This is a genomic window from Sulfitobacter sp. LC.270.F.C4 (assembly GCF_032922545.1).
Lineage (GTDB): Bacteria > Pseudomonadota > Alphaproteobacteria > Rhodobacterales > Rhodobacteraceae > Sulfitobacter > Sulfitobacter profundi.
Genome location: NZ_CP136685.1, coordinates 57,672 through 114,554, shown reverse-complemented (window position 1 = coordinate 114,554; position 56,883 = coordinate 57,672). Strand labels below are relative to the sequence as shown.

The following is a 56,883-nucleotide window of genomic DNA, read 5'->3' as shown; positions in this document are numbered from 1 at the left end:
TACCAGTTCGCCGCAATAGGCCTTGACCATCGAGACCTCTTGCACGCAATCGTGGCCCGCCGCGTCCAGACCTGCGGCATGATAGACCAGCTGCCGTCCCGCCGCGATCCTCGTCTGGCAGTCTGCCAGCCGCTGGCGCACCACCTGCTTGTCCCATAGGACACCGCACGAGGCGCCCTGGGATCGTCGGACTCCCGGAGCTTCGCGACGATCCACTCCGGTTTTGTTTTTTCTGGGCCATTCCGCTATCCTCAAATTGGCTCGAAATCCTATTTTAGGGAGGATCGTTGTGTCAGGCGGTCGCCGCTAGGCCGTCCGACTGTGCGTCCCGTTTCGGTGGCCGTATCCGGAACAGAAGCGCATAGAGCACCGGAACCGCGACGAGCGTCAGGACCGAAGCAAAGGCGAGGCCGCCCATGATCGTCACCGCCATCGAGGCAAAAAACGCATCGGGCAGAAGCGGAATCATGCCAAAGATCGTCGTGCCGGCGGCGAGCACCACAGGGCGAAGACGGCTGACTGAGCCGTCGATCACCGCCTTGTAATCGGGCACACCCTGTGCACGTAGAAAGTCGATCTCTTCGATGAGAACGATTGCGTTCTTCATCAACATTCCCGAAAGCGACAGGAAGCCGAGCAGGGCCGTAAATGTGAAGGGCAGACCGGTGAACAGCAACCCCAGGACCATGCCCGTCACGGACATTGGCACCACGAGCCACAGGATCAGCGGTTGGCGGACTTTGTTGAACATCAAAATCGAAATCGTCAACATGACCAGGAAGCCCAGGGGAAGCTGCTTGCCAAGCGACTCCTGAGCCATCTGCGCACTTTCGAATTCGCCGCCCCATTCCATTGCATAACCGTCGGGAAGCGGGATGGATTCGATCTCGGTGCGGACGCTTCGGAATGCCTCATCCGCGGTGAGATCGCTGCGGGCACCGCCGAGGGCGGCGATTGTCCGCTCTCGGTCGCGCCTGTGAATGAGTGCCTCGACAAGACGGGGATCGAACCTTTCGACAAGGTTGGCCATGGGTACATAGGACCCTGCCCCATCGGACCACACCGATAGGTCACGAAGGCGGTCAACTCCGTCGCGTTCGCTCTCGGGAAGCCGGAGATGGATCGGAATCAACACGTCGTCCTCGCGTAGGTCGCCAACGCGCAGTCCGGACGTTCCATAGCGGATGGTATCCGCGATCGCTCCGCGCGTTGCGCCAGCCAGCCGCATTCGTGCCTCATCGACGATGGGTTCGACGAGGATCTCACGCTGCCGCCAATTGGTGCGCGGATTGGTGATGGTTCCTGCCTCCTCGTAAATCCTCATCGCATCATCCGCGAGCTGGCGCAGGATGACCGGATCGGGTCCCGAAAAACGAACTGCAACATCGGCACCGGAGGGCGGTCCGAACACGATATCTTCGACACGGATCAGAGCGTGGGGGAATTCGGCGGGCAAGTCCTGGTTAAGTCTGCTCGCGATCGTCGCGATCGTTGCGGCGTCCGCAACCCGGACGATGAGTTGGCCATAGCTGGCATCCGCCTGCTCGGGGTTGTATGTCAGCATGAATTGGCTTGCCCCGCGCCCGACGAGGGCCGTTACCCCGGTTACGGCATCCTCATCCATGAGAATCCGCTCGAGCCGCTGCATCTCTTCGTCGGTCGTGTTGATATCGGTTCCCTGCGGCATCTGGAACTCAACGTAGAAAATCGGCGTGTTCGAGGCGGGGAAGAAGGCCTGCTTGACCTGTCCGAAAGCCATAACGGACCAAACGGTGATGCCAATGATCGTCAGAACAACCGGAATGCGGACGCGCAGCGCCATCCACAAAATCCCGCGATATGTCGCGTAGAACACGCCCTTGTAGGGATTATCCGAAATGTTTTTGGGGGCCTTGAGCAGCAGCTTGCCGAGATACGGCGTCACCGTGACTGCCAGGACCCAGCTTGTTAGCAGCGAGATGGCGATCACCGCGAAAAGCGAAAACAGAAACTCGCCCGTGGCGTCAGGCGACAGCCCGATACCGGAAAACGCCATGATCCCGATAACGGTCGCCCCCAGCAAGGGGATTGACGTGGCGCTTTCGGTCTCGGCAGCAGCGTCTTCCGCGCTTTTTCCTCGCGCCATGCCGATCACCATCCCTTCTGTGATGACGATGGCGTTGTCGACCAGCATCCCCATCGCGATGATCAGGGCGCCCAGGCTGATCCGCTCCATCTGTATCCCGAACACTGACATGAAGAACAGTGTGGAGAAAACGGTGAGCCCGAGGGTCGAGCCCACCACGAGGCCTGCGCGCCAACCCATGGTCAGCATCAGCGCACCGACCACGATCGCGACCGACTGTCCGAGGCTGACGAGAAAGCTTGAAACGGATTCGTCCACCACGACATGCTGCTCGTAGATCGGTATGATCTCGACACCTTCAGAAAGCCCCAACTTGAGCCGTTGAAGCCGTGCTGAAACCGCCTGACCGACTTCGACCACGTTTTGGTCCGTCAACGCGGAAACGCCAAAGGTAAATGCCGCCGTGCCGTTCTGCCGGATGATCTGGCTAGGCTGTTCGGCCGCCTCGCGGGTCACGCTGGCGATGTCGCTGACAGCGATCTGGCCGACATTTCCGGCCGTGCCCAGCCGCAGCTCCTCTATCCCTTCGGGGCTAATATAGCCCGGCGGAACCGATAGGCCGATCCGGGCAGGGCCCTCGGTGATCTCGCCGTTGGTGAACACCTGGTTTTCGTCTGCGAGAATGCCCAGGATCTGGGTCGGCGGAAGGCCCAGCATCTCGAGGCGTGCAGACGGGATCGAGATGGTGATTACCTCTTCGGAGAGGCCCTGAACCTCGACCTTGGCGACGCCATCGACAGTGACCAGTCCGAGCCGGAGCGTCGTGGCCAAATCCCTCTGCTCCGATGGGCTCAGACCTTCGGTCGTTACCGCATAGAACATGCCATAGACGTCGCCGAAATCGTCATTGATGATGGGCGGTCGCGCTCCTGCGGGAAGGTCCCCCTCCACGTCGCTGATGCGGCGGCGCATTTCGTCCCAAACCTGCGGGATCTCGTCCGGGCCATAGGTCATCTCGATCTCGACGGTGATCTGCGCCATGCCCGGCATCGACTTCGATTCCACCCGGTCGAGCTGCTTCATTTGCTGCAGCGCATTTTCGACGACGTCGGCGACCTCCTCTTCAACCTCCAGAGCCGTGGCGCCGGGATACGGCACGAAGATGAGCGCCGTTTTGAGCGTGAAGCTCGGGTCTTCAAGTCGACCGACCGTGTTCAGCCCCCAATAGCCGCCGAGGAGACAAAAGATGATGGTGAGCCAGACCGCCACAGGACGCTCGATGCTCGCTCGTGAGATGCTGAGTGCCATGGTTCTATTCTTGTCCTGTCAAAAAGAACGGGATCAGAGCCCCGAAACTGTCACGGTCTGATTGTCCCTGAGCCGCCACCAGCCGCCGGAAACAACCAATTCGTTGCCCTTCAGGCCATCCAGAACGACAATCTCATTGCTGATCGGAAGACCCAAACGGACCGCCCTGCGCGCGACCTGGCCGGACGTTTCTTCGTAGATCCAGATGGACGGTTCGGTTCGGCTCGTCGTATCCACCGCCGAAACCGGAACGATCACGGATTGCGGGCGATCTGCTTCTGCGGCAATGGAGATGCGCACATCCGCAGTCATCCCGGGCAGAAGACGCGGGTCGATATCACCCGTGATCGCAAATTCCACGTCGTAGGTCTGCGCCGTCCGGTCGGCATCGGTCGCAAACGAGCGAAGCACCAGAGGCGCGGTGTAACCCGGAACAGCCGGAAAAGTTGCAACGATCTCGAAGGCATCGGGTGCCGACCGCGCAATGGCCGCAAGTTCCTCTGGCAGGGAGATCACGAGCCGCATCTCGCTGACATCCTGTAGACGCGCGACAGGCGCGGCCGACGTGACGTTGACATATTCTTCAACGAAGGTGCGCGCCACAATCGCGTCGAATGGCGCGACGATTTTCGTTTGGGACAGGCGCCGCTCTGCCTCGCGGAGCGCGACTTCTGCCTGGACGAACTGCGCGCGGGCCGTGTCGAGGCGCGCGTCGGACGCCACGCCACGATCGGCGAGGTCCGAGGCGCGCGCGAGTTCGGAATTCGCCAGGTCGTAGGACGCCTGAGCCCGGTCGACGGCGAGTTCGAAATCGATTTGGTCGAGCTCCGCGATCACCTCGCCCTCGCGAATCGTGTCGCCGGGCTCAACCTCAAGGCGAATGATCTGCCCGGGTATCTGAAACGCAAGGTCCACCGTTCGAGCAGGTTCGACGCGGCCTGCAACGCTGCGAGACTGACTTACGACGCGATTGAGCGCACGGGTCACTTCGACCGTGACTGGTCGCTCCACGTTCGCTGCAGGCCTTGTATCGACTTCTGCCTCCAGGGTGTCCGTCGCGGTCTGGGCCAGCACATCGGTCAGGAACGGCGAAACAAACGGGACGGCAACGGCCGACACGGCCGCTACCGCAATAACAAAAACGATCCGCTTCAAACTTCGTGTCTCTCTATTCGAGTTCATTAATCATGGCCCTCAATTGCTCGATGACGCGTCCCCTGAGATCCGCGCCACCGTCGGGAAGGCCCAGAAGTTTCTGGAACCGAAGTCCCTGGATCGCTAGGACGACAACCATAGCACCCGGAGTGTCTTGTGTGTCGGACAGGATACGCTCAAGGTCGCCGGTCAGTTCAGCCCGTAGCGGATCGAGCAGCCGCGGATCTGACGCGGCAGCCGCGAGAATCGCCATCGAGAGGTCGTCATCGACGGCTCTGGCTTGCACGATTGCTTCCAGGTGCCCACGCAGGGTGCGGGATCTGCGATCTTCCGGGACTGATGCCAGGCGTTCGTGATGTTCTGCGAGCATCTCATCAAGCAGCCCGGCAAGAAGCGCTCTCTTGGTCGGAAAATTGTATAAGACCCCGCCTTTACTGAGATCGGCCTCACGCGCGACGGCGTCGATCGTAATCTTTCCCGCGCCCTCTCTGTGCGCAATTGCCCGCGCAGCGCCGAGGATCCTTGGTGACGCATTCTTTGCCTGCATTTTGGATTGTATGGTCATTATTCACTGTCCATTCGGCAATTTTATTGAGAGATTTGGAGCACTGCCCCGTTGTCGGAAAGCAAGGTCAGTTCAGAGCTCTACTCTATGTCCGCTCCCGTAGAGTTGCAGGAATGCAGTGACTGCATCGGCCGCATGCTTGTCCCGCTCGACTGTTCTTTGCACGGCCAGCAGGCGTGGCATCAACAGTCCAGAAACGCAAAGATGTATGAAGTGATCCGCAACACGCGGGGGGTTGTCGATCTCAAGCGCGCCTTCCCGGGAAAGGCGTTCCAGAACTTTACTGATGAGTTCGCGTGCCCGTTTCGGTCCGGCACGAAAATACACCTCCCCGACCTCGGGAAGCATCTCGGTGGCACCGATACACGTCCGCAGAAGGCGGATGTAGGTTTCGTCCAGAACGAGATCGATCATGCGCAGGGCAAGTTTTTCCAACTGGGCGCGCGGCTCGGGACCTGCGGACAAGGGTCGGAGGATCTCTTCCGCAAGCCGACCGCATTCGGATTCCACGACGCTCAGAAACAGCTGCTCCTTGGTCGGGAAATACGAATACATTGTTGCCTTCGACACTTTCCCTTCGGCGGCAATGGCATCGACGGTGGCGCCTTCATAACCGCACCGGAAGAAGACCTCCCGCGCGCCGAACAAAACCTCGGCCATTTTTCTCTCGCGCATCTCGCTCTTCCTGTCCTGTGCAGCATTGCGGGATTTCAAACTTGACTGTACCGTCTAGTCGGTACAGTAAATTGATTTTTATGTGGCGGCAAGCCGCAAACCTGGGCGGATCGTTCGGAGTGAGTGCCGCCTGTCAGGCATACCCAACGCGGCTTTCAATTCGTCATGAGCTTCGGGCCGTGCTCCGTTCGCGGTGCTTTCTGGCGCGGGATTATTCCGCGAACAGGACGGACGTCATCATTCCGCCGAGCGTGCCGTCCCGTCGAAAGCACCCTCCGCCTCCCAGCGGCGTGCAATGGATCCAAGGGTGTCCAGCACACCGCGCAGCTCCGCGCCGCGTTCAGTCAGCCCGTATGTGACAGCGGGCGGGATGGTCATGGCCTGCTCGCGCCAGACCACGCCGGCATGTTCCAGCATTCTCAGCCTCTCAGTCAGGACCCGGGTGGAAATTCCAGGCACCAGCCGTTTGGTCGCGCCGAAACGCTGTGGACCCTGTTCGGACAGAACCCAAAGGATATAAATCGTCCAAGGTCCCGTGATGACACGCAGCAGCGCCTCCATCGGGCAGGAAGCTGGTTGGACGCTTTTCATTGTGGATAGCCCTCGCAGCCCACGAAAGTAAGTTACTTTTAAGTGCCTACTTTAACTGATGAAGCAAGGCACCTAATGATACTATATGGAAAACGGCAGCCTAACAACCCGCCGAAAACCGGGAGAGCGGCAGTGAGTGACAACGTGGCAAAATATGTCTACTGGATCGCGACCGGCCTTGTGGCATTGGTCTATCTGGGTGCGGCGGCCTTCTACATCTCATCCCACGACATGGTCGCGGGCATGTATCGCGAGGTGTTGGGCTATCCCACATACATCATCTGGCCACTCGCAATTTTGAAGATCGTCGGTGCCGTTGTGATCCTCTGGCGCCCTTCGGCGGTGCTGGCAGATTGGGCCTATGCGGCAATGTTCTGGCATCTGGTGCTCGCCTTCGGGGCCCATGTGGGCGCAGGCGATCCGGGTTGGTCGCCGGCTCTGGCGACCTGGGTACTCCTGATCGTCTCGTGGCTGACCGCCAATCGCGTGCGTGCGGTCAAGTCGGCCTATGCACCGGCAGTTCCGGCAGCGCCAATCTGATCTGCTGCGGAGTTGCCACGGGGGTGCCCATAGCCTCGGACTTGGGTTTAAAAGGACGACAACATGACTGAAAAGCAGCCGACATTGTTTGTTCCCCATGGGGGTGGCCCCTGTTTCTTCATGGACTGGAACCCGCCTGACGCCTGGGATCGGCACCGCAAATTCCTTGAGGACTTGCCTGCGAGCCTGCCGGCAAGGCCCAAGGCGCTCCTCGTGATCTCGGGCCATTGGGAAGAGCGGGTCTTTACCTTGCAGACCAACCCCGCCCCGCCTCTGCTGTTCGACTATCAGGGATTTCCGCAGCATACCTATCAGCTAACCTGGCCCGCGCCGGGCGAGCCCGCGCTGGCGACCCGCGTACGCGCACTTTTAGAAGACGCGGGATTCCAAACCGGGGCCGATGCTGCGCGTGGCTTCGATCACGGGGTATTCGTTCCACTAAAGGTGGCTTTTCCTGAGGCCGACATCCCCACCGTCCAATTGAGCCTGCGCGACGATCTCGACCCCGAGGCGCATCTTGCCGTCGGTCGCGCGTTGGCGCCCTTGCGCGACGAAGGGGTGCTGATCATCGGATCCGGCAATACCTATCATAACATGGGCAAGATGATGCGGGCGATGAGGGGCGGACCGGACGGCCCGGTGAACGGCGGAGACTTTGACCGATGGCTCACGAGTGCGGTGACCCATGAAGACCCCGCAGTGCGCCATGCCATGCTGGCCGAGTGGGATCAGGCGCCCGGCGCACGCGATGCCAATCCGCGCGAGGAACATCTGATCCCGTTGCACGTCGTGGCCGGGGCTGCGCTTGCGGATCGGGGGGAGAAGACCCTCGAGGATCACGTGTTGGGCGCGGTCGAAAGCGCGTTCAGATTTGGATAGGACCAACCATGAGCTTCGAACTTCCCCCGCGGCAGGGCCCGCGCCCCGACACCACCGATTGCGCCCCGCATGAGCAGGTGTCGCAGAACTCCTCGGCAGAGATCCACGCATTTTTCAAGGAGAAGGCCTTCGCCCTGCCCTTCGTCGAGCGCTGCCGGTCGGGCATCTCGGTGCCCGGCGCCGAAGCACTGGTCTTGCCGGTGGCGCATGCCTGCGGCCCGCGTGAAGCCTTCATGATCGGACGCGAATTTGCCCATGTGCATCCCTCCTATGACGGTTCGTCGCACATGATGCTGCCGCTGGCGGCGGTCGATGAACTCATCGCCAAGGGATGGGGCGAACCGCACCCGATGGCGTCGGCCGGACACATCCCGGCAAATGCCGTCATGGCCTTTGCGCCGCGCGATGGGTCAGAGGTCGACGTCATGATCAAAATCCTGACAACGAGCTGGGACTTCGCCCGCGGCAAGCTGGCCAACCCCGCGCAGGTTCACATCCACGGCTGACTCTCTCTCAAAGAACAGGAATACGCCCATGGCAAGCTTTCAGAACGGACCATTTATCGTCACAGGCGCCTCCGGCCAGCTTGGACGCCAGGTAATCGATCAACTGATCGAGGCGGGCGCCGGTCCGATCATCGCGGTCACGCGCAACGCCGACAAACTCGCCGAGTTCAGGGACAAGGGGGTGGATGTTCGCCAAGGCGATTTCAACGCGCCCGAAACACTGGGTCCGGCCATCGCGGGCGGCAAGCGGATCCTGATCATCTCCACCGACGATCTGGAGCCGGGCAAACGGCTCGCGGCTCATTCCAATGCGATCACCGCCGCACGCGAGGCGGGTATCGACCACATCGTCTATACCTCGCTTGCCAGCCCGGTACCCGAAAGCCCCATCACTTTCAGCAAGGATCATCAGAACACCGAGAAGCTGATCGAGCAAAGCGGCGCCAGCTACACGATCCTTCGCAACAACCTTTACACGGATTTGTTGCTTGTGAGCGGACCGCAGGCGATCGACATGGGGCAGCTCTTTGCCGCGGCAGGGGACGGACGGGCGAGTTACGTCACGCGCGCCGACTGCGCCCGCGCCGCCGCTGCCGCGCTGATGAATGCGACCGACCGCGAGGTCCTGGACATCACCGGGCCCGAATCCACCGGCCAGGCCGATATCGCGGCGCTTTTGTCGGACATCGCCGGCAAGGACATCCCCTACGTTCCGATGCCGGCCGAAGACATGGTGCAGGCGATGATCGCAAATGGCCTGCCCGAGTTCATGGCGCGTGTTTTCGTCTCTTTCGACCAGGCAATCGCCGAAGGCTACCTTGATGTGGCCAGCGACGATCTCAAGACGCTCACCGGCAAGTCCGGACAGTCGGTTACCGATTTCCTGACCGAAAACCGGGCGGTGCTTCTTCGGGCGCCGCAGTAACTATAGAGGCGGACAAAATCATGAAACTCTACAACGCGAATTTCTCGCCCAATGCGCTGCGTGTGCGGGCGGTGGCACACGAACTGGGCGTGGACCTCGAAATCGTCCAGGTCGACATCCGGGCCGGGGACAACCGCGCGGCGGAATTTCTCGCTCGCAATCCCAATGCAAAGGTGCCCGTTTTGGAGGACGGGAATTTCGTGCTTTGGGAATCCCGGGCAATTTGTGCCTATCTGGCGGGGCTTCGGCCCGAGGCGGGCCTCTATCCTGAGGGCCGCAAGGCGCGGTCCCTCGTCGATCAATGGACCTGGTGGCAAGCGATCCACCTTGGCCCGGCGATGCAGAAATTGTCCTTTGAGCTGTTTCTCAAAGAGAAATTCGGCATGGGCGATCCCGATCCGACTGTGGTCGAAGCGGAACGAAAAGCCACAGATCAGTTCCTTGCCGTTCTGGAAACCGGACTCGACGGCAAGGACTGGATCGCAGGCGCACTCAGCCTTGCCGACTTCTATCTTGCGACCACCTTCATGTATCGCGATCAAGCGGGGATTTTACTGGACCAGTACCCAGGAGTTGCGAGTTGGATCGACCGGCTAGAAGCGCGTGACAGCTGGCAAGAGGCTGTGGCACCCCTAAGGGCGCTTTTCCGCTGACGTCGTGATCCAGGGGGTAACATACCCCTGACGAGTGCCGAGGTTGACGATACGGTCGGCCGTTGTCATCGCTTTGATCTGATCGTGGGTCAGAAAGTCAACTGACCCAGCCTCCCGATCAGGTCATCCAGTTCGCGGATCATCCGCTCACCTGACAGTGAGCGATCCACCACAGTGGCCGCCAAGGCTTCGCGCGTGCAGTCATCCACGATGCACAACACACGGAACCTTTGGCCATTAGCAAAGGCATCGGACACGAAGTCCAACGACCAACGCTGATTGGCGCGATCCGGCACTAGGATGGGCCTGCGCGTACCCAGTGCGCGTTTGCGTGATCACCTGCGGCGCACGGCCAGCCCTTCCTCGCGATAGAGACGGAAAAGCTTCTAATGGTTCACTTCAAAACCCTCTCTGGCCAAAAGGATGCCCTAACTACGATATCCGAACCGGCGACGTTTATTCGCCAGTTCCCGCAGCCATTGGCGCAGGGCGTGGTCGCTCCGATCCTGATTCCGATATGACTGGGAGTTCCATAAGTCCTTGATCCAGGCCTGTGGGTCACAAAATCTGTTGTCGCTTCATGCAGTTCTTTACGAAAAATATCTGCGGTACCAGATGTTGGTTCTTACATACCGTGGGCAAGAAGCCGTGGAAGAACATCGAAAAAGGCCTAGTCCACATGCTTGCGGCCTTCTGACGTTCTGCGAACTTGGCTGGCATGACCCCGGGTCCGACGCGGATAGCGGACTTAACTCTTGCTGCGGGTCTTAGGCGCGCCGCTTTCGCCCGAGAAGTATTCGTCCCAGGTGCGCCCGAGTCATGCGCACTCTTGGCCAAGAGCCAACTTAACATATGCGTGCTTATGCGTGTTCTGGATCACCTTCAGGTCGCTGCTTGCCACATCCGAAACCGCCCCTGCCCGGTCACTTCCCGGATGAGGCCTCGCGCTTCCATCCATGCGAGGTTGCGCTGAACCGCTGCCCGACTGGCACCGGTCAAGGTTTGGGCCATAGGAGCGGAAACGAGGGGCCATTCGGTCAGGGCCGCAAGCAAGTTTGGCGAGGTTTTACCCGAGAGCGCGGCCGTCTCAGCTTCCGCCCGCGTTGACCATGCTTCGAGATCGTCGAGATGTCGCATCGCGGTCAGGCAACCAGTTTCCATCTCATCCAGCCAGCGGGCCAATCTTTCAGCTGGACGGCCGGACGCACGTAAGCCCCCTGCCCCGCCCATGGCCAGCGGCGCAAAGATGGCTCCATTGCCGTCGCTGGCCGCGATCCTGCCAGCAGTCACAGCGGCCTCAATCCGGTCTCCATATCGGCCGAGGCCAGCCAGACTCCAGAGCTGAAACCCCATGCAAGCGCGCGTGATCGGGTGGAGGTCAACCGCGGCTGTCATCACGTCCAGCCAGCTCCCTACACGCTCGTCAAAGCGCTCGGCATTGTCCTCGAATTTCTCAGGATCACGCCGATCCAGGAAGGCCGCCAAATCTACCATTGGCTCCGGACCACCTGTCAGGCGTCGCACGGCCCATCCGGCACGGGCCAGTGCTTCCGAGTCATCCTGCACTCCAGACAAACGCATGGATAACCAAAGCGCCAGCCGATCGGGGCTCACACGATCTCCTGCGAACCAGCTAAGATCCGCCGCCTCGATAAGAGCGAGCCGATGCCGCCAGCCTTCCGGACCGCGCAGCAGCCGGTCATCCAGAGCTCCAAGGCGTCCAGCCAGTCTTGCCAGTCGCGCAGCGTGAACCCCCTCTGCCCTTGCCCAGTGTCGCGTTGCCCTTAAATCGGTTCTGCCTCAATTTGTGTGGCGCAACTATCCTGAGCTTGGAACATTCGGGAGGGATAGTCGTGATTTCAAAAAAGCACTGGTCGCCCGGGAGCGACGTTTCGGTTCAAGGCGTTAAGCGACGTGATTCCGGCGGGTGGCTTGTATCCGGTGTTTTGGCACCGAGAGGCATCTGCCCAGATTGTGGTTTGCATTCTCGGCGTCGTCACGGGTGGCGGCAAAGGCGGCTACAGGATTTACCTGCACTTGGCGACAAGGTAACAATCGCACTCTGGGTCTGCAGGTGGCGATGTCGCGCTTCCACGTGCCCGCGGCGGACTTTTTCGGACTACACCTCGTCAATTGCGCGTCCATTTGCACGTCGAACTTCGCGTGCTGATGAGATTGTAGTTCATCTGGGGCACGCCACGGGTGGACGGCCTGCCGAGCGGCTCTTGCGCCGTTTAGGCGTCGGTGTCAGCAATGACACGGTGCTGCGACACCTCAAGAAGTGTGCGGAAAGCGTCGCCCCGCCGCCAACGGTCATTGGCATCGACGATTGGAGCTGGCGCAAGTCGCAGACTTACGGAACCATCATCGTCGATCTCGAGCGGCAGACCGTAATTGATATTCTTCCGGATCGGAGCGTTGAAAGCTGTGCGAGCTGGCTGCGGCAGCACCCTGAGATTGAAGTCATCAGTCGGGATCGTTGTGGCGGATATGCGAAGGCCGCACGTCAGGGTGCACCGCAAGCCCTGCAGGTCGCAGACCGTTTCCATCTCGTCCAGAACCTGCGCCAGGCCATTGAAGAGCAGATGAATATGCATGGCCGCGCCACCGGGCGGGCGCTATTGTCAGATGCCGAAAACATCAGCACGGCCAATCATCTACTGCGATCGCGTCTTGCTCATCGGAAATCACGTGAGGAAATTTTCCGAAACATCCATGCGCTTCGTGATCAAGGGCTGTCTTGTAGCGAAATTGGACGTCGGACCGGCTTCCCGCGTCGTAGTGTGGCGAAGTGGTTGAGCTCCGACTCGCCACCAGACCGCCGCCGAGCTGCATTGAAGCCCACGTCGCCGTGGTATTTTGAGAGCATACTGGCCGATCTCTGGAAACAGGGTATCCGGTCCGGCCAGGAATTATTGGTCGAAATTCAACGCCATGGCTATGAGGGCAGCTTGTCTCATTTGCAACGTCTGCTGGCCGGATGGCGAAGGGATGAACAAACCGTTCTAGCAGGCCCGACCGACACGCCGCTGCCCCTGGCGCCTGTGCGGGACCCGCAAACCGGTCACGCCATTTCGCCGGTTGTCGCAGCGGCGCTCTGTATCAAGCCGCGACGCAAATTGACCGCAGACCAGGCCCAAAAGGTAGATGCATTGAAGGCCGGATCGCCAAGCTTTGCCACGATGCGGAGCCTTGCCATGCGGTTTCAGGGCATTTTGCGCGGCGACCAGTCCGCCCCGCTGGACGCATGGATCGACCTGGCCATTGAGACTGGCATCCCACCAATCATGCGCTTTGCCCGCACGCTGCACCGCGACATCGAGGCCGTGCGCAATGCCATCGAACTTCCGTGGAGCAACGGTCAGGCTGAGGGCCAAGTCAATCGCCTGAAGACCCTCAAGCGCGCCATGTACGGTCGCGCCGGACCAGAACTCCTCAGAGCCCGAATGCTGCCACTGCGCCACACAGATTGAGGCAGAACCGATTAAAGGGCAACGCGACAATGGAACAGAACAATATTGCTCAGGACAGCATCAAATGTTTCGTCCGGTGCAGGCAAATCTTCAACGTCAGCGACAGAAAAATTGATGTCGGGAAACTGATCTCTTGCTTGCGCAACCATTCCTTCCGAAAAATCGATGCCTTCGGCGTCAGCGCCAAGAAGTTTGGCGTTTGCTGCGACAAACCCGGGGCCGCAACCTGCGTCCAACACCTTTGCGCCAGGAAAAAGTCTTGCATGGTCCAGCAACTTCGGAATGGTCTGAAGTGTTACGCGTGCAGTGGCGTCACCATACAGCCGTGCCCGTGCTGACCATCCCTTACGTTCGCCTTCTCTAAATGCTGAAAAATCCATCATGCTTCTCCCAACCTGGTAGAAGACAACACAGTTTATTGTTGGCAGGCAACTCTAAACGGACCTTGGACAGTTGGGTATGAAGGTCTGTTTCGTCCGCCTTAGCAGCCATCTGCTCCCCAATTTTGTGCTGAGACGCGGAGAATGTCTCCTCCGAGCCCATTCCGTTGAAAAACTATTTGCTGCAACTGCAAACTTCTAAAATGTGGGGAGCTGTTCTCCGATGAGCCAATAGAGACCCGGTGTGACGTTGAAATTTCCATACTTTGGAATTTTGTTTTGCCGAAATCGGCTTCAGCGCGCTGCAGGAGGGTTTTTCAACACAATCAGCCCAAAGCGCCTGATGTTGCGCGATTCACCAGCGACGGCTTCAGCAATGAATATTAGCTGTTGCCAATCGATAAATTCAAGGAGTTGTACGGGTTGCGGGCATCAGTTTGTGCATTCGAGGTGTCACGCCTTTCCAATTTCCCGCCATCGCGGTTCTAAGGAAACCAACTTGCACAGCCCGGTTCACGATTTGGTAGTCAGTTCAACCACGCCAGATAGATTGCCATGACAATCCACACCACGACAATCTGTGCCACCATGGCAATAATCAGAAACTTTGTCCGGTTGTAGTCTTTTTTTACATCGATCTTTTTCATTGGTGAATACTCCAGTTTGCAGGACCGTGCTGTCTTTTACATATGTGGAGCTGAACCGAATACAAGCGACAAGAATGCAATGCTGCCATGCCCGATTCGTCCTGCAAAGCCGGCCTCAGTGCTCGATGCAGCTAATGGCAGGAACGAACCCTTCCACGACATTCGACGGCGCTTGAATTCCGGCTCACGACCAAGGCGGCCTCGTTTGTTCAGTTTAAGTAGCGCGCTCGTCTTTGGGGGATCCCATCACGATGTAGGACGTGATTGCATTGACATGGGATTGGGTGCCCAAGACCTCCGTATGGAAGCGCTTGTATTCTAAAAGATCGGCGCTCTCGACGCGCAGGAGATACTCGAAAGACCCAGCTACATTATGGCACTCGACGACTTCTGGCGCGACTGACATGGCGCGCTCGAAACCTTCCTGTGCCGCCTTTGTATGGGAGGAGAGGCCGACCATGACGTAGGCGGCAAAGCCCCGCCCCATCCGCTCGGGGCTGGTCACGACCCTGTAGCCCCGGATCACTCCGGTTCGCTCGAGTTCCTGAACTCGTCTCAGGCACGCCGAGGGAGAAAGGCTGACCCGTTCAGCCAGAGCGACATTGCTGATCCTTCCGTCACGCCGCAGCTCGCGCAATATTTTCTGGTCTATAGCATCCATGGAGCGACAATCGTTGTGCATATAGACCTGAGAGTAGGATATCAGATGACATATTGCGACCTCTTCCCGCTATTGTTGCACCCAAGCAATATAGAGAGCACGACCCATGAGTTTCGCTATCCTGACCGCCCTTCTGGGCTTCGCATTTGTCGCGACCGTTACGCCTGGGCCGAACAACCTGATGCTGATGGCATCCGGCGCGAACTTCGGCTTCCGCCGGACCCTGCCGCACATGCTCGGCATCGTCGGAGGCGTGTCGGTCATGGCTCTCCTTGTAGGTGCGGGGCTAATGGCGTTGTTCGACGCAGTGCCCGCCCTGAACCTGGTGCTGAAGGTCGTCTCCGTCGGCTACCTGCTCTGGCTTGCATTCAAGATCGCCACGGCCGCTCCGGTGGAGGAGCGCGACGCGGCCGGCCGTCCGATGACCTTTCTTCAAGCGGCGACGTTCCAGTGGGTGAACCCCAAGGCATGGGCCATGTGCCTGTCCGCCATCACGCTTTACGCGCCAGACCGTTCGCTTCTGTCGGTCGCCATCGTGGCCGGTGCGTTCGCGCTCGTCTGCTTTCCGGCGATCTTGGTCTGGGCATGGCTTGGGACTGTGGTCCGACAATGGCTGTCGAACACCACCCGACTCAGGGTCTTTAACATCACAATGGCGGCTTTGCTTGTGGCATCGCTCTATCCCGTGCTCGGCCTTGGAACCTAAACAGGGACGTTGTCCGGCTTGGTTCCAGCAAGGTGCGATTGAATTGGCTGTAGAGTTGCTGTTGAGGTCCGCTTTGTCCGCAGTGCGAACCTTGGCGTGTTGGGCCGCAAACGTCCGGAGTGAGCCCATTCTGACGAACAGGCAGCTCGACCATCTCGCAGCCGCAGCAAAATCAGTCGTGAGAGACCGGCCCATATGTATGTACCGGCTGCTGTTCGCAAATGATTTCTCGCATGTTCTCGGAAGTCGCTCATATGTATCCGGCCTACTGATCGACACGCGGGTCGTGGCCTTGTTGGGGTTACGCACGCGCCGTGATCTCATTACCGGCAAGGTCCATGATGACCGTTTGGGCCGTCAGACTCTGGGGGCGTAATCGTTCCGTTCCATGCTTTCTTTCAGTCGCGAACTCCTTTGGATTGCCTCGGTGTATTAGACGCCGATGGCAATCTCGTCTCTGTTGGCGTCGAACGCCGTCTTATTCCGCAAGATACTCCAAGCCATGCGCGCCAGCTTGTTGGCCAGAGCGACCGCCAGTTTGTTGCGATTCATCCGTTCCGCCGCTTTGGCGAGCCAATCCCCAAAGCTGAAGTCTGGCCATCTATTTGTGCGCATCAGAATGACTTTTGCGGCCTGAACGAAGAGCATCCGCAAGTATCGACTGCCCCGTTTGGTGATGCGCCCAAGGACCGTTCGCCCGCCTGTGCTGAACTGTCGAGGCGCAAGCCCAACCCAAGCGGCGAAGTCGCGGCCTCGGCCAAACGCCTCCCCCGTGCCAATGGCAGCAACCATCGCCGTCGAAATCATCGGGCCAATGCCGGGAATAGTCATGACATTTACGCAGTTCTCTTCGGTTCGACTGATCAACTCAATCTCTTTGGAGACGGTTTCGATCCGATCATCAAGCCAGAGCCAATCACCGTAAAGCCCAATCAGGATGGTCCGCATGCGCGGCGATATCTCATCCTTTCGCTCTTCCAGGATCGTCTCGAATGAGTTCTTCAGAGCCCGCAAACCTTTGCGAACCGTAATGCCCTGTTCGATCAGGAATGCGCGGATCTGGTTGATCGTCGCCGTGCGTCGCGACACGAGCCGTGACCGAACGCGATGTAGCGCCTGCAAGTCGAGCTGTTCTTGGCTCTTCTCGGGGACAACCGGCAGATTGGGTCGCAATGCTGCTTCAGCTATCGCCTCCGCGTCGTTGTAGTCATTCTTCTGTCCTTTGGTGAACGGCTTCACGTAGATCGCGGGAATGATCCGCGGTTCGAAGCCCATCTTGCGGAGCGTTCGGCTGACAAAATGAGCGCTGAGGCACGCCTCCATGCCGACCACGCAACGGGGCAGTTTCTCAAACGTCGCAACAAGCGCCAATCGTTTGATCTGCTTGCGCATCACCAATTGCCCGTCGGGGTCGAATGCCACGATGTGGAATGTGTCTTTGCCAATATCGATGCCAATCGACATCAGCTCATCAATTGAGTCCTTCGCCATGCTACTTCTCCTGTGTGCAGAAATAGGCAAAGCCTAACCTGCTGGGTGAAGCAGCCGGTACATCCCATTACCGGCCGTTCATGACCGCCACGCGCTGCGGCATGGCTTTACCAAATCGGCCATTCGCTAATTCTACAATGCCGCGCGAGAAAAACCTTTCGCCAAGATTACGCTGCGGTCTCGGAAACACCCATACATTGCATGGATAATTAAGCCGAAAGACGTGCGCATGCGGACACCTGCCCTCCGAGTTGCGCCTCGCTAAACTGTGCCTTCCCCATCTGCGCACAGAGATTGTGTGTAAACAACGGTATGTGCTGGCGGCCAAGTCTTGATATCGGATACCCAGTCAAGACATGCGAGGGTCCGATGATATCAAACACAACCGCCAGCTACGGGCGCGTCGCCCGATTGCTCCATTGGAGCATCGCGCTCCTGGTGCTGGCAGACATAGCGCTTGGGTTGATCGGGAAGTTCACGCCACGCAGTGGCGATACCGTGGCCTTCCTTCAGCTGTTGTATTCGAGCCATAAGACGATCGGCGTAACTGTTTTGGCTCTGGCTGTGTTACGGGTAATCTGGGCAATCTCGCAACCGCGTCCCGTGCCTCTCCATCCCGAACGGCGCCTTGAAACCTTTGCCGCCGAAACTGCGCATTGGGTGCTTTACGCTGCCATCTTCGTGCTCCCGCTTTCCGGCTGGCTGATCCATTCGGCCGAAGTGGGCTTCGCGCCGATCTGGTGGCCCTTCCCCCAGAGCTTGCCGTTTATTCCAGAATCGGAGCGCCTTGCCGGTGCGGCAGCCAATGTTCACTGGATTGCAGGGATCGTTTTAGCAACGATGATCGCGGCGCATATTGGCGGCGCAATCAAACACGCGCTGATTGACCGCGATGGCACCTTGGCCCGCATGTGGAACGGGCGGGCTGCCGGCAAGGCGGCCACTCACCCCGGCAAGGGGGCCTCCGTTTTCGCCGCGATAGGGTTCTGGACCTTTGCAATCGGCGGCGCCCTGACCGTGTTTGCCCCTACTCACAACGTGGAAGCCGCGTCACAATTGCCTGCCCATCAGACTGGAGGCTGGGTCGTGCAGGAAGGCAGCCTGTCGATCACGATCACGCAGATGGGGGCAAAGGTCACTGGCGGCTTTGCCAATTGGCAGGCCGAGATCGAGTATGATGAAGAAACCGGAACAGGCACCGTGAAGACGGTGATCGATACAACCTCCCTCACACTGGGGTCCGTGACGGACCAGGCGAAAGGCCCCGAGTTCTTCGATGTCGCCGCCCATGATACCGCCGTGTTTCAGGGCGACATTGTACAAAGTGACGGACCTAAGCACCGCGCATCAGGCACCCTGACATTGGTCGGGCAGACCGTTCCCGTCACGCTCGACTTCGATCTCGAGGTGTCAGCCGGCACGGCCATGGTTTCGGGTGGCACGGCTCTGGACCGTCGTGATTTCGGCATGGGAACAGCCTATCCGGACGAAAGCTCTGTCGGGTTTTCCGTAGAGGTCCGGATTGAACTGGTGGCGACAAAGGCGGAATAGGCTCTGCGCCATCGAGACAGATAAGGGCCGCGCGAGGGATTGCGCGTCCCTTTTGGTTGATAGTTAGGATCCGATTATTCAGCGGGGACCATTGCTTCGATCGAGATATCGATCGCGACCTCATCCCCGACAAACGGAGCGAACTGGCCCATGTCGAAATCCGAGCGCAGCAGCGTGGTTGTCGCGTCAAACCCGGCCCAGGGGCGATTTTCCATCGGATGATCGCCCAACTGGTTCAGTGTGGCGTCCAAAACGACTGACTTCGTAATGCCGTTCATGGTCAGGTCGCCGGTGATCGTGCCGGTCTCTTCGCCGGTTACTTCGATCGACGTTGAGGTGAATGTCACCAAGGGATTCGCTTCGGCGCCGAAGAAATCTTCGCTCAGAAAATGCTCTTCGCGTGCAGGCCAGCCGGTGATGAGGCTCTTGGCAGGAAAGGAAACAGAGACGCTCGATGCCGCCGGGTCTTCTTGGTCCAGCTCGATGCTGCCCTCGAACCCGGAGAATATGCCTGTCGTGGTCGAGAAACCCAAGTGGTTATAGCTGAACACGATCTGGCTATGTGACGGATCGAGCACATAGGTCATCGTTTCGCCCTGCGCTGCGGTCGCGAGCGTTGCGCCCATTGCCGTCGTAAGAAGGAAGTTTTTCATCTAAATCAATTTCTCCGTTTGAGATGCATTCGTCACGCCAGTTGCACCTAATTCAGGCGCAAAAATGCGCAATTCCCTACCTTCAAACACACTCTGTGCGATATCGAACAGCCGACGGCGTATTGTTCAGGCATCGCAAAGATGGCGCCTCAAACGATCCCTAAAGTCTTCAATAGATTGGGCGATTGCCTCTGGATTGTCGCGCAATATACCGATCCCAGCGTGGTGGAACTCCTGCGACCGGGTTGAATGGCTGTTTGTGAAAGAATGGCAATGAAGAGCATAGAGCGGCTCGCTCTTCCGCAAGGGCTATCGGGAATGTATGGCCATCTCTTCATTGCCGCGCTCAGTAACTTGCTGAAATGGAACCATCCCACCAATGCCTTAGAAAAGCATCACTTTCAGTCCTAAGCCCTTTCGTCAATTCCGCAGCAGATGTCCGGAGGCCGCTATGAGCGTGGGCAGACCATACTTGGGGACTTGGGGAGCAGATTGCTCCGGGGGTGCCAAGCTGCCCAGATTCGGCGCTCATCTGTTGGAACTATAACAGGTTATGAACATGGCCAATCAGGCTTCCTTCAGACCGAGTGCCTTGATCTGAAAGTCGAGTAAGAACTTTGGCCAGAAGAGAAAGGTCTTCACCAGGGCGAGCCACATGCCTCCGCAAAGATTCCGGCCGAGCCATATAGTCGTCGCTTTCCGGTATGAAGAATCAGAAAAAGTTTGAGTTCCCCCGAAGCGGAGCTACTCCAAGAACATCAAACTGAAGCCCTTGCGCGATGTCCGGCAAGTTACCGACCAGACGTCACGCACAGCTTTCCATCAATGCCATCCGGGACGATATCTCGTCCCGTTTGGCGCGTCCGTGCGACCCTGACTTTATCCGATGCAATAAGAGAGCATGCCGCCGTCAGTCTTCTGTCACCAAGAGGACGCCGCTCCTTCCGAAGGCCGGGCGATCCGCATGACGCGATGGTTTTCCAAAGGTCGCCTTATCTTTCGCTGGGTGTGCTCAGGATTTCACCGACCTTGAGGGCGCGCATTGGACTCCCTTCAATCTTAAGTTTGCGCAGCATGAAAGCCTTTGCTGGATCCAGCACGCCGTGAGCGATGTCGCGGAACACCGAAGCCGCAGCGCGCAGCGTGATATCCGCCTCCTGCATTCTCTCAGTCGCCCCGGACTCGTCTACATAGAGGGTGCCGAGATCGGGCATCTCAATGCGCACGCAACCTCTTATGCGTCCGCGGGCGCGCGTCGTGATCAGTTCGGCCATCTCATTCAGCGTGGTCACAAGTCTCGTTCCTTTTTAAGTTGCATTACCGCACTGTCTTAGGCGGCTGTGAGTCCTTTTGAGAACAAAATCGCGATAGTCATTCAATAACATCTTCACTTTATAGAAGGTAGGAAAGCCTTACTTTCGCTTCAGTGAACAACAGGCCGTCCCGAGGGCGGCGAAGCTAAGGAGAATGCAATGCGTATTGCAGTTATTGGAAACGGAAACGTCGGCTCCGGGCTTGCCCAGGTGCTGGGCCAGGCTGGTCACACGGTCTCGACCATCGGCCGCAACGAGGATCTCTCCGCCGCCGTCTTCCGGTTCTGAATCCAAATCCGCATATTGCAGAAAGCTATGGCTTACCCTCGAATGCAAGAGCATTTGATTTCAGATCGTCCGGCGTGAATCTGAAAATCGTCATCTCGTCTACGCTATAAGCGCCAAGGCTTCTGTAAAATTCTATAGTGGGCTTATTCCAGTCCAGAACCCCCCATTCCATCATCTGGCAGTTTCGCTGTAGAGCAAGAGAACAAAGATACCCCATAATGATCTTGCCAAGACCTTGATGGCGAACTTTCGTATCCACGAAGAACCCGTCGATATAGATCCCGGCCCGTCCGGTAAACGCTGATGATTTCTGACAAAAGTAGGCGAAGCCGGCAATTTCTCCCCTGTAGTATCCAAACAGCGCTTCGCCCAATTTTTCATTCAGAAGCCGCCTGATCTGCGGCTCAGTTGCCGTGATCTTGTCGGACATCTTTTGATAGGCACCAAGTTTTTTCATGTAGTCTACAACCATCCCCGCATCATCCGCAGAAGCGTGGCGGATCATGAAATTTGGATTGGATGTCCTTACTTTCTGCACAGTGACATTCTCCCATACGTGTGTTTGCAAGGGTAGATGTCCTGCTCGTCTCTGCAAGCCAGAACATGTCCGCAAGGTTCGCCGAACTGAAATCGTCTCAAGCGCAGCGAACTTCCGCTCTCCGCCCTCCTTACAGGATGCTGCGTAAGCGAAGCCAAGGATAATACTCGCAGCAGATGGCGCAAAGCCCCACCTACCAGGCCTTGCGAAAATGCGAAGCGACAGGGTGTAGTTAACACTATTACCAATAGTGTTAAGGTCGGCGCATGCCAAACTCGTGACACGGTAGGGTAGGGGGCCGAAAATAGCTTCGTTGTTTAACAGAATTCCTGTAACCTGTTAAATATGAGTGAAATGCGCCTCCATGACACCGCCGGAAACCGGCTCTATCTCAACGCCGAAGAGCGCGCCGCCTTTCTGGCCGTAGCGCGGCGAAAGCCCGCCCGCGACCGGACACTTTGTGAAACGCTTCTTTTTACAGGCTGCCGTCCATCAGAGCTGCTCGAGATCACCCCGGCCCGCGTGGACCTGTCGGGTGGGACGATAGCCATCCGCAGTCTCAAGAAGCGCAAGGATACGTCTGGCAGCTCGAAGATCGTCTATAGGACCGTCCCGGTGCCGCCGGACTACTTGGACACCCTCAACACCGCCCATGGCATCAGGGAAGCTCAGAAAACGCGCAAGCAGTCGGCGACACCGATCTGGCCACTCAGCCGCGTCCGCGTCTGGCAAATTGTAAAAGGCATTATGATCGAGGCTGGGATACCGGACGCGCCACACCGCAGCCCGAAGGGCTTGCGCCATGGGTTCGGGATAAACGCCACGGTGAACGGCATTCCGCTGCACATGCTGCAAAAGTGGATGGGCCATGCGCAACTCAGCACAACTGCGATCTATGCCGATGCCGTAGGTAAAGAAGAACAAGACATCGCTGCCAGAATGTGGGGGTAGCGGCATGGTTTTGACACGGATCGACAACTCAAAGAACGAACGCCGGTTCTACCGGATGGATATCACGCCCGGTCTCTTTGGAGACTGGGGACTTGTTCGCGAGTGGGGCCGGATAGGGCGCGGCGGTCAAGTCCGTACGGACTGGTTTGCCAGTAAAGCAGAAGCCCAAGATGCACGCTTTGAGTTGCACATGGCGAAGGCAAAGCGCGGCTACGAGTAGTCGGCCAAAAACCGGCCAAAACCGAGGAAGTTTCGCCCTGGACCGGTCATCCTATACCCTGTCTGCCAATGATGCGTTGCAATGGCTCAGTCGCCGCCGGGGTTTCATCCCTAATGCCACTGCAACATCGCCTGATCGCCAACGCATCGCGATCTCCGAGACGCTTGCCGATGTGTCGATCCCGTTTTCCACGGCCGCTTAGGATTCAGTAGGCGAAGCAAGTATCATTTGGTATCTGTGTTTTCTCCCGACCTTTTCTGTTTTTTGCGATCGTTTAGCATGCGCGCCACGATTGGTGCTCCAAGTATCACGAAAACAATGCGGGTTAAGTGATGCGCGATCACGTATCCTAAATCGGCTCCCGCCACGATTGCCAGCACGGTCATTTCAGCTTGCCCGCCGGGAGCGAACGCAAGGAAGGCATCCACGCCGTGCGCCAAACCGACAAGAGTTACGACGTAAGAAAGAATGGCTGCCAACACCGACAACAGGACAACATATGCCGCCCCTGCGACTACATCGCGGCTGAGCTCGCGCCAAGTAACGCCGACAAAGTAGACGCCGATCCCCAAACCTATGAAAAATTGGGCAAACAAGATTCCTTCGGCTGGGGGGCGCCCATGGATCACGCCGGTGACTGACAGAGTCGCCGTCACGATCATTGGTCCGAGGATTGAGGCGCCAAACAGGCCCAACCACTCGCCCCCCTTCCACCCGATAAGAGCGGCCATTGCCATTATGACCAGTTCAGACAGGGCGAACTCGCTGGCTGGGACCCCAATCGGGTTGCTTAGCGTTTGACCATAGAGCGTAGTCAGAAAGATTGGCGCCAGTGTTACGATGAACAGCACCCGTGTCGCGTGGATCAAGGACAAGGCGCGCGGATTGGCCCCAGCTTCGATACCGAAGATCACCATGTCCTGCAAACCGCCTGGCATAGCCGCGTAATAAGCTGTGGGAGCATCGAACCCCCAGACGCGGCGGAAGAACGGCACGCCCACGAGTCCGATCACTCCGACAAAGATCGGAACGAGTGCGACCGATAGCGCCATCTCTGGAATTCTTCCCACGACTGCGGGTGTGATCGAGCTACCGATAGCGACCCCTAAAATTGTTCGCGCTGCGACGGAGATCTGACCGAAGCCGGCCATCGGGAGGCCTGCCAGCGCTGCGGCCAAACATGCGAACATAGGCCCAAACAGAAACGGGAGTGGCAAACCGAAAAGCCAGAATGCTGTTGTTCCCCCAGCCGCCGCTGAAAAGGTCAATGTTCGTCGGCCCATCATCGTCACATTCGTGTTGCCTATCGTAGTTGACCGTAGGAACGTTCCTCAGCCGATGTGTAAATGTTTGGAGAAAGTAAGAATGTAGGCGCAATACAAACCACGCAGTCGACATGGGCGACCAAGCGGATGTGTATCTTTCCTCCGCTTAATCTTATAGTGACCAGACTACAAACAGCACACCAACCCCCAGTAGCAGCGTCTCGGACAGCACCAGTAGGGCCGCGCCTCTGCCTACGCTTGCGATTTTTCCGATAGATGTTTTTAGGCCCACCGCGGCGATTGCAACGACCAAGGCCCATTTGGAGAGTGTGCCCGCGAGCTCACTTATCACAAAGGGCAGGATTTCTAAGGATGCGATACCGCTTGCCAGCAGGAAACAGACAAAAAACCAAGGAAGCAAAGGGGGACGTTGTCCTGCATCTCCATCTGTTTCACCCCGGTTTCGGGTCAGTAGCGCTATCGCGATCAAGACAGGCGCCAGCATAGCAACACGCATGAGTTTCACCAGCGTTGCTGTCTCCCCAACCTCGGGTGATACGGAAAACCCCGCACCAACCACCTGCGCCACGTCGTGTATTGAGACGCCGATGAAGACACTGGTGTCTCGAGCCCCGAGCTCAAGAAATGTAGCCAGCACCGGGTAGAGGATCATTGCTACGGTCGATAGTATCGTAACGGATGCGACAGTGAAAACCAGTTGTTCGTCCGATCTTTCATCTTTGGGAAGAACCGCTGCAATTGCGACGGCTGCAGATGCACCACAGATCGCCACAGCACCGCCTGATAACACCCCAAAACGCCAATTATGGCCAAAAAATCGCGCGAGAATTATTCCGGAACAGATGGTCAATATTACTGCAATGACTACAAGCGCCACCACGGACCAGCCAAGTTCGGCAACCATTCCAAGACTGACACGAAACCCCAATAGAGCTACACCAAGGCGCAGAAGGGAGCTCGAAGCGAAGCCAATTCCGTCTCGACAAGGCCCGTCCTCACTAAGGAAATTTAGAACCATGCCGAAGAGTAGCGCCATCAGCATCACTGGCGCTCCATAATGGTCTGAAATAAACTGAGCGGCGAGTGCTACAAGTATTGCTACGCTCAATCCAGGAGCTAAATTTGAAATCGGGATAAAACGTCTACGAAGTGCTGACCTGCTTAGGCTTCCCAAACGTGTGCGAGATGTGGAATCACTACGGCATTTTTCGGTCTCGACTACCATCAACGAATAGCCTTTGCCCGTGCAAGCAACGACTTCGACATCTCCAAATGCAGGCGCTCCACCATTTTACCATCAACATTGATCACGCCCTTGCCGGCAGCTTCTTCTTTTGCGAAAGCATCAACGATCCGTTGTGCGACCGCGATCTCAGTGTCTGTGGGCGAAAATGCCCTGTGACAGCGCTCGATCTGCTGAGGATGAATCAGCGTCTTTCCTGTCATGCCGAGCGCGCGACCTTGCGAGGCTTCTTCAGAGAACCCAGAACCGTCGGAAAAATCGTTGAACACTCCGTCAAGCACAGCCAAGCCATGAGCCTTGGCCGCAGCAACAATATGAAGCAGCCAAGGTATCAGATATCGTCGGTCTTGGCCTGGTTGTAGGTCTGTATCCTTCACCAAATCGTTGGTTCCAATCACAAAACCCTGAAGCTGTGGATAGCGCGTCGCGCACGCTGCGATCTGTTGGCAATTTAAAATTGATGCCGGCGTTTCGATCATCAGCCAGAGGCTCGTTTCCACGTTCTTCTCAACACTATTGAGGTCAGTGACAACGGCATCGACATCGGCGGTGGTATTGATCTTTGGGACCAACACGGCGTCCGGTGAGCACTGCGCTACAACGCTTAGGTCTGCCTTCCAATCTACAGTATCCTTTCCATTGATACGCAATATTACCTCTCGATCACCATACCCCCCCCGACGGATCGCCTCTGATACAGTAACGCGAGCTTCAGCTCTTACGTCTGGGGATACGCTGTCTTCCAAGTCCAAGATCAGCATATCAGCTGGCAAGCTTCGGCCTTTTTCGAGTGCTCGAGAATTTGCAGCTGGCATGTAGAGTGCTGAACGGCGCAGTGATATTTTCATTAGATTTCCTCTTGCATGTTGCGACGGCGCAAGCGTCCGATTAGCGGCAGGGTGAGCACCACAAGGGCAACAATCAGAAGGGTCGCCGCGATAGGTTTGTCGACAAAGTAGGACAGATCCCCCGAAGAGGTCCGCATGCCGCGACGAAAATTAGATTCGACTAAATCACCCAAGACCAGCGCCAGCACAATTGGGGCGGGATGGATCCCCACTTTTCTCATTACGAACCCGGCGATGCCGAAAATGACGGTAATGTAAATTGCGAAGATGCTGTTAGTGGCGGCATAGCTACCCAGCAAAGAGATAGAGGCTACGCAGGTTGCCACAACTCCCCGTGGGATTAGCGTAACACGGGCCCAAAGCTGCGCCCCGAACAGACCAAGGGCGGCCATAAGCGGAGCACCGATAAGTAGCGCCAGAAAAATACTGTATGGAATTTCGGGATTTTCAATAAATAAGAAAGGTCCAGGCTGCAGCCCTTGGATAGTCAATCCCCCAATCAGGACAGCAGCACTGGCAGAACCTGGGATTCCCAGCGTAAGCAGAGGTGCCAGTGCACCGCAAACGGAGGCATTGTTGGCGCTCTCCGAAGCGACGACACCCTCTGGATTCCCTCTCCCGAACGAGCTCTTTTTCTTTGAAAGGTTGCGCGCCACGCCGTAGCTGACCAAGGAAGCAATTGAAGATCCCGCACCGGGAATTACCCCAATGAAATAGCCAAGTACTGAACCTTGCAACATCGTGCGGAAATGCTTGAATACAGAACGTATCTTTGGAACGACCAGTCGTTCGACAGAGTGTAGCTTGGTCGCGCCTCGTGATTCCTCGATCAGTACAAAAACTTCGGACAAGGCAAATAAGCCGATCAGCGCTGGTAGGAATGGAATGCCGTCAATGAGGGAGTACGTGATAACGTATCGCTGTTTGCCCTCAATGGGGTCGATGCCGACAGTAGTTATAAGTAAACCCAAAAAAAGCCCAATCAGCGCATGCAGCATACCGCCTGTAGAAAGAGCGGAGATCAAGCTGAGGCCGACCACGCCAAGGGCGAAGTATTCGGCGGGGCCGAAGGCAAGCGCCCAGTTGGCCATTGCCTGTGCGGTGAAAATTAAGAAGATGACTGCAATTACGGCACCCACGCCCGAGCTCACGACCGACAACGTTAGGGCCAGACCCGCTTCTCCGCGCTCCCGCATTGGAAAGCCATCGAAGGCTGTCACGGCAGCGGCCGGTTGACCTGGTGCATTGACCAAGATGGCTGGAATCGCGGCTGCAAAGTCGGCGGCCATGTAGATAGTAACCAACATCACCATAGCCGGAACTGGTTCCATCCCGAATGTGAAAGGAATAAGCAGCGCCATACCCATCGACGATGATAAACCCGGCAAAGCGCCGACAAAATATCCGATGAAGATGCCTGCAACCAGTGCAAATGCCGTGTTTAGATTCAGCATTAGAAAGAAAGCGGACGTTAAATTCTCAAGCATCAAGGTACCTCATGGCATCGGGGTGCGCAGGATCATTTGAAACACCACGCGAGCGACAAACAGTACAGTGACTAAGTTTATCACGATTAACATTGGACTTCGGACCCGCGCTGCCCAGCCAAAGATGATTAGCCATGGTACAATCAGGACATAGTATCCCAGCATGCCAACCAGGGGCGGGAATGCGATTAAAAGCACTATCGCAATCACTACTGCGCGTGGCCGCTTCAGGGTGATGCTGACATTGGGAGGCGCGCGCAAAGCATAGATAATTGCAAGCGCTGTGGTAAAAATCAACAATAGAGACAGCGCTTTGGGGAACGTGCTTGCGCCCACAACGTCCCCTGATCGACTTCCAATATTGAGACTGCCGGCGAAGAAAAATAGCCCAACAATCAAAATTATGAGAAGGACCACCGTTTCTGCAATCCGTCGCGAGACGGTAAGGGTTTTGACAGCGACACCCTCTAAGGGGGGTGTCGCCTCGCTTGGATTTTTTGACATGGGTTCCGCCAATCAGTTAGCCATACCAAGCTTCGTCAACCAGTCTTCCGTTGTGAGCGCTTGCTTATTGGCGAAGTTCTGGAACTGCTCAGGTCCTTGGAAGCCGGCGTTCAGCCCGGCGTCGTTCATGAACTTTCGAAAGTCGTCAGTTTCCATCAGCGTATTCACCGCATCACACAACTCTTCGCGGACTTCCAGGGGAGTGCCGGCCGGCGTGATGATGCCGCGAAACTGCTGCCAATCGTTATCAACCTCGTAACCTTGATCGCTGAAAGGTACTGCGCTCGGCATCAATTCGGGCGCAGCATCAGAAAGAATTCCAATGACTTTCAAGGCGCCGCTTTCGACGTGTTGGCTGGTTAGATCAACGTAGCCAATAGCCAAGTCATTGTGCCCTCCGAGAGCCGCGACGATCCCATCCTTGATCGAGTCGTAGGGTATCCACGCTACCTCACCGTTCATGCCCGCGGCTTCTTCGATGATCTTCCAAGCGATATGACCGCCTGACCCCTCACTACCGAAACCGGCAATGGAGAGGCTGCCTGGATTAGAAGTCGCGGCCTCGGCCAAATCAGCCAAATTGTCGATATCACTGTCCCCCGGGACGACCAGAAGGTATGGGTCCACCACCATACGGCAGGCCCACTCAACGTCATTAACGGCATAGTCTCCCGTGTTCAGAAACATTCCGATGTGCGATGCTGTTACTGATCCAAAAACTGAGCCGTCGGCGGGCTTCCGGGTTAGGATTGCCATTTGGCTCGCGCCGCTACCACCACTTCGATTTTCCACCGAGATGGTCGCACCCATTATGTCTTCCAGACCAGCCGCAGTTTTCCGAGCAAGTACGTCGGTAGCCCCTCCAGGCGTTACGTGCAGGATGTAATCGATTCGCTTGTGAGGGTAATCCTGAGCTTGTGCCGCTCCTGCGGCTATAATTCCGGCTGCGACTAAACCGTATGGGACTCTCATCAAGACGCTCAGCGCTTTATTCATGGCCATTTCACTCCTCCCTGAAGTTTAAAACCTACTAATGCTCATTATCGTAAGCTAAACGTAGTAGCTAAAGCAACTACTGAAATATCTTGACAGTAGTAGCTATGACAACTACTAAGCGGTAGTTGCATACGATACTAAGCATTTAAACAGGAAACCGAATTTGATGACTGCGTCCAGATTGTTCACAAGTGAGTCAGTTTCGGATGGGCATCCGGATAAGATTTGCGATCAGGTCTCGGATGCGCTTCTCGACAACCTGCTACAACGCGACCCTGATGCTCGAGCCGGCTTGGAGTGCTTGTGCGCGAAAGACTTCATGATCATCGCAGGTGAAATGCGTAGTAGAGAAGAAATGGATGCGGATACGATCGCAACCATTGCCCGTGATACGATCCGCGAGATCGGATACGTTTTTGACGGCTTCAATGCTGACACCCTTACAATAGATACAAGGGTGCAGCCACAATCCTTGGATATCGCCCTTGGAGTAGATGCTGGGAGCCGGGAGAGCGAGGGAGCGGGGGATCAGGGCATGATGTTCGGTTTTGCCTGTAATGAGACCAATTCCTTCATGCCTGCGGCGATCGACATATCCCACCGCATCGTCCGGCGCCTCTCCGAACGACGCAGAGCCGGGCAGCTATTAGGGCTGTTGCCCGATGCCAAGTCACAAGTCACTCTATTGTATGATGAAAACGGCCCGGTGCGATGCGACACGGTTTTGGTGTCGTGCCATCATGAAGAGCGGCTAAGCACCGCCGATGTTACCGACATGCTGCTACCCGAAATCCGAGCAGCGGTGCCCGAAGCCTTGTTGGATGAGGATACTCGCTTTCTCATCAATCCTACTGGGCGCTTTGTAATCGGTGGCCCAGAAAGCGACACAGGGCTAACTGGCCGCAAGATCGTTGTTGATACCTATGGCGGATCGGCATTGCACGGGGGGGGAGCCTTTTCGGGGAAGGACCCGACGAAGGTGGACCGCTCAGCCGCATATGCAGCGCGGTATCTTGCCAAGAATGTTGTGGCTGCGGGTCTCGCTGCACGTTGTCAAATCCAGATTGCCTACGCAATCGGGGTGCCGGAGCCTGTGTCTGTTTCGGTGGAAACGCAGGGTACTGCGCAAGTGGACGAACGCGAGATAGCAGCGGCTCTACTCCGCTTGGTAGACCTGCGCCCGCGCGGCATCATTCAGCATCTCAATCTCGCCCGTCCGATATACCGCCCGACGGCTACTTTTGGACATTTCGGTCGCGATCCCGGAAAAGGCGGCACATTCACTTGGGAAAAAACAGATCTTGTCGATACCTTGAGGAGTGAATTGGCATGAGTATTGTCGTCCGAGTAACTTTTCGACGCCTAAAGCTCCCTTTAGTAAAACCGTACCGGTTATCTTATCGTACATTTCACGAATTCGAGCCTTATGTCATTGAGATTGAGGATAGCGACGGCCGTGTGGGGTATGGAGCTGCACATATATCCCCGGGTTCAAGCAGTGAAACCCGCGAGGGGGGGCTGGCTTATCTGAAGCACCGTCTACCTCGACTAATCGGTCTAAAAACGCCACAGGCGAAAGCTCTAATGCTCGCCCAGTATCAAGAAAGTAAGGTCGCCACCACTGCGGTAGTCACTGCTCTGGAAGTGCTCGAAGCTATGCCTGTGTTGAACCGCAAAGCGCCAGCGACCCTGCCGCTCTTAGTTCCCGTAAGCGCTCTGGACCAAGCAGGAATCGAGACCGAGGTGGAAACTGCCATCGCCGCGGGTTTCCGCACGTTAAAGATTAAGGTGGGGCAAAATGTCGATACGGACGCCACTCGCGTAGGATGGATCCAGAATGCTGTAGCAGGCCGCGCCACTCTACGCATCGATGCCAATCGAGCCTATGATCGGGAAGCGGCTATTGCGTTCGTGCGAAAGGTTGACCCTGACGGCATCGTGCTTTTCGAACAACCATGCGAGGCTGATCAGTGGGATGATAATGCGGCGGTCGCTGTGGCTTCGGATATTCCACTCATGCTCGATGAGCCGATTAGCACACTGGAAGATATCGAGCGTGCGGCAGAGATTCCCGGCGTTGCGTTCTGTAAGGTTAAGCTCAAACGGCTCGGTAGTGTTGCCCGGCTTATAGAAGGTATTCAACACATTCAGGCGCATGGCATGCAGGCAGTTTTAGGCGATGGCCTGGGATGCGATCTACACGCTTGGTTTGAAGCGTGTGTTGCAGCTGACCACATTGATAACGCAGGGGAATTCAATGGTTGGCTCAAGCTGCGAGATAGGCTGTTCACGCGACCGCTCGTTTTCGAAAATGGTAGTATGACGGTTCCCGCAGGTCCTTGTCCCGGAGTTGACCGCGAGCGTCTGGCAGCTGCGTCCACCCTCACAATCACATATGACAAAAAACAGTACAAGGGGATCACTGATGTCGCATGAAAACCGACTACGGGAACTTGATCGGCGGCGGGCCGATGCGCGTCGAATGGGCGGAGAGGAAAAACTCGCTCGCCGCGCGGAAAAGGGCGATCTGAACGCCGAGCAGCGGCTGGCCGCGCTTGTGGACGACGACAGCTTCATCGAGACAGGACTTCTGGGGGCGTCAGCATTTTCCGACGAAGACGCAGCAAAAACTCCGCGTGACGGCAAGATCACCGGATTCGGCAGAATCGACGGGCGCGACGTCGGCGTCGTGGTGAACGACTTCACCACTAAAGGCGCCTCCACTGGGGCGACTAATTCCAAGAAGATGGGATACATTCGTTCCGCTTGCGTCGCCCGCGGAATGCCATTTGTGCATGTCGGCGAAAGCACTGGTGCGCGCTTGCCTGACGCAATGGGATCCAAGGGCATGGGGCAGCTTCTTGGTAATGATACTTCACAGTTCCGACGCAAGCGTGAAGTGCCCTACGTAGCGGCGGCCCTGAATACGTCGTTCGGATCATCCGCATGGATGTGCTGCATGGCTGACTTCTCCGTAATGAAGAAGGGATCAATCATGTCGGTGTCTTCTCCACGGCTGGTGTCGATGGCCATTGGAGAGGCAGTAGATGTCGAGGCACTGGGTGGATGGCGTCTTCACGCTGAGCAGACAGGATTGATTGATCATTTCGTTGATACCGACGAAGAGGCTATGCTGGCAATTCGAGCATTCCTCTCCTACATGCCCAGTCACAACAAAGAGCTTCCGCCAGAGGCCGCAGTTCCTGAAGGCTCTGGCGACGATCAGGAACGGATTCTTGAAATCCTTCCGGAAAAACGAACACAAGTTTACAACATGAAAAAGATCATCGAAGTGATCTTTGACAATGATAGCTATCTTGAAATCAAACCGCGGTTTGGAAAGTCCCTAACCGTGGGGCTTGCGCGACTTGATGGTAAAGTGGTGGGCGTCATTGCCAACAACCCGAACGTAGGCGGGGGGGCACTTTCGGTGGAGGCGTGTCGCAAAGCCGTAGATTTTACTGTGATGTGCGACAGCTTCAACATCCCAATTGTACGTTTAATGGATACACCTGGCTTCGTCGTTGGTACCGAGGCCGAACGGCGTGCGGCTCCTGGTTGGATTATGAATTTCATGAATACCGCCTGTCTGACTACCGTACCTTCGGTTACGGTGATGTGCCGAAAAGCCTACGGACGGGCCTACGTTGCTATGGGCGGCGGCGCACACAACGACGCCATGATCGCGTGGCCTACAGCTGAAGTTAGCTTTATGGATCCGGTCTTCGCTACCACCATCGTGCACAATAAAACACCCGAGGACGAGGGGTTTGAAGAAGCTCTCGCGGACATTCAGAAAGATTTAGAAGTCTGGGACATGGCGCGGATCGCTACTGTTCAGGATGTAGTCAAACCACAAGAGACCCGCGAGCGTTTGATCAGGATGTTCGAGGTGCACCGACGCCGTCTCTCGGGGGGGATCGGCGATCACCTAATGAGCACATGGCCTACCAGCTACTGACCCGGAGACAAAAGATGAAAGATCAGGTTCTGAATGATGCGGTTGCCGCCGGCCGGGCTGCACTGAACGAAAGCGAAGGTAAGGCCCTTCTGGCAGCGCATGGCATTCGCGTGCCTGGGTCGGTGGTGGTGGGAACGCCGGAGGAAGTAACCGGCGCCATCGCAGGTATGACCGGCCCTTTTGTTGCGAAAGTGATGTCGCCCGACATCCTGCACAAATCCGATGCGGGTGGCGTGACCTTAGACCTCCCTGATGCCGCTGCAATCGAGGCGGCCATCCGCGCTATGTCGAGCGCACCAATGATTGCTAAAGCCCGCTGCGACGGATGGCTGGTCGAAGAGATGGTGCCTCAGGGTTTGGAGGTGGTTATCGGCGGCCTGCGTGATCCACAGTTTGGCCAAATGCTTATGGTAGGACTTGGGGGGATTTTTGTTGAAGTTTTGCAGGACGTGGCGTTTGGCCTCTGTCCGATTTCGAAGACAGACGCGCGCCACATGGTTGAAGGCCTAAAAGGCTACAAGATTTTGTCCGGAGTGCGCGGACAGTCAGGAGTGAATATCGACGCGCTGGTCGAGTTGATGCTGAAGGTTGGCGGTGTTGACGGGCTTCTGATGTCAGGCGCCGACACCATCGCTGAACTTGATCTGAATCCGGTTCTGGTTACGCAGGACGCAGCAATCGCAGTAGATGCACGCTTCATCCTTGGCGCCGATACAGTGGTTAGAGCTCGACCGATTCCTGACCCAGAACTAAGTCAAACGAAACGTCTGACACCGCTGTTTCAGCCGAAGTCGGTGGCCGTTTTAGGTGCCTCGACAAATCATACTGCCATCGCGAATACTTTCATTCGGCGAATGAAGGATTATGGATATAAGGGAGAAATATATCCGATCCACCCGAAGGCGAACGAGGTGGAAGGGCTACAAGCATATCCCGATCTGGCATCCACGCCCACGCCCATCGATTATGCGTATGTTGCAATAGGAGCAGACCGGATTCCGGGTGCGTTGGCCGCAGCCCGTGGAAATTGTAGGATTGCGCAGGTCATATCTTCGGGATTCGCTGAAATTGAAGGAGGGCAAGATCTTGAGAATGACTTGGTTGAAAAGGCTCACGCTGGTGGCGTCCGCGTACTGGGTCCCAACTGTTTAGGCACTTATTCACCGCGAGGCGGGCTGACTTTCCCTGTTGGTGCACCGAAGGATGTCGGCACAATCGGTGTGGTGTCTCAATCGGGCGGGTTGTCAACTGATATTATCAAACGGGGCCAATGGCGCGGCCTTCGCTTTTCCGGCCTCGTAACTATGGGCAATAGTTGTGACCTAACACCTACCGATTTGCTGGAGTTCTACTTCGACGATCCTCAAACTCGAGCCGTGGGGCTTTACATTGAAGATATTAAAGACGGCCGGGAATTCTTCGAGCTACTTCGCTCAGCGAAAGCCACAAAGCCGGTCGTGATTTTGAAAGGCGGACGCTCTTCACAGGGTCGTTTGGCGGCCGCTTCGCATACTGGTGCGCTGGCGGGAGATGATCGCGCATGGCACGCTCTGACTCAACAAACAGCGGCTGTAATGGTACCACACGTGAATGCTTTCCTCGACACCCTTCTGGCACTCCAAAGTTTCACTCTAAATCCTTCGAAACCCACCCAAACCGTTGCTCTGTTCGGAAACGGGGGCGGATCGAGTGTTTTGGGTTCAGACGCCTTCGCTGAGGTCGACCTCGATGTGTCCCCCTTCGACACGCAGACACGTAAACATCTCGACGCCTTGGGCTTCCCCCCCGGAACTTCTGTCGTCAATCCAGTCGATACGCCGGTGCGTACTCTGCAAGAGAAGGACGGCTGGGTTGCAGGAGAAATTCTGGATATCATATATGAGTACGCCAAACCGCAAGCAGTTGCTATGCACTTGAACCTTGCCGCTTTTGTCGGTCGCGGCGACGTAGATCCAGTAAACAACCTGTTCTCGGTTGTGGAGGATTTGCAAAGCAAGCACCCCGGGAAGGCTCATTTTTCTCTCGCCTTGCGCAGCGACGGCTCGGCTGAGCTGGAAGACGCTAAACGTGCTTATAAGGAGCGCGCTCGCGAAATAGGTGTCCCAATATACGACGAGATACCGGAGATGGCTGCTGCCTTGGCAAATGTGGCGCATCTGGAACGACGGATGGCAGAAAAGCTATGAACGATGTATATTGGGCGTCGAAAATTGGCGCCCTTTATACATTGGTGCCTGTCCTGTGCTTAAAGGATTCGAACTGCTCGGGCGTATAGCTGCGACCACGCAGCTTCAACAGGTGTGGACCGAACGCTTCGTCGATCTGATCTTTAAATTGCATAAAGATTTCCGACATATAGTAATCATGGCGAATAAGAGAGAGTGCCATCTTAACTACTGCTTGGTTCTGAGTGTAGGCTGCTCGGATACCGTCGCTTTCGTTGGCAGTCAGCATTTCGTCGTGATCCACGGTGATTGTAAATAGGTTGTCCGCCGTCCCCATTCGAACTCCGCTGCCTTCGTGAACATAGACCTCGCATTTTTCATTTAACAAAAACTCATTGGCATCATCGCCAAACAGAATGATCCGTAAGTTAACGTTGCGTTCTGTTGTCGCCGTTGCGAGTGCGTCTTTATGGGGTCGAATTACTTCAGGGCCCGCTTTGATCCAAATCACCTCGCGGGCATTATCAATCATACTGGACAGTTTTGCGTCTATCTCCGGCCCCCCTTCGAGGTTCCAGACATAGTCATCGACTTTAGGAGCGCTAACTTGGGTTAGGTGTTCAGCAAGTTCTTCGCAGGTCGTTTTTGTGCGAGTGGCAATAGTCGATAAAAGCTCCCGTGGATCCCGTGCAACGTAGCGTGCTGGATTGTCGCTGACGGGCATCGCCGCACCGCGATCGACCAGGGACGCCAGCGCGGAATAGGAGTTCGGCCGCGGTACGCCTGAAGTCTTGGCAAGCTCGTAGGCGGTGGAGGGCGCAGCTCCAATTAAACTGACATAGATCCGTGCCTCATATTCAGAGAAGCCAAGTGATTTCAACTCAGGGATCGAATGTCTCATAGCATCGGAAGGTCGTATGGGCATTTAGTATCCACTCCTTGGTCTCTAACAATTGCTCTATGATCGTACCCGTTCCGCCGAAGATGGCGAACAGCGATCTGGTGCGACTGATGAAGAGCCGCTCGCCTCGCAGTGCGCAATTATTGGATGCGAGACTATTATTTGACCGGCAACTGCGCTATCGCCTAAGATATCGTATTTAATGACTTGGAAGCGCGTCGCTAATCCAATCGATGCGTGCCGATAGTGACTTAGTAGCCGCCCGTCAACAAAAGTGACAATATATTCAGGCCTTCTCATCTTACTTATCGCAAGATAACCCGATGACCGTTAAATGGATGTGGCCTTCTGCGCCCAGGACAAAGTGCATTTTTTTAACGCCCTGCGTCCCGGCGGTGAGACTGCTCTTGCCCGAATAATGTCACGGCCTACCAGAGGCCGCGACGGGTGGCGAGCGAAGACATGTCACACTCCGCGCGATATCTTTTTGCCGAAGTATACTACCATGCCTACGATTGTAGCCTTCACCAAGTCCCCTAACAGGAATGGCAAAATGCCTGCGAATAGGGCGCTCTTAAAGCCGACGAAGCTGGACAGCCACAGTGATCCGGGAACATAGATCGCTAAGGTTGAAAGAAGAAGGTATAAGCTTAGCATTGGGGCGGAACGGGTCATACCTCGATCTGAAGCCCAGCCCAGTAGGCTCGCCGCGAATAAGAAGCCAAGGAGGTAGCCACCAGTAGGACCCAGCAAGTGCGGCATGCCCCCGCCAGCCGCGAAAACTGGCATCCCGAATGCACCTTGCGCAAGGTAAAGCAGAAGCGTCGTAGTCGCTAATCGGCCGCCGTAGCTGATTCCGATGAAGAGTACGGCAAGTGTCTGAAGCGTCATCGGAACCGGCCACATCGGGACAGTGATCTGAGCAGATATTGCGAGCAAGATCGTGCCAGCTACTACCAATGCAATGTTGCGGCTTAGATCTGAAAAACCTGCCCAAATAGTAATAGGGGTTGTAGTCATCGTTCGCTCCTATGTTTCAGTCGCCGACAAAAGGTGATCGAGATTGTGCTCGATAAAGGCGGTATGCACGTCACCCGCAACGAAATCATGGTTGCGCAGACATGCGATCAAAAAGTCGCGGTTGGTTGTCGTTCCTTCCACAACAGTGTGCGACAGTGCGGCTATAGCCCGGTCAATTGCTTCCCTACGGTCGACACCTCTCACCACAACCTTAGCGATCATTGGATCATAATACTGAGTGACATCATTACCTTCTCGATAAGCAGCCTCGATGCGCAGGTTCTCAGTCTCTTCGGGAAAACGTAACCGCCTTAATGGTCCAGGAGATGGGAAAAATCGTTTCTTTGGGTTCTCCGCATACAATCGACATTCAATGGACGCGCCCTCAGTGGAGATCGTGTCTTGATGAATTTCGAGGGGTCTCCCGTAAGCCAAATCGATCTGCATCGCTACCAGGTCGACCCCAGTGACCATCTCAGTTACCGGATGCTCCACCTGTATTCTGGTGTTCATCTCGAGAAAGTAAAACTCCTGCGTGGTAGCATCGACGAGAAACTCTACAGTGCCTGCTCCAGCATAATCTGTATGCCGCACCAGCGCGATCGCTGCCGCTTGCATAGACGTGCGGGTTTCGTCACTCAGCCCCGGCGCCGGGCTTTCTTCAATCATTTTCTGGTAGCGCCGCTGCAGCGAGCAGTCGCGTTCGTAGAAGTGTACGCCGTTGCCGTTGCCGAAGCCAAAGACCTGCATCTCTACATGGCGAGCGCGTGGTATGAAGCGCTCCATAAAGACCGCTCCGTCGCCAAAGGCCTTTCCTGCCATAGATTGCGTAGCTTCAACTGTGCTTACTAAATCACCAGCATCTGCGACCAGCTTCATTCCAATACCGCCGCCCCCGGCGGCTGCCTTAACCAGTAGCGGAAACCCAACTTCTTCGGCGGCCGCTTCAATACCGTCCAGATCGCCTTCCGGAAAGCGTTCGCTGCCAGGAACTACGGGTACACCGGCTGCCATGGCGATGCCTCGCGCACGCTGCTTGTCCCCCATCGCTCGGATTGTCTCGGGGGCAGGACCAATCCAGATAGCACCTGCAGCGCGAACATGTTCGGCAAATTCTGCACTCTCCGAAAAGAAACCATATCCAGGATGCACAGAATCGGCGCCGGTATCCTTAAGAACCTCAATGATTTTTGCCGCCTGAAGGTAACTTTCTCTCGGCGAGGCAGGGCCGATCAAGACCGCTTCATCAGCCTCCTCCACGAAGGGCATTCCTGCATCAGCTTCTGAGTACACAGCGACAGAACGCAAGTTGAGCTTGCGGCAAGCGCGAATGACGCGGCGAGCAATCTCGCCGCGATTTGCGATAAGAACCTTCCTTGCCATGATCAATCCACTTCAATGCGCGCCAAGACTTGGCCTTGGGTCACCACAGTCTCTGGCTCAACCAAGATCTCTACGACCTTTCCTTGGTCCGGGGCTTGAACCGGGATTTCCATCTTCATGGACTCAAGGATCATGAGCGGTTCGTCTTCTTCGACGATATCTCCCGCCTTCTTCACTACTTTCCAGACATTTCCAGTGATGTCCGCTACCACATCGACAATCGCCATCAGGTTCCTCCGCATTTCTCTATTGCCCCAACTTATGTGATAGTAGTAGTCTCGGCAACTACTAATTATTAGGAGGAAAGAGTGTGTCGGATAACATAATGAATTGGCTCGGAAAGTCCGTTACTGAGACGCAGAAGGCGGAGCTATGGCCAGGGCGAGGGCTTGCGGCGGTCTTGGACAAGCCGTTCACCGCCGTGCTGGGAGATCCTATCCCACTTCTGGCGCATTGGACTTACTTTACTCCAATGGTTCCACAATCCCGGATCGGTTTTGACGGTCATCCACAGCGTGGGGATTTCATCCCTCCAATTCTTCAGCCACGTCGGATGTGGGCATCGAGCGACATTCACTTCAAGACCCCCATCCGGTTTGGCGACGACGTGACGAAACGAGCCGAGATCACAAAGATTGAAGAGAAAGAAGGTGCCTCTGGTAAGCTGATTTTTCTGGAAATCGTTAACGATTACTCTGTTGATAGCAGACTGTGCCTGAGTGAAACCCAAACAGTAGTTTATCGTGATCCCCCCGCTAAGGATGAGACACCGCGATCAAAACCCGCACCAGAAACCGCCAGTTGGTCAGAGCCGGTTAGCACTCCTACAACGCGTCTGTTTCGCTACTCTGCAGTGACCTTCAATGCACATCAAATCCACTACGATCATCCATACGTCACAGAAGAAGAGGGCTACCCGGGTGTTATAGTTCAGGGCCAGTTTATCGCCACTATGCTGGCAGAAGCGTTCCAGAATGCAAATCCCGGCACTACGCCTCGGCGCTTTTCTTTTCGGGCTATCAAGCCAGTGTTCGCCAATGAGACATTTTGGGCCGAGGGAAAATTGGGGGAGGAACATACGGAACTCTGGGCGCGAGATTCAGCGAATCAACTGAGAATGTCTGCGAAGATTATTCTGTAGAGCCATCTGGCTGGCTACAAAGGAACCCATGAGGTGCCCAACGCCCTCCACTTAGGCGAGGTGGGGGGCGCTTTATGTTTCCGTCTGGGGATTGCCTATTGAACAGCCGTCGGATGCCTCGAACAAGACCGGTCTAAGTGGAAGTAGACTCAACCTGTGCCTTCAGTATGGCTGCAGGTGACCGGTGAAAGCTATTCTCGTCACTTGGAAGGTGACGATGAACTACCGCCGCTACCTTGATCGGTTTTCTCTCGCTTGACGTCGTTGCTGCCCCGAAGGTGTGTCTGGGACGTTCGGTATTTCGAGGTAAGATTAGGGGTTCTGTCCAGAGCATAGCGGCCATGCAGTGAACTACTGTGGCAATCGTCCTATTACAGCCTTAAGTCGATCATCGGGAGGACATAATCATCGGTGGAGACTACAATGGTATATCTTAAGAACATCACGGTGACTGATTTCCCCATCAGATCAGCTTTTCGCAGTTTGCGGAGCTTCTTCGAAGGGGTCTTCGAGATGGGTGTGACAATCCGAGAATTTCAGCACTTAAACGCCCTCTCCGACACCGACTTGGCTAAGATAGGGTTGGCTCGAAAAGACCTTTCTGCCTATATCTTCCGGAACTTTAAGTAGTCTCTGAGTTACTCCCCATCCGTTGAACAGAGCCTGGCGTAAATCAAGCTACTCTTCGCCCTTGCTGGTCGGGGGGCGTTTCTAACTGGATGCGCCGTGCTGAGAATTACAGCGAAAACGGTACCCACCCAATAAGATGGGTATTACCTTTCGTGAATCGGCAAAGCAGAGGAAGCATGCTTGCTGATCTCTGCTCTTGGGATGCGCGGACATCATAAAGATACCCGGCGCAAGATTTTCCGCCATCGCGCGGCTCTCAAAGCGCAACAGGCAGCCGTGGGGAGAGTTTTGGAACGCTGTCGGTTTTGACACGGAGCAGCCTAAGGAGCTCTCGGATGCCGCTCAAGAGGTCGGATTCCCAGCCTCTACGGTGAGCCGCTAATGCTACAAAAATAATTTTTCGGATGACTTTCCCAAGCCGTTAATTTGGACCCGTTTTGGCCGCCATCACCCGGTAATAGCGCCTCTGCGGGCTAAACACCCGCCTGCATATCAAACATGTGGGGCGATATTGTTCGCTTTAAAGGAGGCGCTTTGCGCGAGGGGAATAGCAGGTAATCAAACCTTATTTCTCAGTATGGGGGACCAGACCAAACTATTGGTCATGGAAACGCTTAAAGATATCATCGCTCTTGGGAACGCCGCTGCGAACGCCGGCGAACCCTTAGTAAATAACTGGCCGCAAGTGCGCGGCGCCCTCTTGATGCTCGGAAGGGCTGCTGGCGGCCCTGACAAGGTACAGACATCAACCTTTCATATCCAATTTCCGGCGAGCTTTGACGCACTGTCGACGGATCAACAATCCTTGATCCCAAACCGGCATGTCTATCGGACTGCGCGCGCCCAAGTCTCTCTTCTCTTTTGGCCGTCCGGTGAGATCGAAGATCCGTGGGAGCATCTACGCACGCTAATCCGGCGCTCAGGTCGGGAGGAGATTGAACGGGGTCTGCCCGGCCTTTCGGAACCCGCGAAAGCGGCTGGAATGAACCCGGCAGACATTCGGACTAACTGGGTTTGGTCTCTCGACGCAGAGCGTGGAGTTCTGTCCGATGATCAGCTGCAACGTCGCGCCGAGCGTGAGCGGAAAAAGCAACCAAAGGCTAAGCTCTCATCCTCTGTGCGCCAGCGTCTGCGCCGGGGTGTGACGGTTTTTAATGAATTGTTCGACCTTCCTGAGGTTGCGAAAAGCGGCCTGTTGCCTCCTGATCCAATCGGACCGCCGCCGGACTATGACCGGCAGGGACGGCGAATCTATTCCCTCCCACCGACGCTGGCCCGCTACCAAGCTGCGGCAATTCAAGGGCCTAAAAGCGGTTTGCAACAAGTGTGGCAGGCCATATGTGTTTCGGGTTCCTTCGGTATGCCTAAGGATCCTGTAGCTGACGATCTGCTCATCAAGAATACCTGGAGATTGATCACACAGCTTCCGGAATCGATCACCGGCGTTTCTGACACAACTTGGCACCAGTATGTCAGCCGCGTCCGAAGGGTGCTGTTGCCACATGTGACGCTGCCTGTACCCGAGCACCTGCCTGCATGGCTCAAGGATATGATCGATAGTCGCAAAGAGCGCTTGCCGCTCCAAGCTCTATGGCGGCTCATGTGCGAACGCGACATGGTCGACGCAACGCCGGACGATCTTCTTCATCTGGCTACTTGGCGCGAATTGTGGGGTGATATTCCATCGGGGGTAAAGCGTAGAACTTGGGCAACGTATGAGGGTAAGTCGCGAAAGCTGATGGTAAGCTGCTCCGATGCAGGGGTCGACCCGTACCGAGTTGTGACGCGCGTTTGGACTGAACTTTCGAAGGAAGCGAAGGCAGCCCTGGATCCTATTCGCAGAACAGCCGAACGCGCTCTGATGCGGCCCCTCGACCTCACCTCTGAGTGGGTTTCCGCGCAGGGCCTGGAACCAGCACAGCAAGCTCAGGTCACCGACGCTCTGAGGGAGGTATTCTTCATGTCAGCATTGGTATGCCGCCCCATTCCCGTCTCTGACCCTGCTGAGGTCGCGTGGAGTGCTCTGCGCGCTGCCATGAAAGCCCAAGGCATCAGAACCATGGGGCTCGCCGACATCTCCGGCCCAGCCATTGATGACGGTAAGGCGCCTAACGACCTTAGCTTGGATTGGGGCATCGATGCCGCGACTAAGATGGTTCTACATAAACGAACAAAATTTAGCATGCAGTTGCACAAACTCGATAGCCTGTTGAGCATCCCTGACTTGGCCACAATGCTATACGCAGAGCCTATCGGTCCGCTGCCTGATCTCGCCCGGGGTAGAAAAAATGAACCACCTGTGCAGATCATACGCCAAACGGATGCTGTCACGGCCACGCATAAACGTCGGCCAAGTACGTGCCGCGAGGCTCGTGCTACTGTCCGTAAAGTTTGGAAGGAGGCGACCAGAGTCGGAGCGAACGCCGAGATCAACACACTCGGGGAACTGTTGTTAGCAGCGGGGGCACTCGATCTCGATCAACGAACACGCCGCAAAGCGGCGCGGTTGCAGGAAGACCTCTTGATCCACAAGGAAGCGCTCTAACCAATTGGATTAAAGAGATATAAAGCCGATTTCTCCGCCCCACTAAACTCAAAACCAAAGCTGTGTTAGAGTGGGCCAAGCGGAGGGAGAGCGCTGCGATGACAAACACAACGCCGGATGAATCAGACCCACAGTGGATAGAATGGTTCTCCAAGAAGATGGATGAGGCCAGCCCGGAGGAAGAGGCGTTCTGGAAAAGACGGCAACGTCTCGGGCTTGGGGTTGGCCTCGATGAGGACGGGAGCCTTGTCTATGCCAAAGACCTTCCCGAAGCCAAAAAGACCTCGAAGCCAGAGCCGTAAATAGAGGTGTTTAATAGTGAATTTAAAATCCACTTGTCGGTAGTCAGGCGCTGTCGCTCTCTGACGGCTGGGGCGCAGCGAGTGCCTGCATGCGCTTTGATGGGCCTTTGTAACGCGCCCCTCGGACGAAACCGCCGTTAGCGCGTGCCATATCTGCGTGTGAAACCTGACCAGAGCGAAGTAGTTCTTCATCGCGCGCACGCGCGGCGGCTTTCTCAGCTGCGCGGTCTTTGAACGAAAATCTGGACGCCTTGGGTTTCATGTTGCCTCCCTCGCGTGAAGCTTATCACATCGATGTCGGTTTCTTACTGGGAAACCGGGACACCTGTGGCCAGCCTGTGCCGCACTTGCAGACAGACCTACGCTCGAACTGGTGTTGCGTGATCCCTGGTGGCACTTCGTCAGGTTTGCGCCTCACAGTATTGCCGCATGCCCAGCACCGCACTTCTATGTAGGTGACGCCGAGTGAGAAAAGTTCGTCGGTAATGGTGCTCATCCTGGTAAATTATCAAGCCTATGCCGCTGAAAGAGGGTTTAGGATCCAGCCAGCCAGTAGACGGATACGTAGGTTTCTTTCGGTTTCAAAGTGGCGTTCCCGCGGGAACGCTACTTTACCGCAGTTCGGCATGTCCCTGAGCGCGCATGATATGACGTGCTGCTTTTCCAGGAGCCCCAACCTATGAACCATGACGATAGCGTGCTTCCAGCCAGGAAAAGTGGCGATCAACGCTTCTGCGCACTGGACCTGCCGCTATCTCGCCGCGATCCTCAAAGTAGCGTTCCCGCGGGAACGCCACTTTGAAACACCACCGAATAGTATCGAAGGTTACACGATCACCGTAGATCGTAACCTTCTGACAAATGGTGACGTTACTTGCCAGTACGAAAGCAAGTTGCATAGTTTTTGCGGTTTAAAATGAAGGTACCGCACCAGTTCGGAACCGCTATTAGCACGCGCCATATCAGCGTGTGAAACTTCACCTGATCGAAGGAGTTCTTCATCGCGGGTGCGGCAGCTTTCTCTGTTGCGCGTTCTTTGGATGAAAGGCTGGCACCTTGGGTTTCATGTGGTCTCCATCCTTCGGGCCTATTGCATGGATGTCGATTTTCTCCGGGGAAACCGCGACACTTGCGGCCAGCCTGTGCCGCACTTGCAGACAGTCTATGTCGCTGAAAGAGGGTTTATGATCCAGCCAGCCAATAGACGGATACGTAGGTTTCTTTCAGTTTCAAAGTAGCGTTCCCGCGGGAACGCTACTTTACCGCAGTTCGGCATGTCCCTGAGCGCGCATGTTATGACGTGCTGCTTTTCCAGGAGCCCCAACCTATGAACCATGACGATAGCGTGATCCCAGCCAGAAAAAGTGGCGATCGACGCTTCTGCGCATTGGACCTGCCGCTATCTCGCCGCGATCCTCAAAGTAGCGTTCCCGCGGGAACGCTACTTTGAAACACCACCGAATAGTATCGAAGGTTACACGACCACCGTAGATCGTAACCTTCTGACAAACGCTGCAGCGCACATCTTCCTCGTTGTATTTTCCTGATAAATTATGGGGTTACTTGCCAGCACGAAAGCAAGCTGCATAGTTTTTGCGGTTTGAAATGGATGTTCCTATGGGAACACCTGTTTCAAACACCGGTCCTGCCCCGCGAAGTGGTGTAGGAACTGACCTCAGCCTGCTTCTTCATAACTGGTGTCGCGCGTTCCATGGGGAGTGATCATCGCGTCCGTATCCGGAGGCGTTGCACACCTCAGTCAACACTTCTTTGCGCGAGCAGTTTACTCAAAACTATCGACAACCGATTACTGGCCTTATACTACTTAGTAGCATAAGGCTGAGGTGACCCAAATGAGCGTGAAAGCATCCGTATCCATCAGCGAGGCTCAAGAGGCTTACGCGCGCGACCTCGTGGCCCAGGGGCGCTATGCCACTCTGAGCGCAGTCGTGCAGCAGGGGCTGGAACTCCTGAGAGAACAATCACAAGCGACTGATGCACTACGTGAGCTTCTGGCCAAGCGTCAGGCTGGCACCTTTGTGTCACTTGATGAAGGTGAGCGCCGGACCCAAGACATGATTGCGCGGAAGAAGGCCGAACATGGTCTTTGAAGTCGTTCGTAGCGACGGCGTCGATCACGATCTTGACCTAATCTTCGATTTTCTCATCAAGTCAGTGCAAGAGTTCGGGGAAGATGGCCAACGTGCTTTCAACCTCGCGGAGCAAAGACTGGCCGAGATAGAAAGCGCCATGCGCAGCCTGGGCGAGTCCCCTTATCAGGGGACTCGCCGTCCACATCTGGGCAAGCGCATTCGTAACGTCACGAAGGGTCGCGCCGTCCTCTATTTCGATGTGGATGATCACCAACACCGAGTACGCATTCTTGCGATCTTCTTCGGAGGCCAGGACCACGAAGCACGTATATTAGCCCGCCTACTCAGCGAAGCTTGACTATAATCGGAACAATGTCCGACCCGTTTGGCGAAAACCAGCGCTGATCTTAGGATTACCTGCGCCGGTACGAGGGCGCATTTTCGATAATGCTGAGTAAACCCTCGGGATCACGTGGCCGACCCCGCCTGCTGACGCGGCCCAGGTGGATGAGAATAAATAATGTCAGTTTTGCCCAGGACGATAGGAGCGATCAAGATGATGACTTCGAGCGGGTTCATTCCACCGTCTACACTACCTGAGCCATGTTGATCGCGGCCATCAGGCTGCGGACGTAACCTTGCGCCGAATACGCAAGCTCAGCAGCTCGAGGGTCATCCTCAAACAGTAGTTTTTCTGCTTCCTCGCATAGTTTACTCAAGTGGTATAGCATTTTCATGTCCACGACTCCGCTACGGCGCACAAACTCGCACACGGCAGCTTCCAGTTTAGCGGCATGCTCGTTGTGCTCGTTTGAGATTAGCGGAGCAATTATGGCCAATCTGAACGTAGGGGCGTCAACCGGACGCAGAGTGGTACGGGCATTGTCAGCTCTATTCATCTTCATCATTTCCTTGGTTTTTCGTTACTTCAAGCCATATGGGTTCGCGGACGCGACCGCGGAAATCCAGTTCGGGCTTTCTTGGGAGTAATCGTTTATAAACTATCATTATTGCCGAGGGATGGGCTGTTGAAGAAGTCCGGAACAGCATCAGCACAGCAAATATTGACCTAAGGCAAACATTCTGGCTGGCCCCTCTGGCCGACCCCGAGATCAAGGCCCGTGTCCAATATGTTGCGGAGCTCCTGGGCAGACTGTCACGATAAAGGCGTTGCTGGTGATAGTTGAGTTGAGGGCGCTGCGCGCGAAGTCGGCGGCATGATATGCCGTGATCCACTCAAGGTCGGAATTGGGGTGTCCAGTGGAGTGGTTCAGTTCGCCATGAAAACCAGCCGTCTGTAGTTCCCCAAGCGTATGCTGGAACAGAAATGCGCTACCGCCGTTCGCATCACCGCCACTGCCGATGACCTCGCTGATGAAGGTCTATGCGAGCGTTTCATATCGCTGGCGGGCAATACTCCCGGAATCGCGGACCTGATGGCCGGCAAGGTGTCTAAAAGGGGCCTCAACCTGATCTATATTGGGATATCGCTGACGATCCGATGCGAGCCAGGCAACCTTACAATTGTGGGCGAAGGTTACGCCACGCCCGTATAGCGTAACCTTCGATTCAGCCGGCGATGCTGAAAAATTCCGGCTATCCAACCAAATTCCTTCTCTACCGCACCCAACGGACTCACTTCCTGTTCAACACTGACAGGAGACATCATGACAGACCGGGGCCAAACCCGTCCACAAGCCCAAGGAGCGCGCAAGCTTGATGGCCGTCTTCACAGCGGCGCCCCCCTCACCGCGACGCTCTTGGGCTTCCATCTTGGCGTGGATCGCAACACAGCCACCCGGATCGCCAAAGCCCAGGGCCTCGCACCCGAGGGGAGCACATATCCCTGGCGCCGCATCTGGCAGCAGATCCACGGTATCGAAGGTAGCCAGCTCGCAGGACATCTCGACAAGCTCAAATCCCGCCACCCGAAATCCGCGATCATTGGGGGCATCGAGGATCTCGAAGCCGCGCTGCGCGCGCCGCTGGTCAAGTTCCCCGGCATGGCGATACTGCTCAAAGAACACCCCGACACACTGCGCAAACAGGTCGACCGAGGCGATCGGACCATCCCCTACCCGGCGTTCGACTTCGGCCCTCGCATGCAGCTTTACCGGCCGCTCGACGTGGTGCTCTGGCGCGACGAAGAACTTTTGCTCGACCTGCCGGCTGCCGTGCATGTCGCCCCAAAGCCTCTGCCCGAGCCGGAACAGGATCAGGATCGAACGGCACCAGCACCCAAGGCAAAGGCGATAGCCAAACCTCAGCCTCAAAAGCCGCCAGCCGAACGCAAAAAGGCGATTTTTGGCGGTGCGGTGCGGTCCAAGCGGATCACTGCGGGATAGCCGGAAAAAAGCGATACATCCGTGTTCTTCCGGGAGCGGGAAATATGAGGATGTATCGCTTTTTCTGCGGCTTAGGCGGCAGAATGCGGTTTAAGCGGAAAATTTTGACCCAAATTCACAATACAAGGACTCTCAGATGAAGCACCTCTTCCCCAGCAAGGCTAAGAGCGCCACGCCAGTTCAGGCACCCCCCCAGATGGAGACCATGCAGGACGTGATCGACTACATCGACACACATGGGCCGGCCCACCTGGCCGGACCGTTGAAAACGCTGCGCCGCAACCTGTTTGGGGCACCGCCCCGGACGGTGAAGATCGCGGAGTTCGACACGATGTTCCCAAAGTCGGTGGGCGGTATCCACCCGCGCCCGGACCTCCCTCAGAAGCTCAGTGCCTACAAACCCTGGCGCGAGAAGTGCCGCAACGCCATCAAGAAGGCCACCGGCGCCGAAGCCGAGAAGCAGGAGCTTCGCGCCCGCCAGGACGGCTGGTCCGACCTACTGGGAGCGGCAAACCTGCACACCGCTGCAAATGGTGGCCTGATCCCGAAGCAGTCGATCAGTCCGCTTGCGACCTTCGCCGACATCTGTCGGCGTGCCGGGCTCGAACCTTGGGATTCTGGCAGCCCCCGGAGCCACCGACCGGATCGAAGACGTCCTGCATGCAAAGACCGAGCGCGGGGTGGTGCGCTCTGCGCAAAAATTCCTGAATAGCTTTCGCTTCCTCCCTGAGCTCGGTGCCCTATTGCCGGCTGATCCGGTGCCGGTGCAACCGAGTCTGCGCGACCTCGATGCTCTGCCTGACCACGTCGATGACGTGGTCTTGGCCATGACCCAAAAAGCCAGCACCACGCGCGATCGCACCACTGGCAAGGATGCTGTCCGGGTCGGGAAGCAAGCGCGCGACCGCTACCGGGCCGCGCTGCGCCACCACCTTCGCGCCCTGCCGCACTGCAAGCCCCACCACAACCCGGACCCGCTGATTGACTATCCCAGCCCAATCACAGACCTGACTACTGTCAATGACGTCGAGGGGCTGTTTGCCGTCGATCACCTCAGCGCGTCACTGCGGCGCACCGAAGAGGTCGAGCACTTGCCCGGCACGCTCAGCCAAGCCTCGGCCTACGCCTATTACAACAACATCCTCGTGATCCTGAGCCGCAACGGGCTGCTCGATGACGAGACGGCCGAGATCATCAAGAGCAGTGAGTTTTACCAGCAGGGCAAAGAGTTGGCGGATGGCATGCGTCCCGCGACCGCGCACTGGTGTCAAAACCTTATCGCTGATCCGACCAAAGAGCGCCGCTTCCGGAATCTTCACCGACTGATGAAACGCGACGCCGAGGCGATCATCGCCGATGCAAAGGGCCGCGAAATGACCCGCACCGAAATCGAACGCGCTCGATCCCTCGGCACCTGCGCCGCAGCCTCAGCCATCGAATGGTCCGGGGCCCCTATCCGTATGGCCAACTGCTTGGGCCTGCGCCTCCACGGCAGCCGCAAGAACTTCTTCGTACCAGGCCAGAAAAGTGCGTCCTACGAGTTCTACCTGCCCAAGGAGGAAACCAAATCCGGGGGAGAAGTGGCCCCAATTGAACTGAATGCCGATCTGCATGGCCCCGAGGTGCTCGACTGGTATCTCGAAACGATCCGCCCGCTGTTCCCACATGCGGAGGACAACATTTATCTCTTCCCTGCCGTCGCGAATGCCGGCCGCCCCCTGGGCAAAGGCACCTTCGACGCCTGGTTCCAACGTGCCTCAGGCGAAGTCGGGCTGCACATGTCCTTCCACAGGTGGCGCCATGGCTATGCAACGCTCCTGCTCGACACGAGTTGGTCAAATCTCAAGGTGGCGGCGGACATGCTTGGAAACACCATGTCGGTCTGTGAGTCCAACTACGCTTGGATTAACAAAAAGCAGCTGCACAAAGACGGCCAAGCAATCATTGCGGAGCGTAGCCGCCAAAAAGAAGCTGAGATCATTGAGGGGCGCGTATGACCTCTCGCCACATCCTCCTGCGCAAACCGCACATGGAACGGCTTTGTCATGTTGTTGACGCGGCCCGGCTGCACGCATAGCCATCGGGCATGATCAGCCAAGTTTCACAGCCGCGTCTGAAGGGCTTCCGGTTCCCTCGGTCCATCATCTCTTATGCCATCTGGGCGTACCATCGGTTTGGCCTGAGCCTGCGCGATGTCGAGGATCTATTGGCGGAACGGGGCGTAATAGTCTCGTATGAAAGCATCCGGGTGTGGTGCCAGCGGTTCGGAACGCAGCTAGCGGCCAAGATCCGTCGCGATCGCCCGGTTCCCGCCGACAAATGGCACCTGGACGAAGTCGTGATTTCAATTCGAGGGCGAAAACATTGGCTTTGGCGAGCGGTCGACGCTAACGGAGACGTACTGGAGATCCTGATGCAAAGCCGCAGAAATGCCCATGCCGCCAAGCGTTTCCTGATGAAGTTAATGAAGCGATGGGGTGTGCCACGCGTCCTCGTGACGGACAAACTGCGCAGCTATGGCGTGGCCGTCCGTGACCTTTGCCCAAGCGTAGATCATCGATCCCACAAGGGTTTGAACAACCGATCAGAGGCGTCGCATCGACACACACGACGAAGAGAAAAAATCATGGGTCGTTTCAAATCCCCACGCCAGGCGCAGCGTCTTCTATCCGTCCATGATCAGACCGCGACCATCTTCCGACCAAAACGCCACCGCCTTTCCGCAGCACCCTACCGCCAATCTCGGGCTGACGCGTTCAGCCTGTGGAACAACTATGCGGCTGAAATGGCTGCTTGAACGGGGCGCGGTTCCTGGTCTCGTCCTGACAAAACAACCTGACAAAGCCGTTCACACATCTACGGACAGGGGCACCGCCGAAGGATCGGATTGGCTTGCTGAATGTGCTGCTTTCGGAAGGCTTGAATCTTGGATTGAGCAAGATGGCTAAGGCGAGTAATTCGCATGGGTTTTGGGAATTGATGCGTATTTCGCGGTGGCACATTGAAAGTGAAGCCTAGGCTCCAGACCCATTAATCCGCTTGAGGCTGCCAAGCTTGCATGATTCAAACTCCCAAAATCTGGGGGCATTATGAGCAATCTTTACTGGCTGACGGACGAACAAATGGCGCGGCTTCGGCCGTTCTTTCCAAAGAGCCATGGCAAGCCACGCGTGGATGACAGGCGCGTTCTGAGTGGAATAATATTCATGAATCGCAATGGCTTGCGGTGGTCCGACGCGCCGAAGGAATACGGCCCGGCAAAGACCCTCTACAACCGATGGAAGCGGTGGGGCGACATGGGCGTCTTCGCGAGGATGATGGAGGGGTTGGCCTCTGAGGCGACAGTTCCGAAGATGGTAATGATCGACGCGACCTATCTCAAAGCACACCGCACGGCTTCGAGCCTTGGGTTGAAAAAGGGGGGCGCGGTCGCCTGATTGGCCGAACAAAGGGCGGCATGAACACCAAGTTGCATGCCGTCACAGATGAAAACGGCCGCCCGATCAGCTTCTTCATGAGCGCAGGCGAGGCCAGCGATTATACTGGTGCAGCGGCATTGCTGAACAGTCTTCCTCCTGCGCAATGGCTTCTGGCCGACAGAGGTTATGATGCCGACTGGTTCCGTGAAGGCTTGCAAAACAAGGGCATAAAGCCGTGCATCCCTGGCCGGAAGTCGCGAGCAAAGCCCGTCAAATACGACAAGCGTCGATACAAACGTCGTAACAGGATCGAAATTATGTTTGGTCGCCTGAAGGATTGGCGCCGGGTTGCCACTCGCTACGACAGATGCCCGAAGGTCTTCCTCTCAGCCATCGCACTCGCCGCGACCGTCTTGTTCTGGCTTTGATCATCAATGAGTCTGGAGCCTACGGACGGGCGCTTGCGAATATCGTGGACGCTCAGGCCAAACTACCTATGGCGTAGTTCTGGGGCATGGGGATAACCGCATCCAGCGACGATCAGTTCTTTCCAACCACCCGACAAGGCGAGGCGATGAATCTGATCAATGCCAAATACGGAAATGAGCCGGTGCTGAAAGCCTACACGCATGTTTCGGACCAGTTTGCGCCGTTTGCATCTCAGACCATTCCGGCCACGGTCAGCGAGGCAGCTTACATCCTTGATGGGTTGCTGAACAATGATGTCGGCAAACGGATCAAGGAACAATATGCGGACACAGGCGGCTTCACTGATCACCTCTTTGCGGTCACGTCGATCCTGGGCCATCGGTTCATTCCGCGCATCTGGGATCTGCCATCAAAGCGGCTTTATGTGTCCGATGCCGGAGGAACGCCACAGAACCTTAAAGGAATGATTGGCGGCAAAATCCGCGAAGGCCTGATCGCGTCAAACTGGCCTGACATTCTCAGGATTGCAGCCACAATGACGGCGGGGACGGTCGCGCCAAGCCAAATCCTCCGCAAGCTGGCTTCGTATCCACGCCAGAACGATCTCGCGTTGCTTTGAGGGAAGTCGGCCGTGTCGAACGCACATTGTTCATGCTGGATTGGGTACTCAACGCGGATATGCAGCGGCGAGTGCAGATCGAATTGAACAAAGGTGAGGCGCATCACGCGCTGAAGAATGCTCTGCGCATCGGCAGGCAGGGCGAAATACAAGACCGCACGACCGAAGGACAGCACTATCGTATGGCGGCGCTCAATCTGCTGGCGGCCATCGTCATATACTGGAACACCGCCCGGCTCGGTGAGGCGGTGGTGCAGCGCCAAGACGCGGGCCTGCCTATTCAGCCTGACCTCCTTGCGCATACATCGCCACTCGGGTGGGCGCACATTCTGCTGACAGGAGAATACAAATGGCCAAAAAAAATGATACGCAGGACAGCGGACCTTGGCTACGAGGCGCATGGACTCACACAGTGCGGACAAACCAAACTTATGCAGTTGCGGCTATTGCTGACGCAGCATCGCTATGCAACTGCGGCAAACATGCCGTTCGACATCTGCGCATATCCTGGAAGCAGTCATTGGATTTTGCCTGGGCTGATGCGAAGTGTATGGTTTCGTCCTCATCTATTTGACTGTCGAAAAGCTCTGCTTACTCACAGAATTGAGTTTGCCTAGATTGGAGGAGGTGTAATTAGTTCAGATGTTCGACATCATTCGCCGCGTCATTCAGTGGCTCGTCCGAAGCATCCTCATAGAGCGCGGCAAACAGCGCGAAGGCGACGGCCGCCGCTATGCCCGCCAACGGGATCCAATGCCATTTTTTCGATTTCTCGAAGTCCGGTTCCTGGTTCGACATATTGCACCTCCAAAAAAACGATCTGGCCGGGCGATGCGAAGAGCGCCCGGCCAAAGGGATCAGTCGTCGATCGAAATCGGGCTGACCAGCGGGCCGCCATCGACAACCACCGGCTTGTCGTTCGCAACGCTTCCGGGTCCGAATTCGTAGACGCCGAGTTCGCCATCATCGACGTGCAACATCGCGATGACTTTGTCTCCGTCATAGTCACCGGTCAGCGGAACGTAGACATTTTCGGTCATGCCAGCCTTGACATAGGTATGCCCGATCGAGGCCGGAACGACCGGCTTGCCGTCCTTGATTGCGTGGATCACGACCCAACCATCCGCGGCGGCGGTCACGGACTTGACCACGACGGCGTGGCTCAGTTCCTGCTCTGCGGTTTCGAGCGCGTTGGACACGTGGCCGTCAGCGAGGGCGACGGACGCAGTGGCGGTCAGGACCGCGATTGTGGCGATAACTTTCTTCGTAGCGTTCATGAGAACTCTCCTTTGAATTCGGTTGGAGCGCCGCTTTGGGCGGAGCTTGCAAGGTTCACGACCGACAGCCTGGAACCCTTCCCAAGTTTTTGTTCACGAACCCGTGATCGACAATTTTCAAAAGATTTCCGGGAATAATCCGGCGACCGCGCGCGTTACTTATGTGAATGCATGCAAACGGAGGCAGCGTGCCGACCCATCACGCCCTTGCCCAAGAGGCCGACGCCATGAAGCGGTACGCGATCACGCTGACGCGCGACGTGCACACCGCCGATGACCTGGTGCAGGATTGCATGGAACGAGCCTTGCGCAAGTGGACGCTGCGGCGCGCAGGTGTCCCCCTGCGGGCCTGGCTGTTCACGATGATGCGCAATCTGCATGTTGATGGGTGGCGGCAGGCGAAACGACGTCAGACGGAATTGCTTGAGACCATGACATCACCGCCCGCGATACCGCCGACCCAGGAAAACCATGTCGAGTTGAACCGGTTGTTGGCGCGCGTCATGTCTCTGCCCGACGATCAGCGTGTGGCTTTGATACTGGTCAGCGTTGAAGGCTTCACCTACCGAGAGGCCGCTCAGACGCTTGGCGTCCCAGAAGGCACGATCCTGAGCCGCGTAAGCCGGGCCCGCGCCGCTTTGCGCGGGGCAACGGCTGAGACGGCCCCAAGACTGAGGAGCGTGACATGACAAGCGCGCCGAAGGATATTCGTGAAGAGGATCTTGTCGCCTACGTGGACGACGCCTTGCCGCCTGATCGGAGAAAACAAGTCGAAGCCTATCTGAATGACACACCAGAAGCCGCCCGTCGGGTGGAAGCCGACATGGCCATCGCCCGCGATCTGCGCCATGCCTTTGCGGGGCTGGTTGCCGATCATCCGATGGCGACGCTGCCGGTTGCCGAACGGCGCAGGCACATGCCGTTGGCATGGGTTGCGTCAGTTGCGATGGCGCTGATGATAGGCGGTACGGCAGGTTGGGTCCTGCGCCCCGACACAGCCCCGCAGCCGATGTCGGGCCTTGTGGCCGAAGCCTTCGCCGCACATCGCACTTTCGTTGTCGAGGTCGCGCACCCGGTCGAGGTCGGGGCGGAGAACAAGGGCCATCTGGCCACTTGGCTGACCAATCGGCTGGATCGTCCGTTTGCTATCCCCGACCTGCGTGTCGTGGGTCTGTCGCTGGTCGGTGGGCGGCTCCTTCCCTCGCCCACCGAACCAGCGGCACAATTGATGTACGAAGACGGCAACGGTCAGCGCCTGACGCTCTATCTGCGACGCGGCAGCGAAGGCGATCCAAGTTTCCGATTTGCCGAAACGGCCACCGAGCAGGCGTTCTACTGGAGCGACACCGAGTTCGCCTACGCCCTGACCGGTGCTTTGCCGCGCGCGCGCCTTCTGGAAATCGCTCATTTGCTGCAGGCTCAGTTCGAGGATCCAGGCGCGCCAACCTGATCTCACGGAAGCGTGATCATAAATTCGGGAAGGGTTCTGGATGTCGGCGCGTCAGTCTTGTGAAGGCCGCCCGCAATCGGTGGAGGCCGATCCACGACCCTGACAGGAGATACCATGCGACTGACAACGCTTTTCACCACCACAATCCTTGCCGCCGCCCCGGCATTCGCCGACACCGCAGCCGACCGCCGCGGTGATACCGCGTTCAACGATCCATCTATCGAACACGCGCCGCAAGACGGCGTCGTAAAGCTTTACGGCGCGGGTGGTCCGCACACGGCATTCCGCAAGGTCGCAGCCGTCTTTGAAGAGCAGACGGGAACCTCCGTCGAAGTGATCGCGGGCCCGGAATCGAAATGGACCGCAGACGCCCAGGCCGACGCCGACATTCTTTGGGGCACATCCGAGCAGTCGATGACAGCCTTCCTGCTGACCTACACGGCCTTCGATCCCGCGAAAGTCGAGCCGATCTACCTGCGGCCGACCGTGATCGCAGTGAAGGCCGGCAACCCGCTGAACATTGATGACTTCGATGACCTTCTGGCCGACGGGGTGCGGGTTGTCGTGACCGAGGGCGCAGGGGTCTACAACACCTCCGGCACTGGCACATGGGAAGACGTAGCGGGCCGTTTGGGGAGCCTCGATGACATCTCCGACCTGCGACGCAATATCGTGGCCTATGCGCTTGGATCGGGTGCCTCCTATGGGGTCATCTCAAACGGTGATGCCGACGCTTGGATCACCTGGCCCAATTGGCCGATCACAAAGGACGACCTCGACATGGTCGAACTGTCTGCGGATCGTGTGATCTACCGCGACGTGAATGTCGTGCTTTCGCCCGATGCCGATCCGGAGGCGCAAGCCTTCCTTGACTTCCTCATCACGGATGAAGCGCAGGAACTCATGGCAACCGAAGGCTGGCAGCGATAGTGCGGTTGATCCGACAACTTTCGCAACATGCGGAATAAACCAACATGATTGGACGTTTTGTCTTTAGGCCCCGCTGCTTAGCCGGGGCCTAAAGGACTTTCGGAACATGAGTTGCTTGATGACACAGCCCTGATTGCCCGGTGACGCCGAACGGACTTCAGTCCTCCCCGCAAGGCCGAACACCGGTTCACGGTCTGCGCCCTGTTCCTGACCCGGAAGTTTTATTTTCGTGAGCTTTTCGCCATCGGAGCGGCGACCGTCTGAGCTGTCGCAGCGGCGTGTTTCTCAGATATAGAAATAGGACGGTACCAGCGTCGAAGTCGCTGCTGCCGTGGTTCAGCTATCTGGAAGTCGCGCGATGGCGGGCATCTATTTCCGGACAAACCGCGTTGCCGTGCGGTTTCTCAATTACGTGGCGCCGACTGCGCTGACACGGCACCTGACCGCATCCATCGATCTTGATCCGTCGCAACGTTCTGACCCTGCCCCTCGGTTGAATACAACATACGGGTCTTCCCAGGGACTTTCGGCGGTGGTTATTCTTGTATTGCGCGACGGCTCCTACGCTTTTCCATCCGACAACCCTGCCGGTTATAGCTCTGATCTGTTGGCGCAGCCTCCGGGAGCCGTGCGCCCCCCATATCCAACTGACTGAGCATCGGAACTGCACGACCCCAATTACCAAAATGGGTTATCCGGCAAGCAGAGCGACCGCACAAGCGGGCACCGTCCTTTGGCCAGCCGACCCGGCCACGTGCATCCACTTATTTGGAGCTTCGCGAATATTTTTTCGTTCCGCGGGAATAAAATGCACCCTCAACACGTTAGTTACGCATGGAGCTGCTGCATACCGTGGAGTGCAAATGCTTCGAACCACGGGAGGAAAGACATGAAAATCATAGAAAAAGTAAAGCGTCGGCATTTCCTGATAGGATCAGCGGGCACGATGGTGGCTGCTGCAGTCGGGGCACCGGGGATGGCGCAATCAGACGGGGAGCCGTTGCCAGATTACGTCGCATGGAAAGACGCCGAGGACATGATCGTCCATTCCAAGCAGACGCTTGAGACGAAGCGCGCCGCGCAAGGTTCGGAGCTGATCACGCCCAGTACCGAGCTTTACATACGCAATAACCTGCCCGCCCCACCCGACGAGATCGTCGCAGATCGCGATGCCT

53 protein-coding genes and 6 pseudogenes (2 of these 59 running past the window's edge) are annotated in these 56,883 nt (G+C 56.6%); 32 read left to right on the top strand and 27 right to left on the bottom strand.

What is annotated here, in order from left to right; all coding sequences use genetic code 11:
* The 6 genes and pseudogenes from R1T45_RS00610 to R1T45_RS00585 all read right to left on the bottom strand — a co-directional run.
* Positions 1-165, bottom strand: a pseudogene (locus R1T45_RS00610) (acyl-CoA dehydrogenase family protein); its annotated part reaches 153 nt to the left of the window's first position; the annotation flags it as partial.
* 127 nt (positions 166-292) lie between these two features.
* A complete protein-coding gene (locus R1T45_RS00605) occupies positions 293-3,373 on the bottom strand; it encodes an efflux RND transporter permease subunit (RefSeq protein ID WP_317388933.1) in 3,081 nt (1,026 codons plus the stop codon).
* 33 nt (positions 3,374-3,406) lie between these two features.
* Positions 3,407-4,528, bottom strand: a complete 1,122-nt coding sequence (locus R1T45_RS00600; RefSeq protein ID WP_317388932.1) for an efflux RND transporter periplasmic adaptor subunit — start codon at positions 4,526-4,528, stop codon at positions 3,407-3,409.
* Positions 4,529-4,541: 13 nt separating this feature from the next.
* Positions 4,542-5,093 (bottom strand): TetR/AcrR family transcriptional regulator, encoded by a 552-nt coding sequence (locus R1T45_RS00595; protein ID WP_224769550.1) that lies wholly within the window; start codon positions 5,091-5,093, stop codon positions 4,542-4,544.
* Between the two features lie 72 nt (positions 5,094-5,165).
* Positions 5,166-5,768: a TetR/AcrR family transcriptional regulator gene (locus R1T45_RS00590; RefSeq protein WP_317388931.1), complete on the bottom strand. Its 603-nt coding sequence runs from the start codon at positions 5,766-5,768 to the stop codon at positions 5,166-5,168.
* Positions 5,769-6,005: 237 nt separating this feature from the next.
* Positions 6,006-6,359 (bottom strand): winged helix-turn-helix transcriptional regulator, encoded by a 354-nt coding sequence (locus tag R1T45_RS00585; protein WP_224556225.1) that lies wholly within the window; start codon positions 6,357-6,359, stop codon positions 6,006-6,008.
* A gap of 132 nt (positions 6,360-6,491) precedes the next feature.
* Between R1T45_RS00585 and R1T45_RS00580 the strand changes: the two genes are divergently transcribed.
* The 5 genes from R1T45_RS00580 (at position 6,492) to R1T45_RS00560 (ending at position 9,862) form a co-directional block, all read left to right on the top strand.
* A complete protein-coding gene (locus R1T45_RS00580) occupies positions 6,492-6,899 on the top strand; it encodes a DoxX family protein (protein WP_157802081.1) in 408 nt (135 codons plus the stop codon).
* A gap of 63 nt (positions 6,900-6,962) precedes the next feature.
* Positions 6,963-7,778 (top strand): DODA-type extradiol aromatic ring-opening family dioxygenase, encoded by an 816-nt coding sequence (locus tag R1T45_RS00575; protein ID WP_037931959.1) that lies wholly within the window; start codon positions 6,963-6,965, stop codon positions 7,776-7,778.
* Between the two features lie 8 nt (positions 7,779-7,786).
* Positions 7,787-8,284, top strand: a complete 498-nt coding sequence (locus tag R1T45_RS00570; RefSeq protein ID WP_037931962.1) for a luciferase family protein — start codon at positions 7,787-7,789, stop codon at positions 8,282-8,284.
* Positions 8,285-8,312: 28 nt separating this feature from the next.
* The gene (locus R1T45_RS00565) at positions 8,313-9,209 is read left to right on the top strand and encodes an SDR family oxidoreductase (RefSeq protein WP_269367359.1); all 897 of its coding nucleotides are present in this window, start codon (positions 8,313-8,315) and stop codon (positions 9,207-9,209) included.
* Between the two features lie 20 nt (positions 9,210-9,229).
* Entirely contained in the window at positions 9,230-9,862 is a 633-nt protein-coding gene (locus R1T45_RS00560; protein ID WP_027238702.1) for a glutathione S-transferase family protein, read from the top strand.
* Positions 9,863-9,963: 101 nt separating this feature from the next.
* Here R1T45_RS00560 and R1T45_RS00555 read toward each other — a convergent pair.
* Positions 9,964-10,377: pseudogene (locus tag R1T45_RS00555) on the bottom strand (IS3 family transposase); the annotation flags it as partial.
* Between R1T45_RS00555 and R1T45_RS00550 the strand changes: the two are divergent.
* Positions 10,376-10,525 (top strand): annotated as a pseudogene (locus R1T45_RS00550) (FCD domain-containing protein); the annotation flags it as partial. The pseudogenes R1T45_RS00555 and R1T45_RS00550 overlap by 2 nt on opposite strands.
* A 219-nt stretch (positions 10,526-10,744) precedes the next feature.
* Here R1T45_RS00550 and R1T45_RS00545 read toward each other — a convergent pair.
* A pseudogene (locus tag R1T45_RS00545) lies at positions 10,745-11,632 on the bottom strand (hypothetical protein); the annotation flags it as partial.
* Between the two features lie 176 nt (positions 11,633-11,808).
* On the opposite strand from R1T45_RS00545, the gene R1T45_RS00540 reads away from it, so the two are divergent.
* Positions 11,809-13,335, top strand: coding sequence for an ISL3 family transposase (locus tag R1T45_RS00540; protein WP_082033403.1), 1,527 nt, complete (start codon positions 11,809-11,811; stop codon positions 13,333-13,335).
* 11 nt (positions 13,336-13,346) lie between these two features.
* Here R1T45_RS00540 and R1T45_RS00535 read toward each other — a convergent pair whose 3' ends face one another.
* A complete protein-coding gene (locus R1T45_RS00535; RefSeq protein WP_317388930.1) occupies positions 13,347-13,718 on the bottom strand; it encodes a class I SAM-dependent methyltransferase in 372 nt (123 codons plus the stop codon).
* Between the two features lie 858 nt (positions 13,719-14,576).
* On the bottom strand, positions 14,577-15,023 hold the full coding sequence (locus tag R1T45_RS00530; protein ID WP_088664981.1) for an Lrp/AsnC family transcriptional regulator: 447 nt from the start codon (positions 15,021-15,023) through the stop codon (positions 14,577-14,579).
* Between the two features lie 106 nt (positions 15,024-15,129).
* Between R1T45_RS00530 and R1T45_RS00525 the strand changes: the two genes are divergently transcribed.
* Positions 15,130-15,729: a LysE family translocator gene (locus R1T45_RS00525; protein ID WP_317388929.1), complete on the top strand. Its 600-nt coding sequence runs from the start codon at positions 15,130-15,132 to the stop codon at positions 15,727-15,729.
* Positions 15,730-16,161: 432 nt separating this feature from the next.
* On the opposite strand, the gene R1T45_RS00520 is transcribed toward R1T45_RS00525, so the two are convergent.
* Positions 16,162-17,220 (bottom strand): IS110 family transposase, encoded by a 1,059-nt coding sequence (locus R1T45_RS00520; protein WP_317388928.1) that lies wholly within the window; start codon positions 17,218-17,220, stop codon positions 16,162-16,164.
* 369 nt (positions 17,221-17,589) lie between these two features.
* Between R1T45_RS00520 and R1T45_RS00515 the strand changes: the two genes are divergently transcribed.
* Complete coding sequence (locus tag R1T45_RS00515) at positions 17,590-18,771, top strand: cytochrome b/b6 domain-containing protein (RefSeq protein WP_317388927.1); 1,182 nt, start codon at positions 17,590-17,592, stop codon at positions 18,769-18,771.
* A gap of 74 nt (positions 18,772-18,845) precedes the next feature.
* Here the strand turns inward: R1T45_RS00515 and R1T45_RS00510 are convergent, their stop codons facing one another.
* A complete protein-coding gene (locus R1T45_RS00510; protein WP_317388926.1) occupies positions 18,846-19,424 on the bottom strand; it encodes a YceI family protein in 579 nt (192 codons plus the stop codon).
* A gap of 992 nt (positions 19,425-20,416) precedes the next feature.
* Positions 20,417-20,716, bottom strand: coding sequence for an SCP2 sterol-binding domain-containing protein (locus tag R1T45_RS00505; RefSeq protein ID WP_317388925.1), 300 nt, complete (start codon positions 20,714-20,716; stop codon positions 20,417-20,419).
* Positions 20,717-20,896: 180 nt separating this feature from the next.
* Between R1T45_RS00505 and R1T45_RS00500 the strand changes: the two genes are divergently transcribed.
* Positions 20,897-21,025, top strand: a complete 129-nt coding sequence (locus R1T45_RS00500) for an NAD(P)-binding domain-containing protein (protein WP_317388924.1) — start codon at positions 20,897-20,899, stop codon at positions 21,023-21,025.
* A 25-nt stretch (positions 21,026-21,050) separates the two neighbouring features.
* Here the strand turns inward: R1T45_RS00500 and R1T45_RS00495 are convergent, their stop codons facing one another.
* On the bottom strand, positions 21,051-21,593 hold the full coding sequence (locus R1T45_RS00495; RefSeq protein ID WP_317388923.1) for a GNAT family N-acetyltransferase: 543 nt from the start codon (positions 21,591-21,593) through the stop codon (positions 21,051-21,053).
* Positions 21,594-21,908: 315 nt separating this feature from the next.
* Here R1T45_RS00495 and R1T45_RS00490 point away from each other — a divergent pair, with 315 nt between their 5' ends.
* Positions 21,909-22,514 (top strand): tyrosine-type recombinase/integrase, encoded by a 606-nt coding sequence (locus R1T45_RS00490; RefSeq protein WP_317388922.1) that lies wholly within the window; start codon positions 21,909-21,911, stop codon positions 22,512-22,514.
* A 4-nt stretch (positions 22,515-22,518) separates the two neighbouring features.
* A complete protein-coding gene (locus R1T45_RS00485) occupies positions 22,519-22,734 on the top strand; it encodes a WGR domain-containing protein (protein WP_317388921.1) in 216 nt (71 codons plus the stop codon).
* A 224-nt stretch (positions 22,735-22,958) separates the two neighbouring features.
* Here the strand turns inward: R1T45_RS00485 and R1T45_RS00480 are convergent, their stop codons facing one another.
* The 6 genes from R1T45_RS00480 to R1T45_RS00455 form a co-directional block, all read right to left on the bottom strand.
* A complete protein-coding gene (locus tag R1T45_RS00480) occupies positions 22,959-24,020 on the bottom strand; it encodes an AbrB family transcriptional regulator (protein WP_317388944.1) in 1,062 nt (353 codons plus the stop codon).
* Positions 24,021-24,171: 151 nt separating this feature from the next.
* The gene (locus tag R1T45_RS00475) at positions 24,172-25,128 is read right to left on the bottom strand and encodes a YeiH family protein (protein WP_317388920.1); all 957 of its coding nucleotides are present in this window, start codon (positions 25,126-25,128) and stop codon (positions 24,172-24,174) included.
* Positions 25,129-25,244: 116 nt separating this feature from the next.
* Positions 25,245-26,111: a CoA ester lyase gene (locus tag R1T45_RS00470; protein WP_317388919.1), complete on the bottom strand. Its 867-nt coding sequence runs from the start codon at positions 26,109-26,111 to the stop codon at positions 25,245-25,247.
* The gene (locus R1T45_RS00465) at positions 26,111-27,598 is read right to left on the bottom strand and encodes a tripartite tricarboxylate transporter permease (RefSeq protein ID WP_317388918.1); all 1,488 of its coding nucleotides are present in this window, start codon (positions 27,596-27,598) and stop codon (positions 26,111-26,113) included. The genes R1T45_RS00470 and R1T45_RS00465 overlap by 1 nt, the downstream gene beginning before the upstream one ends.
* Before the next feature lie 9 nt (positions 27,599-27,607).
* Complete coding sequence (locus R1T45_RS00460) at positions 27,608-28,102, bottom strand: tripartite tricarboxylate transporter TctB family protein (protein WP_317388917.1); 495 nt, start codon at positions 28,100-28,102, stop codon at positions 27,608-27,610.
* A 12-nt stretch (positions 28,103-28,114) separates the two neighbouring features.
* The gene (locus R1T45_RS00455; RefSeq protein WP_317388916.1) at positions 28,115-29,104 is read right to left on the bottom strand and encodes a tripartite tricarboxylate transporter substrate binding protein; all 990 of its coding nucleotides are present in this window, start codon (positions 29,102-29,104) and stop codon (positions 28,115-28,117) included.
* 157 nt (positions 29,105-29,261) lie between these two features.
* On the opposite strand from R1T45_RS00455, the gene metK reads away from it, so the two are divergent.
* From metK to R1T45_RS00435, 4 genes are read left to right on the top strand one after another with little or no spacing between them, the layout of a single operon-like run.
* The gene (gene metK, locus R1T45_RS00450) at positions 29,262-30,431 is read left to right on the top strand and encodes a methionine adenosyltransferase (protein WP_411041096.1); all 1,170 of its coding nucleotides are present in this window, start codon (positions 29,262-29,264) and stop codon (positions 30,429-30,431) included.
* Positions 30,428-31,534, top strand: a complete 1,107-nt coding sequence (locus tag R1T45_RS00445; protein ID WP_317388914.1) for a mandelate racemase/muconate lactonizing enzyme family protein — start codon at positions 30,428-30,430, stop codon at positions 31,532-31,534. Before metK ends, R1T45_RS00445 begins: the two co-directional genes overlap by 4 nt.
* The gene (locus tag R1T45_RS00440) at positions 31,524-33,059 is read left to right on the top strand and encodes an acyl-CoA carboxylase subunit beta (RefSeq protein ID WP_317388913.1); all 1,536 of its coding nucleotides are present in this window, start codon (positions 31,524-31,526) and stop codon (positions 33,057-33,059) included. The genes R1T45_RS00445 and R1T45_RS00440 overlap by 11 nt, the downstream gene beginning before the upstream one ends.
* Before the next feature lie 14 nt (positions 33,060-33,073).
* The gene (locus tag R1T45_RS00435; RefSeq protein ID WP_317388912.1) at positions 33,074-35,245 is read left to right on the top strand and encodes an acetate--CoA ligase family protein; all 2,172 of its coding nucleotides are present in this window, start codon (positions 33,074-33,076) and stop codon (positions 35,243-35,245) included.
* A 34-nt stretch (positions 35,246-35,279) separates the two neighbouring features.
* Here R1T45_RS00435 and R1T45_RS00430 read toward each other — a convergent pair whose 3' ends face one another.
* From R1T45_RS00430 to R1T45_RS00415, 4 genes are all read right to left on the bottom strand, one after another.
* Positions 35,280-36,149, bottom strand: a complete 870-nt coding sequence (locus R1T45_RS00430; protein WP_317388911.1) for a TrmB family transcriptional regulator — start codon at positions 36,147-36,149, stop codon at positions 35,280-35,282.
* A 441-nt stretch (positions 36,150-36,590) separates the two neighbouring features.
* Positions 36,591-37,145: a biotin transporter BioY gene (locus R1T45_RS00425; protein WP_317388910.1), complete on the bottom strand. Its 555-nt coding sequence runs from the start codon at positions 37,143-37,145 to the stop codon at positions 36,591-36,593.
* 9 nt (positions 37,146-37,154) lie between these two features.
* Entirely contained in the window at positions 37,155-38,528 is a 1,374-nt protein-coding gene (locus R1T45_RS00420) for an acetyl/propionyl/methylcrotonyl-CoA carboxylase subunit alpha (protein WP_317388909.1), read from the bottom strand.
* 2 nt (positions 38,529-38,530) lie between these two features.
* Positions 38,531-38,755 (bottom strand): acetyl-CoA carboxylase biotin carboxyl carrier protein subunit, encoded by a 225-nt coding sequence (locus tag R1T45_RS00415; protein WP_317388908.1) that lies wholly within the window; start codon positions 38,753-38,755, stop codon positions 38,531-38,533.
* Between the two features lie 98 nt (positions 38,756-38,853).
* On the opposite strand from R1T45_RS00415, the gene R1T45_RS00410 reads away from it, so the two are divergent.
* The 5 genes from R1T45_RS00410 to R1T45_RS00390 all read left to right on the top strand — a co-directional run bounded on the left by R1T45_RS00410 (position 38,854) and on the right by R1T45_RS00390 (position 45,597).
* Positions 38,854-39,669 (top strand): MaoC family dehydratase N-terminal domain-containing protein, encoded by an 816-nt coding sequence (locus tag R1T45_RS00410; RefSeq protein ID WP_317388907.1) that lies wholly within the window; start codon positions 38,854-38,856, stop codon positions 39,667-39,669.
* Positions 39,670-40,903: 1,234 nt separating this feature from the next.
* Entirely contained in the window at positions 40,904-42,844 is a 1,941-nt protein-coding gene (locus tag R1T45_RS00405; protein ID WP_317388906.1) for a hypothetical protein, read from the top strand.
* Positions 42,845-42,942: 98 nt separating this feature from the next.
* Complete coding sequence (locus R1T45_RS00400) at positions 42,943-43,146, top strand: hypothetical protein (protein WP_317388905.1); 204 nt, start codon at positions 42,943-42,945, stop codon at positions 43,144-43,146.
* A 1,853-nt stretch (positions 43,147-44,999) separates the two neighbouring features.
* The gene (locus R1T45_RS00395) at positions 45,000-45,257 is read left to right on the top strand and encodes a type II toxin-antitoxin system ParD family antitoxin (RefSeq protein ID WP_317388904.1); all 258 of its coding nucleotides are present in this window, start codon (positions 45,000-45,002) and stop codon (positions 45,255-45,257) included.
* A complete protein-coding gene (locus tag R1T45_RS00390) occupies positions 45,247-45,597 on the top strand; it encodes a type II toxin-antitoxin system RelE/ParE family toxin (protein WP_317388903.1) in 351 nt (116 codons plus the stop codon). Before R1T45_RS00395 ends, R1T45_RS00390 begins: the two co-directional genes overlap by 11 nt.
* A 229-nt stretch (positions 45,598-45,826) precedes the next feature.
* Here the strand turns inward: R1T45_RS00390 and R1T45_RS00385 are convergent, their stop codons facing one another.
* Positions 45,827-46,138 (bottom strand): hypothetical protein, encoded by a 312-nt coding sequence (locus R1T45_RS00385; RefSeq protein WP_317388902.1) that lies wholly within the window; start codon positions 46,136-46,138, stop codon positions 45,827-45,829.
* 768 nt (positions 46,139-46,906) lie between these two features.
* On the opposite strand from R1T45_RS00385, the gene R1T45_RS00380 reads away from it, so the two are divergent.
* The 7 genes and pseudogenes from R1T45_RS00380 to R1T45_RS00350 all read left to right on the top strand — a co-directional run.
* Complete coding sequence (locus R1T45_RS00380) at positions 46,907-47,584, top strand: hypothetical protein (protein ID WP_317388901.1); 678 nt, start codon at positions 46,907-46,909, stop codon at positions 47,582-47,584.
* A 136-nt stretch (positions 47,585-47,720) separates the two neighbouring features.
* A complete protein-coding gene (locus R1T45_RS00375) occupies positions 47,721-48,296 on the top strand; it encodes a hypothetical protein (RefSeq protein WP_317388900.1) in 576 nt (191 codons plus the stop codon).
* A complete protein-coding gene (locus tag R1T45_RS00370; protein WP_317388899.1) occupies positions 48,268-49,581 on the top strand; it encodes a hypothetical protein in 1,314 nt (437 codons plus the stop codon). Before R1T45_RS00375 ends, R1T45_RS00370 begins: the two co-directional genes overlap by 29 nt.
* An 89-nt stretch (positions 49,582-49,670) precedes the next feature.
* Positions 49,671-50,381: an IS6 family transposase gene (locus tag R1T45_RS00365; RefSeq protein ID WP_183530917.1), complete on the top strand. Its 711-nt coding sequence runs from the start codon at positions 49,671-49,673 to the stop codon at positions 50,379-50,381.
* Positions 50,382-50,422: 41 nt separating this feature from the next.
* Positions 50,423-50,599, top strand: a pseudogene (locus R1T45_RS00360) (Tn3 family transposase); the annotation flags it as partial.
* Between the two features lie 74 nt (positions 50,600-50,673).
* Positions 50,674-51,431, top strand: a protein-coding gene (locus R1T45_RS00355) for an IS5 family transposase (RefSeq protein WP_093734042.1) whose coding sequence is annotated in 2 segments (ribosomal slippage) — positions 50,674-50,992 and positions 50,992-51,431 — 759 coding nt in all. Because the reading frame shifts where the segments join, the coding sequence is not laid out codon by codon here.
* Between the two features lie 8 nt (positions 51,432-51,439).
* A pseudogene (locus tag R1T45_RS00350) lies at positions 51,440-52,413 on the top strand (Tn3 family transposase); the annotation flags it as partial.
* Positions 52,414-52,684: 271 nt separating this feature from the next.
* Here the strand turns inward: R1T45_RS00350 and R1T45_RS00345 are convergent.
* Entirely contained in the window at positions 52,685-52,849 is a 165-nt protein-coding gene (locus R1T45_RS00345) for a hypothetical protein (protein WP_156178419.1), read from the bottom strand.
* A 59-nt stretch (positions 52,850-52,908) separates the two neighbouring features.
* Positions 52,909-53,328, bottom strand: coding sequence for a hypothetical protein (locus R1T45_RS00340; RefSeq protein ID WP_053079185.1), 420 nt, complete (start codon positions 53,326-53,328; stop codon positions 52,909-52,911).
* 188 nt (positions 53,329-53,516) lie between these two features.
* Here R1T45_RS00340 and R1T45_RS00335 point away from each other — a divergent pair, with 188 nt between their 5' ends.
* The 4 genes from R1T45_RS00335 to R1T45_RS00320 form a co-directional block, all read left to right on the top strand.
* A complete protein-coding gene (locus tag R1T45_RS00335) occupies positions 53,517-54,017 on the top strand; it encodes a sigma-70 family RNA polymerase sigma factor (RefSeq protein ID WP_317388897.1) in 501 nt (166 codons plus the stop codon).
* Positions 54,014-54,778 (top strand): anti-sigma factor family protein, encoded by a 765-nt coding sequence (locus R1T45_RS00330; RefSeq protein WP_047997998.1) that lies wholly within the window; start codon positions 54,014-54,016, stop codon positions 54,776-54,778. Before R1T45_RS00335 ends, R1T45_RS00330 begins: the two co-directional genes overlap by 4 nt.
* 114 nt (positions 54,779-54,892) lie before the next feature.
* Positions 54,893-55,708, top strand: a complete 816-nt coding sequence (locus R1T45_RS00325; RefSeq protein WP_047997999.1) for an extracellular solute-binding protein — start codon at positions 54,893-54,895, stop codon at positions 55,706-55,708.
* 889 nt (positions 55,709-56,597) lie between these two features.
* A protein-coding gene (locus R1T45_RS00320) for a sulfite oxidase (RefSeq protein ID WP_317388896.1) crosses the window boundary here: on the top strand, positions 56,598-56,883 show its 5' end (the start). 899 nt of this gene lie beyond the right edge of the window; 286 of the gene's 1,185 nt are visible here — the first part of the coding sequence; it begins with the start codon at positions 56,598-56,600; its stop codon lies off the right edge, out of view.

Bases quoted from the DNA above. Each gene is read 5' to 3' on its own strand.
- R1T45_RS00500 (WP_317388924.1), top strand. From the start codon at position 20,897: ATGCGTATTGCAGTTATTGGAAACGGAAACGTCGGCTCCGGGCTTGCC.
- R1T45_RS00425 (WP_317388910.1), bottom strand. From the start codon at position 37,145: ATGACTACAACCCCTATTACTATTTGGGCAGGTTTTTCAGATCTAAGC.
- R1T45_RS00365 (WP_183530917.1), top strand. From the start codon at position 49,671: ATGATCAGCCAAGTTTCACAGCCGCGTCTGAAGGGCTTCCGGTTCCCT.
- R1T45_RS00395 (WP_317388904.1), top strand. From the start codon at position 45,000: ATGAGCGTGAAAGCATCCGTATCCATCAGCGAGGCTCAAGAGGCTTAC.
- R1T45_RS00325 (WP_047997999.1), top strand. From the start codon at position 54,893: ATGCGACTGACAACGCTTTTCACCACCACAATCCTTGCCGCCGCCCCG.
- R1T45_RS00330 (WP_047997998.1), top strand. From the start codon at position 54,014: ATGACAAGCGCGCCGAAGGATATTCGTGAAGAGGATCTTGTCGCCTAC.
- R1T45_RS00465 (WP_317388918.1), bottom strand. From the start codon at position 27,598: ATGCTTGAGAATTTAACGTCCGCTTTCTTTCTAATGCTGAATCTAAAC.
- R1T45_RS00435 (WP_317388912.1), top strand. From the start codon at position 33,074: ATGAAAGATCAGGTTCTGAATGATGCGGTTGCCGCCGGCCGGGCTGCA.
- R1T45_RS00440 (WP_317388913.1), top strand. From the start codon at position 31,524: ATGTCGCATGAAAACCGACTACGGGAACTTGATCGGCGGCGGGCCGAT.
- R1T45_RS00595 (WP_224769550.1), bottom strand. From the start codon at position 5,093: ATGACCATACAATCCAAAATGCAGGCAAAGAATGCGTCACCAAGGATC.
- R1T45_RS00375 (WP_317388900.1), top strand. From the start codon at position 47,721: ATGAAGCACCTCTTCCCCAGCAAGGCTAAGAGCGCCACGCCAGTTCAG.
- R1T45_RS00410 (WP_317388907.1), top strand. From the start codon at position 38,854: ATGAATTGGCTCGGAAAGTCCGTTACTGAGACGCAGAAGGCGGAGCTA.
- R1T45_RS00520 (WP_317388928.1), bottom strand. From the start codon at position 17,220: ATGGCGAAGGACTCAATTGATGAGCTGATGTCGATTGGCATCGATATT.
- R1T45_RS00525 (WP_317388929.1), top strand. From the start codon at position 15,130: ATGAGTTTCGCTATCCTGACCGCCCTTCTGGGCTTCGCATTTGTCGCG.
- R1T45_RS00415 (WP_317388908.1), bottom strand. From the start codon at position 38,755: ATGGCGATTGTCGATGTGGTAGCGGACATCACTGGAAATGTCTGGAAA.
- R1T45_RS00570 (WP_037931962.1), top strand. From the start codon at position 7,787: ATGAGCTTCGAACTTCCCCCGCGGCAGGGCCCGCGCCCCGACACCACC.
- R1T45_RS00585 (WP_224556225.1), bottom strand. From the start codon at position 6,359: ATGAAAAGCGTCCAACCAGCTTCCTGCCCGATGGAGGCGCTGCTGCGT.
- R1T45_RS00510 (WP_317388926.1), bottom strand. From the start codon at position 19,424: ATGAAAAACTTCCTTCTTACGACGGCAATGGGCGCAACGCTCGCGACC.
- R1T45_RS00515 (WP_317388927.1), top strand. From the start codon at position 17,590: ATGATATCAAACACAACCGCCAGCTACGGGCGCGTCGCCCGATTGCTC.
- R1T45_RS00490 (WP_317388922.1), top strand. From the start codon at position 21,909: ATGAGTGAAATGCGCCTCCATGACACCGCCGGAAACCGGCTCTATCTC.
- R1T45_RS00485 (WP_317388921.1), top strand. From the start codon at position 22,519: ATGGTTTTGACACGGATCGACAACTCAAAGAACGAACGCCGGTTCTAC.
- R1T45_RS00460 (WP_317388917.1), bottom strand. From the start codon at position 28,102: ATGTCAAAAAATCCAAGCGAGGCGACACCCCCCTTAGAGGGTGTCGCT.
- R1T45_RS00605 (WP_317388933.1), bottom strand. From the start codon at position 3,373: ATGGCACTCAGCATCTCACGAGCGAGCATCGAGCGTCCTGTGGCGGTC.
- R1T45_RS00530 (WP_088664981.1), bottom strand. From the start codon at position 15,023: ATGGATGCTATAGACCAGAAAATATTGCGCGAGCTGCGGCGTGACGGA.
- R1T45_RS00430 (WP_317388911.1), bottom strand. From the start codon at position 36,149: ATGCCCATACGACCTTCCGATGCTATGAGACATTCGATCCCTGAGTTG.
- R1T45_RS00405 (WP_317388906.1), top strand. From the start codon at position 40,904: ATGGAAACGCTTAAAGATATCATCGCTCTTGGGAACGCCGCTGCGAAC.
- R1T45_RS00575 (WP_037931959.1), top strand. From the start codon at position 6,963: ATGACTGAAAAGCAGCCGACATTGTTTGTTCCCCATGGGGGTGGCCCC.
- R1T45_RS00535 (WP_317388930.1), bottom strand. From the start codon at position 13,718: ATGATGGATTTTTCAGCATTTAGAGAAGGCGAACGTAAGGGATGGTCA.
- R1T45_RS00390 (WP_317388903.1), top strand. From the start codon at position 45,247: ATGGTCTTTGAAGTCGTTCGTAGCGACGGCGTCGATCACGATCTTGAC.
- R1T45_RS00560 (WP_027238702.1), top strand. From the start codon at position 9,230: ATGAAACTCTACAACGCGAATTTCTCGCCCAATGCGCTGCGTGTGCGG.
- R1T45_RS00400 (WP_317388905.1), top strand. From the start codon at position 42,943: ATGACAAACACAACGCCGGATGAATCAGACCCACAGTGGATAGAATGG.
- R1T45_RS00340 (WP_053079185.1), bottom strand. From the start codon at position 53,328: ATGAACGCTACGAAGAAAGTTATCGCCACAATCGCGGTCCTGACCGCC.
- R1T45_RS00455 (WP_317388916.1), bottom strand. From the start codon at position 29,104: ATGGCCATGAATAAAGCGCTGAGCGTCTTGATGAGAGTCCCATACGGT.
- R1T45_RS00470 (WP_317388919.1), bottom strand. From the start codon at position 26,111: ATGAAAATATCACTGCGCCGTTCAGCACTCTACATGCCAGCTGCAAAT.
- R1T45_RS00380 (WP_317388901.1), top strand. From the start codon at position 46,907: ATGACAGACCGGGGCCAAACCCGTCCACAAGCCCAAGGAGCGCGCAAG.
- R1T45_RS00445 (WP_317388914.1), top strand. From the start codon at position 30,428: ATGAGTATTGTCGTCCGAGTAACTTTTCGACGCCTAAAGCTCCCTTTA.
- R1T45_RS00345 (WP_156178419.1), bottom strand. From the start codon at position 52,849: ATGTCGAACCAGGAACCGGACTTCGAGAAATCGAAAAAATGGCATTGG.
- R1T45_RS00590 (WP_317388931.1), bottom strand. From the start codon at position 5,768: ATGCGCGAGAGAAAAATGGCCGAGGTTTTGTTCGGCGCGCGGGAGGTC.
- R1T45_RS00420 (WP_317388909.1), bottom strand. From the start codon at position 38,528: ATGGCAAGGAAGGTTCTTATCGCAAATCGCGGCGAGATTGCTCGCCGC.
- R1T45_RS00565 (WP_269367359.1), top strand. From the start codon at position 8,313: ATGGCAAGCTTTCAGAACGGACCATTTATCGTCACAGGCGCCTCCGGC.
- R1T45_RS00480 (WP_317388944.1), bottom strand. From the start codon at position 24,020: ATGATGGGCCGACGAACATTGACCTTTTCAGCGGCGGCTGGGGGAACA.
- R1T45_RS00385 (WP_317388902.1), bottom strand. From the start codon at position 46,138: ATGAATAGAGCTGACAATGCCCGTACCACTCTGCGTCCGGTTGACGCC.